The organism is Streptomyces speibonae, from assembly GCF_984686075.1.
Map to the genome: position 1 here is coordinate 2,381,381 of NZ_OZ480260.1, position 57,124 is coordinate 2,438,504.

48 protein-coding genes, 5 tRNA genes and 1 pseudogene (2 of these 54 cut by a window edge) are annotated in these 57,124 nt (G+C 71.2%); 18 read left to right on the plus strand and 36 right to left on the minus strand.

From position 1 onward, the window contains the following. Positions 1-70, minus strand: the 5' end (the start) of a protein-coding gene (locus tag AC5L3C_RS10375; protein ID WP_493648601.1) for a lysophospholipid acyltransferase family protein. It extends 728 nt beyond the left edge of the window; only the first 70 of its 798 coding nucleotides appear in the window; the start codon lies at positions 68-70; its stop codon lies beyond the left edge, outside the window. A 217-nt stretch (positions 71-287) separates the two neighbouring features. Between AC5L3C_RS10375 and cofC the strand changes: the two genes are divergently transcribed. Together cofC and AC5L3C_RS10385 are read left to right on the plus strand one after the other, a co-directional pair. Beyond that, positions 288-926 (plus strand): 2-phospho-L-lactate guanylyltransferase, encoded by a 639-nt coding sequence (gene cofC, locus AC5L3C_RS10380; protein WP_493648602.1) that lies wholly within the window; start codon positions 288-290, stop codon positions 924-926. 9 nt (positions 927-935) lie between these two features. Further along, positions 936-1,139, plus strand: coding sequence for a hypothetical protein (locus tag AC5L3C_RS10385; RefSeq protein ID WP_125504032.1), 204 nt, complete (start codon positions 936-938; stop codon positions 1,137-1,139). Between the two features lie 103 nt (positions 1,140-1,242). Here the strand turns inward: AC5L3C_RS10385 and AC5L3C_RS10390 are convergent, their stop codons facing one another. From AC5L3C_RS10390 to leuC, 4 genes are all read right to left on the minus strand, one after another. Next, the gene (locus tag AC5L3C_RS10390) at positions 1,243-1,878 is read right to left on the minus strand and encodes an HU family DNA-binding protein (RefSeq protein WP_493648604.1); all 636 of its coding nucleotides are present in this window, start codon (positions 1,876-1,878) and stop codon (positions 1,243-1,245) included. Between the two features lie 135 nt (positions 1,879-2,013). Then, a complete protein-coding gene (locus tag AC5L3C_RS10395; protein ID WP_125504034.1) occupies positions 2,014-2,244 on the minus strand; it encodes an SCO5555 family protein in 231 nt (76 codons plus the stop codon). A 277-nt stretch (positions 2,245-2,521) separates the two neighbouring features. Next, positions 2,522-3,115, minus strand: coding sequence for a 3-isopropylmalate dehydratase small subunit (gene leuD / locus AC5L3C_RS10400; RefSeq protein WP_125504035.1), 594 nt, complete (start codon positions 3,113-3,115; stop codon positions 2,522-2,524). A 6-nt stretch (positions 3,116-3,121) separates the two neighbouring features. Further along, complete coding sequence (leuC, locus tag AC5L3C_RS10405; protein ID WP_493648607.1) at positions 3,122-4,552, minus strand: 3-isopropylmalate dehydratase large subunit; 1,431 nt, start codon at positions 4,550-4,552, stop codon at positions 3,122-3,124. Positions 4,553-4,747: 195 nt separating this feature from the next. On the opposite strand from leuC, the gene ndgR reads away from it, so the two are divergent. Beyond that, entirely contained in the window at positions 4,748-5,461 is a 714-nt protein-coding gene (gene ndgR / locus AC5L3C_RS10410; protein WP_006130487.1) for an IclR family transcriptional regulator NdgR, read from the plus strand. Between the two features lie 62 nt (positions 5,462-5,523). Here the strand turns inward: ndgR and AC5L3C_RS10415 are convergent, their stop codons facing one another. Next, entirely contained in the window at positions 5,524-6,066 is a 543-nt protein-coding gene (locus AC5L3C_RS10415) for a DUF4188 domain-containing protein (RefSeq protein ID WP_493648608.1), read from the minus strand. 88 nt (positions 6,067-6,154) lie between these two features. Here AC5L3C_RS10415 and AC5L3C_RS10420 point away from each other — a divergent pair, with 88 nt between their 5' ends. After that, entirely contained in the window at positions 6,155-6,799 is a 645-nt protein-coding gene (locus AC5L3C_RS10420; RefSeq protein WP_493653815.1) for a MerR family transcriptional regulator, read from the plus strand. 50 nt (positions 6,800-6,849) lie between these two features. Here AC5L3C_RS10420 and AC5L3C_RS10425 read toward each other — a convergent pair. The 9 genes from AC5L3C_RS10425 to AC5L3C_RS10465 all read right to left on the minus strand — a co-directional run bounded on the left by AC5L3C_RS10425 (position 6,850) and on the right by AC5L3C_RS10465 (position 10,906). Further along, a tRNA-Glu gene (locus AC5L3C_RS10425) sits at positions 6,850-6,922 on the minus strand. A 27-nt stretch (positions 6,923-6,949) separates the two neighbouring features. Continuing rightward, a tRNA-Gln gene (locus AC5L3C_RS10430) sits at positions 6,950-7,021 on the minus strand. 21 nt (positions 7,022-7,042) lie between these two features. Further along, positions 7,043-7,115 (minus strand) — tRNA-Glu (locus tag AC5L3C_RS10435). 87 nt (positions 7,116-7,202) lie between these two features. Continuing rightward, a tRNA-Glu gene (locus AC5L3C_RS10440) sits at positions 7,203-7,275 on the minus strand. 39 nt (positions 7,276-7,314) lie between these two features. Beyond that, positions 7,315-7,386, minus strand: a tRNA-Gln gene (locus AC5L3C_RS10445). A 90-nt stretch (positions 7,387-7,476) separates the two neighbouring features. Further along, positions 7,477-8,208, minus strand: a complete 732-nt coding sequence (locus AC5L3C_RS10450; protein ID WP_493648609.1) for an HAD family hydrolase — start codon at positions 8,206-8,208, stop codon at positions 7,477-7,479. Positions 8,209-8,282: 74 nt separating this feature from the next. Beyond that, positions 8,283-9,767 (minus strand): glutamate--tRNA ligase, encoded by a 1,485-nt coding sequence (gene gltX / locus AC5L3C_RS10455; protein ID WP_493648610.1) that lies wholly within the window; start codon positions 9,765-9,767, stop codon positions 8,283-8,285. Further along, positions 9,760-10,545, minus strand: a complete 786-nt coding sequence (locus AC5L3C_RS10460; RefSeq protein ID WP_125504041.1) for a fumarylacetoacetate hydrolase family protein — start codon at positions 10,543-10,545, stop codon at positions 9,760-9,762. Before AC5L3C_RS10460 ends, gltX begins: the two co-directional genes overlap by 8 nt. A gap of 172 nt (positions 10,546-10,717) precedes the next feature. Then, positions 10,718-10,906 (minus strand): hypothetical protein, encoded by a 189-nt coding sequence (locus AC5L3C_RS10465; protein WP_493648612.1) that lies wholly within the window; start codon positions 10,904-10,906, stop codon positions 10,718-10,720. A gap of 604 nt (positions 10,907-11,510) precedes the next feature. Between AC5L3C_RS10465 and AC5L3C_RS10470 the strand changes: the two genes are divergently transcribed. From AC5L3C_RS10470 to AC5L3C_RS10505, 8 genes are all read left to right on the plus strand, one after another. Then, positions 11,511-15,473: a sensor histidine kinase gene (locus tag AC5L3C_RS10470; RefSeq protein WP_493648614.1), complete on the plus strand. Its 3,963-nt coding sequence runs from the start codon at positions 11,511-11,513 to the stop codon at positions 15,471-15,473. Positions 15,474-15,482: 9 nt separating this feature from the next. Then, complete coding sequence (locus AC5L3C_RS10475) at positions 15,483-15,896, plus strand: roadblock/LC7 domain-containing protein (RefSeq protein WP_004983056.1); 414 nt, start codon at positions 15,483-15,485, stop codon at positions 15,894-15,896. A 111-nt stretch (positions 15,897-16,007) separates the two neighbouring features. Continuing rightward, a complete protein-coding gene (locus AC5L3C_RS10480) occupies positions 16,008-16,403 on the plus strand; it encodes a DUF742 domain-containing protein (RefSeq protein ID WP_004924977.1) in 396 nt (131 codons plus the stop codon). Next, entirely contained in the window at positions 16,384-16,974 is a 591-nt protein-coding gene (locus AC5L3C_RS10485) for a GTP-binding protein (RefSeq protein ID WP_125504044.1), read from the plus strand. The genes AC5L3C_RS10480 and AC5L3C_RS10485 overlap by 20 nt, the downstream gene beginning before the upstream one ends. 376 nt (positions 16,975-17,350) lie before the next feature. Then, positions 17,351-20,680: a nitrate- and nitrite sensing domain-containing protein gene (locus AC5L3C_RS10490; protein ID WP_493648617.1), complete on the plus strand. Its 3,330-nt coding sequence runs from the start codon at positions 17,351-17,353 to the stop codon at positions 20,678-20,680. A 10-nt stretch (positions 20,681-20,690) separates the two neighbouring features. Beyond that, positions 20,691-21,104, plus strand: a complete 414-nt coding sequence (locus tag AC5L3C_RS10495; protein ID WP_004983065.1) for a roadblock/LC7 domain-containing protein — start codon at positions 20,691-20,693, stop codon at positions 21,102-21,104. 93 nt (positions 21,105-21,197) lie between these two features. Beyond that, complete coding sequence (locus AC5L3C_RS10500) at positions 21,198-21,770, plus strand: DUF742 domain-containing protein (RefSeq protein WP_493648619.1); 573 nt, start codon at positions 21,198-21,200, stop codon at positions 21,768-21,770. Then, a complete protein-coding gene (locus AC5L3C_RS10505; RefSeq protein ID WP_009314218.1) occupies positions 21,751-22,332 on the plus strand; it encodes a GTP-binding protein in 582 nt (193 codons plus the stop codon). Before AC5L3C_RS10500 ends, AC5L3C_RS10505 begins: the two co-directional genes overlap by 20 nt. 302 nt (positions 22,333-22,634) lie before the next feature. Here the strand turns inward: AC5L3C_RS10505 and AC5L3C_RS10510 are convergent, their stop codons facing one another. The 3 genes from AC5L3C_RS10510 to AC5L3C_RS10520 all read right to left on the minus strand — a co-directional run bounded on the left by AC5L3C_RS10510 (position 22,635) and on the right by AC5L3C_RS10520 (position 25,659). Beyond that, on the minus strand, positions 22,635-22,832 hold the full coding sequence (locus AC5L3C_RS10510) for an acyl-CoA carboxylase subunit epsilon (RefSeq protein WP_493648621.1): 198 nt from the start codon (positions 22,830-22,832) through the stop codon (positions 22,635-22,637). A gap of 15 nt (positions 22,833-22,847) precedes the next feature. Continuing rightward, positions 22,848-24,431 carry an acyl-CoA carboxylase subunit beta gene (locus AC5L3C_RS10515; protein ID WP_493648623.1) on the minus strand — a complete coding sequence of 528 codons (1,584 nt, stop codon included), beginning with the start codon at positions 24,429-24,431 and terminating at the stop codon, positions 22,848-22,850. Positions 24,432-24,792: 361 nt separating this feature from the next. After that, positions 24,793-25,659, minus strand: coding sequence for an SDR family NAD(P)-dependent oxidoreductase (locus AC5L3C_RS10520; RefSeq protein ID WP_493648625.1), 867 nt, complete (start codon positions 25,657-25,659; stop codon positions 24,793-24,795). Positions 25,660-25,877: 218 nt separating this feature from the next. Here AC5L3C_RS10520 and hpnR point away from each other — a divergent pair, with 218 nt between their 5' ends. Continuing rightward, positions 25,878-27,377, plus strand: coding sequence for a hopanoid C-3 methylase HpnR (gene hpnR / locus AC5L3C_RS10525; protein WP_493648627.1), 1,500 nt, complete (start codon positions 25,878-25,880; stop codon positions 27,375-27,377). A 232-nt stretch (positions 27,378-27,609) separates the two neighbouring features. Then, positions 27,610-28,161, plus strand: a complete 552-nt coding sequence (locus tag AC5L3C_RS10530; protein ID WP_493653816.1) for a YceI family protein — start codon at positions 27,610-27,612, stop codon at positions 28,159-28,161. 84 nt (positions 28,162-28,245) lie between these two features. On the opposite strand, the gene AC5L3C_RS10535 is transcribed toward AC5L3C_RS10530, so the two are convergent. The 9 genes and pseudogenes from AC5L3C_RS10535 to AC5L3C_RS10575 form a co-directional block, all read right to left on the minus strand. Further along, positions 28,246-29,613, minus strand: coding sequence for a hypothetical protein (locus tag AC5L3C_RS10535; RefSeq protein WP_493648629.1), 1,368 nt, complete (start codon positions 29,611-29,613; stop codon positions 28,246-28,248). Between the two features lie 121 nt (positions 29,614-29,734). Next, positions 29,735-31,339 (minus strand): citramalate synthase, encoded by a 1,605-nt coding sequence (cimA, locus tag AC5L3C_RS10540; protein WP_493648630.1) that lies wholly within the window; start codon positions 31,337-31,339, stop codon positions 29,735-29,737. Positions 31,340-31,620: 281 nt separating this feature from the next. Then, on the minus strand, positions 31,621-32,262 hold the full coding sequence (locus tag AC5L3C_RS10545; RefSeq protein ID WP_493653818.1) for a TetR/AcrR family transcriptional regulator: 642 nt from the start codon (positions 32,260-32,262) through the stop codon (positions 31,621-31,623). Positions 32,263-32,511: 249 nt separating this feature from the next. Beyond that, positions 32,512-32,877: pseudogene (locus AC5L3C_RS10550) on the minus strand (agmatine deiminase family protein); the annotation flags it as partial. 123 nt (positions 32,878-33,000) lie between these two features. Next, positions 33,001-34,089, minus strand: a complete 1,089-nt coding sequence (locus AC5L3C_RS10555; protein WP_493648632.1) for a branched-chain amino acid aminotransferase — start codon at positions 34,087-34,089, stop codon at positions 33,001-33,003. 252 nt (positions 34,090-34,341) lie between these two features. After that, positions 34,342-35,385, minus strand: a complete 1,044-nt coding sequence (locus tag AC5L3C_RS10560) for a 3-isopropylmalate dehydrogenase (RefSeq protein ID WP_493648634.1) — start codon at positions 35,383-35,385, stop codon at positions 34,342-34,344. 68 nt (positions 35,386-35,453) lie between these two features. Continuing rightward, the gene (locus tag AC5L3C_RS10565; protein WP_493648635.1) at positions 35,454-35,585 is read right to left on the minus strand and encodes a hypothetical protein; all 132 of its coding nucleotides are present in this window, start codon (positions 35,583-35,585) and stop codon (positions 35,454-35,456) included. Between the two features lie 306 nt (positions 35,586-35,891). Continuing rightward, positions 35,892-37,523, minus strand: a complete 1,632-nt coding sequence (gene pruA / locus AC5L3C_RS10570; RefSeq protein ID WP_493648637.1) for an L-glutamate gamma-semialdehyde dehydrogenase — start codon at positions 37,521-37,523, stop codon at positions 35,892-35,894. Between the two features lie 33 nt (positions 37,524-37,556). After that, the gene (locus AC5L3C_RS10575) at positions 37,557-38,483 is read right to left on the minus strand and encodes a proline dehydrogenase family protein (protein ID WP_493648639.1); all 927 of its coding nucleotides are present in this window, start codon (positions 38,481-38,483) and stop codon (positions 37,557-37,559) included. A gap of 169 nt (positions 38,484-38,652) precedes the next feature. Here AC5L3C_RS10575 and AC5L3C_RS10580 point away from each other — a divergent pair, with 169 nt between their 5' ends. Continuing rightward, the gene (locus AC5L3C_RS10580) at positions 38,653-39,876 is read left to right on the plus strand and encodes a PucR family transcriptional regulator (RefSeq protein ID WP_493648641.1); all 1,224 of its coding nucleotides are present in this window, start codon (positions 38,653-38,655) and stop codon (positions 39,874-39,876) included. Here AC5L3C_RS10580 and AC5L3C_RS10585 read toward each other — a convergent pair. After that, a complete protein-coding gene (locus AC5L3C_RS10585) occupies positions 39,857-40,447 on the minus strand; it encodes a TetR/AcrR family transcriptional regulator (protein ID WP_493648643.1) in 591 nt (196 codons plus the stop codon). The genes AC5L3C_RS10580 and AC5L3C_RS10585 overlap by 20 nt on opposite strands. A 110-nt stretch (positions 40,448-40,557) precedes the next feature. On the opposite strand from AC5L3C_RS10585, the gene AC5L3C_RS10590 reads away from it, so the two are divergent. Continuing rightward, positions 40,558-42,105: an MFS transporter gene (locus AC5L3C_RS10590; RefSeq protein WP_493648645.1), complete on the plus strand. Its 1,548-nt coding sequence runs from the start codon at positions 40,558-40,560 to the stop codon at positions 42,103-42,105. A 54-nt stretch (positions 42,106-42,159) separates the two neighbouring features. Here the strand turns inward: AC5L3C_RS10590 and serA are convergent, their stop codons facing one another. The 6 genes from serA to AC5L3C_RS10620 all read right to left on the minus strand — a co-directional run bounded on the left by serA (position 42,160) and on the right by AC5L3C_RS10620 (position 52,130). After that, on the minus strand, positions 42,160-43,761 hold the full coding sequence (gene serA, locus AC5L3C_RS10595; RefSeq protein WP_125504061.1) for a phosphoglycerate dehydrogenase: 1,602 nt from the start codon (positions 43,759-43,761) through the stop codon (positions 42,160-42,162). A gap of 270 nt (positions 43,762-44,031) precedes the next feature. After that, positions 44,032-45,030 carry a ketol-acid reductoisomerase gene (gene ilvC / locus AC5L3C_RS10600; protein ID WP_493648648.1) on the minus strand — a complete coding sequence of 333 codons (999 nt, stop codon included), beginning with the start codon at positions 45,028-45,030 and terminating at the stop codon, positions 44,032-44,034. 119 nt (positions 45,031-45,149) lie between these two features. Further along, the gene (gene ilvN, locus AC5L3C_RS10605; RefSeq protein ID WP_030216544.1) at positions 45,150-45,674 is read right to left on the minus strand and encodes an acetolactate synthase small subunit; all 525 of its coding nucleotides are present in this window, start codon (positions 45,672-45,674) and stop codon (positions 45,150-45,152) included. 21 nt (positions 45,675-45,695) lie between these two features. Further along, positions 45,696-47,546, minus strand: a complete 1,851-nt coding sequence (locus AC5L3C_RS10610) for an acetolactate synthase large subunit (protein WP_125504063.1) — start codon at positions 47,544-47,546, stop codon at positions 45,696-45,698. A gap of 230 nt (positions 47,547-47,776) precedes the next feature. Further along, on the minus strand, positions 47,777-50,779 hold the full coding sequence (locus tag AC5L3C_RS10615; protein WP_493648652.1) for a putative bifunctional diguanylate cyclase/phosphodiesterase: 3,003 nt from the start codon (positions 50,777-50,779) through the stop codon (positions 47,777-47,779). 394 nt (positions 50,780-51,173) lie between these two features. Further along, a complete protein-coding gene (locus AC5L3C_RS10620; RefSeq protein WP_493648653.1) occupies positions 51,174-52,130 on the minus strand; it encodes a 2-hydroxyacid dehydrogenase in 957 nt (318 codons plus the stop codon). Positions 52,131-52,204: 74 nt separating this feature from the next. Between AC5L3C_RS10620 and AC5L3C_RS10625 the strand changes: the two genes are divergently transcribed. Together AC5L3C_RS10625 and AC5L3C_RS10630 are read left to right on the plus strand one after the other, a co-directional pair. Further along, a complete protein-coding gene (locus tag AC5L3C_RS10625; protein ID WP_493648654.1) occupies positions 52,205-53,203 on the plus strand; it encodes an aldo/keto reductase in 999 nt (332 codons plus the stop codon). 615 nt (positions 53,204-53,818) lie between these two features. Beyond that, entirely contained in the window at positions 53,819-54,985 is a 1,167-nt protein-coding gene (locus tag AC5L3C_RS10630; RefSeq protein WP_493648656.1) for a PQQ-dependent sugar dehydrogenase, read from the plus strand. On the opposite strand, the gene AC5L3C_RS10635 is transcribed toward AC5L3C_RS10630, so the two are convergent. Together AC5L3C_RS10635 and AC5L3C_RS10640 are read right to left on the minus strand one after the other, a co-directional pair. Beyond that, on the minus strand, positions 54,978-55,178 hold the full coding sequence (locus AC5L3C_RS10635; RefSeq protein ID WP_125504067.1) for a DUF6191 domain-containing protein: 201 nt from the start codon (positions 55,176-55,178) through the stop codon (positions 54,978-54,980). The genes AC5L3C_RS10630 and AC5L3C_RS10635 overlap by 8 nt on opposite strands. Before the next feature lie 37 nt (positions 55,179-55,215). Further along, positions 55,216-57,124 carry the 3' portion of a helix-turn-helix transcriptional regulator gene (locus tag AC5L3C_RS10640; protein ID WP_493648659.1) on the minus strand. Its footprint extends 1,148 nt past the window's final position, so only the last 1,909 of its 3,057 coding nucleotides appear in the window; the start codon falls outside the window, past its right edge; it ends in the stop codon at positions 55,216-55,218.

Genomic DNA, 57,124 nt, shown 5'->3' on the forward strand with positions numbered 1-57,124 from the left:
GAACCACCAGCGGCGGTTTGCAGAGAACCGCGGCGAAGCGGTACCAGAAGCCGATTCTGCGGCGCGGCACGAGTACACCTTCCTCTTCCGAAACGGGCCCGGAGCCCGGACCCGGGGGCCAGGCGGGCCGCACAAGTGTCGCCCCGGGCCGCCGGTCTGTCGAGAACACCGTACGCCGCCCGTCTCCCACCACCGCCCTTCAAGGAGCTTCGCGCCCCTCCCCCGGTTCCTTCGCCGCCGGGCGCTCCGGGGGACAATGACGGCGACAAGAGAGGGACGCAACACTCGTGCAGTGGACTGTGGTGGTACCCCTGAAGCCGCTGGCCGAGGCCAAGAGCAGGCTGTCGGACACGGCCGGCGATGGCCTGCGGCCGGGTCTCGCGCTCGCTTTCGCGCAGGACACGGTGGCCGCGGCGCTGGAATGCCCGGCGGTGCGGGATGTGGTGGTCGTCACCAATGACGCCGTGGCCTCCCGTGAGCTGGCCGCACTGGGCGCCGGAATCGTCCCCGACCGGCCGCGCGACGGCCTGAACGCGGCTCTCGCGCATGCCGCGGCCGAGGTGGGCTCCGCGCGGGACGCGGCGTCCGTGGCGGCTCTCAACGCGGATCTTCCGGCCCTCCGTCCGGCGGAACTCGCGCGCGTCCTGGATTCCGCGGCCGCATTCCCGCGCGCTTTCCTCGCCGACGCCGCCGCGGTCGGTACGACGTTGCTGGCGGCGAGCGGGGGCCGGGAATTGCGTCCCTTCTTCGGCCCCGCCTCCCGGCTCAGGCACCGGGCGTCCGGCGCGGTGGAACTCCGCCCGGACGCGGTGGATTCCGTACGGCAGGACGTGGACACCGGGGAGGATCTGCGGGCGGCGCTGGCGCTGGGCGTCGGTCCCCGCACGGCCGCGGTCGCCGCGCGGCTGCTGATGGCGGAGCAGTAGGCTGCGGACATGCAGGCCACCGCATACACCTACGACGCCGACAGCCGCAGCGGCCAGGTGCTCCTGGACGACGGCACCCCGGTGCCCTTCGACGCCCCGGCGTTCGACGCGGGCGGCCTGAGGCTGCTGCGTCCGGGGCAGCGGGTGCGCATCGAGACCGAGGGTGAGGGCGAGGACCGGAGGATCACGCTGGTGACGCTCCAGACGTTCTGACCTCCCGGCCGCCGGCCCCGCCCGGACACACCGCGGGCCGGACTCCTCGTGGAGTCCGGCCCGGCGCGTGAGAACCGCTGGCCCGAAGGGCGGGGGGTGTCCGCTACTTCTTGCGGGCGGTGGTCTTCTTGGCGGTGGTCTTGCGCGCGGTCGACTTCTTGGCGGGGGCCTTCTTGGCCGTGGCCTTCTTCGCGGGGGCCTTCTTGGCGGTCGTCTTCTTCGCGGCGGTGGACTTCGCCGCCGCGGTCTTGGCGGGCGCCTTCTTGGCCGTGGTCTTCTTCGCCGCCGTCTTGGTGGTGGCCTTCTTCGCGGTGGTCTTCTTGGCTGCCGCCTTCTTGGCGGCGGCGGCCTTCTTGGCCGTGGTCTTCTTCGCGGCGGCCTTCTTCACCGTCGCCGAAGCGCCACCGCTCAGGCTGCCCTTGGGCGCCTTCTTGACCGCGACCTCGCCGCCGCGCGGCAGCTTCTTCGAACCGCTCACCAGGTCCTTGAAGCCCTGGCCCGCGCGGAAACGCGGAACGGAGGTCTTCTTGACCCGAACCCGCTCGCCCGTCTGGGGGTTGCGGGCGTAGCGGGCCGGGCGGTCGACCTTCTCGAACGAACCGAAGCCGGTGACCGAGACCCGTTCACCCGCCACGACCGCGCGGACGATGGCGTCCAGTACGTGGTCGACGGCGTCGGCGGCCTGCTGGCGGCCGCCCACCTTGTCGGCAATCGCTTCTACGAGCTGCGCCTTGTTCACGTCTTCCCCTTCGGAGACATCGCCAGAACGAATGTGTTCAAGCTTTTTCGCACGTTAGGCAGATATATACCGCAAATCAAACACGAAACGGGCTAATCACCCTTGTGCCGCAACGAACTCGACTGTCTCGTCGGTTCAGCGTTCCTCTTCGGGGAATCGACCCGCGTCGAGGTCCGCGGTGAACCGCTCCAGACGCCTTGCCGCACCGGCGAGATCGTGCTTGGCCGCGGCCGTAATGACCAGCAGCTTCCGGGTCAGCGCCATCCGTACGCCCTCCGGGACTTGCAGTGCGCGCACTTGTGCGTGCGCTTCCTTGAGCCGGCTCGCGACCACCGCATAGAGCTCGAGTTGGCCGTCGCGTTCCATGCACAGATTGTGCCATCTGGGGCGAGTTGTCGCCTGCTCAGGGGGCAACTGCCGCCTCGGACGGCCATCCGTGCTCACGCGGGGATCACGCGCACGTGACACGTGTACCCCAACAACCACCTTCTTAACGCGGCAAGTTGGGAACCCTCAAGACGGCACGCGGGGCCGAACGGGTGCAGACACGGCCGTACCCCCGATCGGGCCGATCGGGGGTACGGGAAGGGTGATGTGGTGGCCGAAAGTCGACCTCTCGCGAGGACTTCGGCCGGGGCGCGGGTCAGGCCGTGAGCGTCCGGGGCTTGAACGACGGGCGCTTCGCCTCGTACGCGGCGATGTCGGCCTCGTTCTGCAGCGTGATGGAGATGTCGTCGAGGCCGTTCAGCAGCCGCCAGCGGGAGTTCTCGTCCAGCTCGAAGGAGGCGGTGACGCCCTCGGCGCGCACCTCGCGGGCCTCCAGGTCGACGGTGATCTCGGCGGTGGGGTCGGCCTCCGTGAGCTCCCACAGCGCGTCGACGATCTTCTGGTCGAGGACCACGGTGAGCAGTCCGTTCTTCAGCGAGTTGCCGCGGAAGATGTCGGCGAAGCGGGAGGAGATCACGGCCTTGAAGCCGTAGTTCTGCAGCGCCCAGACGGCGTGCTCACGCGAGGAGCCGGTGCCGAAGTCGGGGCCGGCGACCAGCACCGTGGCGCCCTGCCGCTCGGGCCGGTTGAGCACGAACTCCGGGTCCTTGCGCCAGGCCTCGAACAGCCCGTCCTCGAAGCCGTCCCGGGTGACCTTCTTGAGCCAGTGGGCGGGGATGATCTGGTCGGTGTCGACGTTGGAGCGGCGCAGCGGGACGGCCCGGCCGGTGTGGGTGGTGAATGCTTCCATGACTGATCAGACTCCAGCGGGCGTACGGGCGTCGGCGGCGGCGAGGTCGGCCGGGGAGGCCAGGTGGCCGAGGACCGCGGTGGCGGCGGCGACCTGCGGGGACACCAGGTGGGTACGGCCGCCCTTGCCCTGCCGGCCCTCGAAGTTGCGGTTGGAGGTGGAGGCGGAGCGCTCACCGGGGGCGAGCTGGTCGGGGTTCATGCCCAGGCACATCGAACAGCCCGCGTGCCGCCACTCGGCGCCGGCCTCCTTGAAGACCACGTCGAGTCCCTCGGAGACGGCCTGCAGACCCACCCGCGCGGAGCCGGGGACGACCAGCATCCGCACCCCGTCGGCGACTTTGCGGCCCTTGAGCAGCTCGGCGGCGGCGCGCAGGTCCTCGATGCGGCCGTTGGTGCAGGAGCCCACGAAGACGGTGTCGACGGTGATGGAGCCCAGCGGCTGGCCGGCCTCCAACCCCATGTACTCCAGGGCCTTTTCGGCGGCGAGCCGCTCCGAGGCGTCCTCGTACGAAGCCGGGTCGGGGACGGACGCCGACAGCGGGGCGCCCTGGCCCGGGTTGGTGCCCCAGGTGACGAACGGCGACAGCTCGGAGGCCTCGATGACGACCTCGGCGTCGAACTCGGCGTCCTCGTCGGACTTCAGCGTCTTCCAGTAGGCGACGGCCGCGTCCCACTCCTGGCCCTTGGGGGCGTGCGGACGGCCCTCGAGGTAGTCGAAGGTCGTCTGATCCGGCGCGATCATGCCCGCGCGGGCGCCGGCCTCGATCGACATGTTGCAGATGGTCATCCGGGCCTCCATCGAGAGCTTCTCGATGGCCTCGCCGCGGTACTCCAGGACGTACCCCTGGCCGCCGCCCGTGCCGATCTTCGCGATGATCGCCAGGATCAGGTCCTTGGCCGTGACACCCTCGGGCAGTTCGCCGTTGACCGTGATCGCCATGGTCTTCGGGCGGGCCATCGGCAGCGTCTGGGTGGCCAGCACGTGCTCGACCTGGGAGGTGCCGATGCCGAACGCCAGTCCGCCGAAGGCGCCGTGCGTGGAGGTGTGCGAGTCGCCGCAGACGACGGTCATGCCGGGCTGGGTCAGACCCAGCTGCGGGCCCACGACGTGGACGACGCCCTGCTCGACGTCGCCCAGCGGGTGCAGCCGGACGCCGAACTCCGCGCAGTTCTTGCGCAGGGTCTCCAGCTGGACCCGGGAGACCGGGTCGGCGATGGGCTTGTCGATGTCGAGGGTCGGGGTGTTGTGGTCCTCGGTGGCGATGGTGAGGTCGAGGCGGCGCACCGCGCGGCCGTTCTTGCGGAGGCCGTCGAAGGCCTGCGGGCTGGTCACCTCGTGCAGCAGGTGCAGATCGATGAAGAGGAGGTCGGGCTCGCCCTCGGCGCGCCGGACGACATGGTCGTCCCAGACCTTCTCCGCGAGTGTCCTACCCATCGCTTTCCCTCCGGCCGGCTTGTGGTGCGCCGGCCCAACTAGATCGTGGGGGAGGCGGCGCCCGCACCCCTGATACCGGGCGCCCGCCGCCAGGCCCGGTGGTCCACGGGCCGCGTTGCTTCCGTGGTTCCAGAGTGGCGGGTTCCACGGAAAATTGAACTTGCGTTTCACAGAGTGAGACGCAAGTATCGTTGCATGGACAACAGTAGCGGCGTCGGCGTTCTGGACAAGGCGGCACTCGTCCTGAGCGCTCTGGAGTCCGGTCCGGCCACCCTCGCGGGTCTGGTCGGGGCCACCGGACTGGCACGACCCACGGCCCACCGCCTGGCCGTGGCGCTGGAGCACCACCGCATGGTGGCGCGAGACATGCAGGGCCGTTTCATCCTCGGCCCGCGGCTGGCCGAACTGGCCGCCGCGGCGGGCGAGGACCGGCTGCTCGCCACGGCGGGCCCGGTGCTGACCCACCTGCGCGACGTGACCGGCGAGAGCGCCCAGCTCTACCGCCGCCAGGGCGACATGCGCATCTGTGTCGCCGCGGCGGAGCGGCTGTCGGGCCTGCGGGACACGGTGCCGGTGGGCTCCACGCTCACGATGAAGGCCGGTTCCTCGGCGCAGATCCTGATGGCCTGGGAGGAGCCCGAGCGGCTCCACCGCGGGCTGCAGGGCGCCCGCTTCACGGCGACGGCCCTGTCCGGCGTACGGCGCCGGGGCTGGGCGCAGTCCATCGGCGAGCGCGAGCCGGGCGTGGCGTCCGTCTCGGCGCCGGTGCGCGGCCCCTCCAACCGCGTGGTGGCCGCCGTCTCGGTCTCCGGCCCGATCGAGCGGCTGACCCGGCACCCGGGCCGGATGCACGCCCAGGCCGTCATCGACGCGGCCGCGCGCCTGTCCGAGGCACTGCGCCGCTCCTGATTCCGTTCCCGCCCTCCCGTGGGACCGGCCCGCCTCAACGCCGCGGCGGGCCCTCCCCCGGCTCACCCGCCGTCGGCCTTCGCCGGCGGCGCCGTCCTTTCCGGCGTCCGGGGCCGGTACGCGAATCTGTCCCGGGCGCGCCGGCCGCGCCTCTCCAGCGGTATCCGCCCGTGCGCGGCCGCGAGCCCGAACGCGGGCATGTCGGCGTAGATCGACTCGTAGTTGCCCTGCGGCACCACATAGGCCTCGTGCCACAGGCCGACGTGTCCGCGCGCCTTCCCCGCCCGCTCCTTGCGGTTGATGAACGCCCACGCGGCGTGATGGGCCGCGTCCGGGGCGTGCGCGTAGGCGTAGAGCTTCTCCTTGGACTCCCAGTACTGGACGACGTAGTAGGTCCGCGGCGACGCGGTGAGCAGGACGTGCCCGAGCAGGCCGCGCTCGGGCCGGCGGCCCAGTTCCCGCAGCATGCGCGGCATCGCCAGCAGGACCGGCAGCCAATGGTGCACGGCCCAGAAGCGGTTGATCCGCATGCCGATCAGCAGGACGACGACGTCCCCCTCGGCTGCCGCGGTCGTGCGTTCGGCGACGGTGAACCTGCGCGCCATGACCATGTCCCCCGATCCGTAGGGTGTGGCGAACGGTGTTGCCGGAGCAACACTCGGATAGTGGCGCTATCCCATGAAGGGCGCAAGGGTGCGGCTGGCGGAACTGAGCGAGCGCAGCGGTGTGTCGACCGCGACGATCAAGTACTACCTGCGGGAGGGGCTGTTGCCGCCCGGCCGCCGGGTCAACGCGACGACGGCCGAGTACGACGAGAGCCATCTGCGCCGGCTGCGCCTGGTGCGGGCCCTGATCCAGGTGGGCCGGGTCCCGGTGGCGACGGCCCGCGAGGTGCTGGGGCACGTCGACGACGACTCGCTGGGCCGCACAATCCGCCTGGGTGCGGCCCTGTGGGCGCTCCCCCAGGACACCGGGCCGGACGAGGACGACCCCGAGGTGGCCGCCGCCCGCGCGGAGGTGGACCGGCTCCTCGAGGCGCTGGGCTGGGAGACCGCGCGGGAACTGGCTCCGCTCTCCCCCGTGCACCGGTCGCTGGTGGTGGCGGTGGCCACACTGCGGCGCCTGGGCTACGTCTGGGACGCCGGGATGATGGTCCCGTACGGGGAGCTGATGCACGAGGTGGCCCGCAGACAGCTCGACTTCATGGAGACGCACGCCTCGCGGACGGAGCAGGTGGAGCTGGCGGTGGCGTCCGCGGTGCTGTTCGAGCCGGTGCTCAGGGGGCTGCACCGGCTGGCGCAGGAGGAGGAGTCGGCACGGCGGTACGGGATCGAGTGAGCCGGGCAGCACGAAAGCCCCCCACCGAGGTGGAGGGCTTTCGTCCGATGTACCCCCGACCGGATTCGAACCGGCGCTACCGCCTTGAGAGGGCGGCGTGCTAGGCCGCTACACAACGGGGGCGTGGATCACGCGTTTCCGCAGATCCTGCTGGTCTACCTGGACTCGAACCAAGACTAACTGAACCAGAATCAGTCGTGCTGCCAATTACACCATAGACCAATGATGGTTTAGACCAGTCAGTACCCCCGACCGGATTCGAACCGGCGCTACCGCCTTGAGAGGGCGGCGTGCTAGGCCGCTACACAACGGGGGCCCTGGCGATCCCCACCCGGCGGTAGCCGGGTGTTGTCACCGTGGGGACAGCGGGAGCTACCCTGACTGTCCTCACGGGATGGATCTGTACCCCCGACCGGATTCGAACCGGCGCTACTGCCTTGAGAGGGCAGCGTGCTAGGCCGCTACACAACGGGGGCTTGCGGATGTGATCCGCGGGTGCAGATGAACTCTGCGAGCTGGCCTACCTGGACTCGAACCAAGACTAACTGAACCAGAATCAGTCGTGCTGCCAATTACACCATAGGCCACTGGAACGCAAGCCCCTGAGGGGATCTTGTTCTAGTTCTGCGCCTGGGGTTCCGGCCTCGCGGCCCGCTCCCCGCGGCGCAGGAAGAACATTACCCGAAGGTGGACGGGGCTCCAAAACGAGTATCGGCGCGCAGCACCGAGGGGAGTTCGGCGAGCGAGGCGATACGCCGTGGCCCTTCGGGCGGCTCGACGGCCGCGTGGGCGCCGCCCCGGTCGATCCACACCGACAGCAGCCCGGCCTCCGCGGCGCCCCGGCCGTCGATCTCCGGGTGGTCGCCGACGTACGCCACCTGGCCCGGGGGAAGCGCCAGCGCGTCGCAGGCGGCGAGGAAGGCGCCGGCCTCCGGCTTGGAGACGCCCAGTTCCGCGGCGCACAGAATGGCCTCGAAGCGGTCGTGCACACCGAGCAGGCGCAGCTTGCGGTCCTGGACGTGCAGGCTGGAGTTGGACAGCACCGCGTGGCGGTGGCTGGCGGCGAGCGCGTCGAGGACCGGCAGCACGTCCGGGAAGAGGCTCCAGGCGGACTCGTAGTGCGCGACGTACCGCCGGAACCAGTCGTCGGCCTCGGTGTCGGTCATCTCACGTCCGAGGAAGACCCGGGTACGGTCGCGCCGCTGGGTCTCGAAGTCCACCTCCCCGGCAGCGAACCGCGCCCACTGGAGCTCGGTGACCTCCCGCCAGCGGGTCAGCGCCTCCTCCACGGAGACGTACCCGGCGAGCAGCCCCTCGGCCGCCAGATGGGCCCGCATGCCCTCGCGGTCGGCGGAGGTGTAGTCGAAGAGGGTGTCGTCCACGTCCCAGACAACGGCTCGGATCGCCATGCCCCCGACCGTACCCAACGACGCACGGGGGCGGCGCCGGGATCGTCCCGGTACCGCCCCCGTACGACGGTGGCCTACGCGGTGAGCTTCGCCAGCGCCGCGTCGATCCTGGCCAGCGTCTTCTCCTTGCCCAGGACCTCCAGGGACTCGAAGAGCGGCAGGCCGACCGTGCGGCCGGTGACGGCGACGCGGACCGGGGCCTGGGCCTTGCCGAGCTTGAGGCCGTGGGCCTCGCCGGCGGCCAGGACGGCCTCCTTCAGCGACTCGGGGGACGTCCAGTCGGCGGCGTCCAGCTTCTCCCGCGCGGTGCGCAGCAGGGCGTCGGAGCCCCCCTTCATCGCCTTGTTCCAGGAGGCCTCGTCGAAGACCGGCTCCGGCAGGAACAGGAAGTCGACGTTGTCCGTGATCTCGGAGAGGACCTTCAGACGGGTCTGCGCGTGCGGGGCGATGGCCTGCCACTTGGCCTCGTCGAAGGCCTCCGGGGCCCAGGGGGCGAAGGGGGCCTTGAGCCAGGGGGCGCAGCGCTCGGTGAAGTCCTTCACATCGAGCATGCGGATGTGGTCGGCGTTGATCGCCTCGCACTTCTTCAGGTCGAAGCGGGCCGGGTTGGGCTGCACGTCGGCGATGTCGAAGGCCGCGACCATCTCGTCCATGGTGAAGACGTCCCGGTCGGCGGAGAGCGACCAGCCCAGCAGGGAGAGGTAGTTGAGCAGACCCTCGGGCAGGAAGCCGCGCTCGCGGTAGAGATTGAGCGAGGACTGCGGGTCGCGCTTGGAGAGCTTCTTGTTGCCCTCGCCCATCACGTACGGCAGGTGGCCGAAGGCCGGGGTCGCCTTGGCGATGCCCAGCTCGGTCAGCGCCTTGTACAGGGCGATCTGGCGCGGGGTGGAGGAGAGCAGGTCCTCGCCGCGCAGGACGTGGGTGATCTCCATCAGGGCGTCGTCGACCGGGTTGACCAGGGTGTAGAGCGGGGCGCCGTTGGCGCGGACGATGCCGTAGTCCGGGACGTTCTCGGGGAGGTAGGTGATCTCGCCGCGGACCAGGTCGGTGAAGGTGATCGTCTCGTCGGGCATCCGGAAGCGGACGATCGGTTCGCGGCCCTGGGCCTTGTACTCCTCCACCCGGCCGGCGGTCAGCTCGCGGCAGTGGCCGTCGTAGCCGGAGGGCTTTCCGGCGGCGCGGGCGGCCTCGCGGCGGGTGTCGAGCTCCTCCTGGGAGCAGTAGCAGTGGTAGGCGTGGCCGGCGTCCAGGAGCTTCTGCGCGACATCCCGGTAGATGTCCATGCGCCGCGACTGGCGGTACGGGGCGTGCGGGCCGCCGATCTCGGGGCCCTCGTCCCAGTCGAAGCCGAGCCAGCGCATCGAGTCCAGGAGCTGGGCGTAGGACTCCTCGGAGTCGCGGGCCGCGTCGGTGTCCTCGATGCGGAAGACGAGCGTGCCCTGGTGGTGCCTGGCGAACGCCCAGTTGAACAGGGCGGTGCGCACCAGGCCCACATGGGGGTTACCGGTGGGCGACGGGCAGAAACGGACGCGTACGGGAGAGCCGGGTGCGCTAGCCACGCTTGACAACCTTGTTGGTGAGAGTGCCGATGCCTTCGATGGTGACGGCGACCTCGTCGCCGACGTTGAGGGGGCCGACCCCAGCGGGGGTGCCCGTGAGGATGACGTCGCCCGGGAGCAGGGTCATGGCCTCGGAGATGTTGACGATCAGATCCTCGACGGGGTGGATCATCTCGCTGGTGCGGCCGAGCTGGCGCTGGGCGCCGTTGACGGTGAGCTGGACGGTGAGGTCGTTCGCGGCGGCGAGGTCGAGGTCCGTCTCCACCCAGGGGCCGAGGGGGCAGGAGGTGTCGAAGCCCTTCGCCCGGGCCCACTGCTTCTCGCGCCTCTGGACGTCGCGCGCGGTGATGTCGTTGGCGCAGGTGTAGCCGAAGACCACATCCCTGACCCGTTCGCGCGGGACCTCGCGGCACATCCGGCCGATGACCACGGCCAGCTCGGCCTCGTGGTGCACCTCCTGCGAGAAGGAGGGGTACTGGATGGCGTCGCCCGGGCCGATCACCGAGGTGGCGGGCTTGAAGAAGGCGAAGGGGGCCTCGGGCACCTCGTTGCCCATCTCCTTCGCGTGGTCGGCGTAGTTGCGGCCGAAGGCGACGACCTTGTTGGGGAGCACCGGGGGCAGCAGCCTGACCTTGCTCAGCGGGACCTTGGTGCCGGAGAGCTCGAAGTCCGCGAACGGGATGCCCTTGATGATGTCGAGGACGAGTTCGTCCTGCTTGTCACCCTCGACCGCGCCGAAGGCGACGTTCCCGTCGATGGAGAATCTGGCGATGCGCACGGGATGCTTGTCCCCTTGACCGATGGGCTGGAGTCTGACGCTCCAGGCTAACGCGGAGGTGTCCCCGCCTCGCGCAATAGACGAGGGGCGCCCCGTTGGTGTGGGACGCCCCTCGTCTCTCCCGCGCGACGGGCCTTGAGCATTTCGCGGCCGGCGCGCGTATGGATCGGTGTCAGGTCGCGGCGCCGGCCGCGACCGGGATCTCCATGAGGACGGTGCGCTTGGGGTTGGCAGTCTGGGAGGGGAGTTCGACGGAGTGTTCCTGCTGGGCCGGCGTCTGCAGTTCTTCGGCGCCTTCGAGGTGCGCCAGCGTCGTGCGCCGGGGGTTGGCGATCTTGTGGAACATCATCGTCGTCTTCACTGTTTACTTGACCCTGTCCTGTTCACGGGCGCCCCGAGGGGGTGAAGGCCCCCCGCGCGGGCGCGGCTTGTCGGTTTTGCCATCCCTGTAAAGCGTCAGGCTAAACATGCAATTCCCTGCCGACCGGGACCGGAGGCCCTGATCTCGGTGTGAGTTTCCTCACGCAGCAGAGGACATAACGACCAATCCGGACTCGCCCCCCGAGTGGCGGAATCGGACATTCACCCCTTGAAGCCACCATTCCGCTCCCGATCATGGCGACTGGGACACCGGGACCGCCTCAAGGATTCGCCCTTATGCGCCCGTTATGGTCGAGATCATTTTCTACCCCGGGTGACACGTCACTCACGCCGTGTCACGTATCCCACCCGTAAGGCCATGGGCCTTGTTGGAGATCCTGCACTGTGCTGGAATTCCACGGACCGCCGCGGCATCGAGCCGGCGCACAGGGGGCGCACACGCGCCGAGTGGCGGCCGAGAAGGGGGAGCCAGCGCCGGTCACTTCACGACCACCACGGGGACGTATTCAGGGCGCCCCCATGACGCCGACACCGTGCCTCGCCGTTCACGCGGAGGGGTGCCTGGTCCAGAGGTTGCGACGCTAGTGCAGGGACGTTTCAAGAGGGATGGCAGCGCTTCGGCGGAGCCGGAGCCGCAGGGCGGGACTGGCCCCAAGGCCGTCAGCTCCTCGCCCCAGCACGCCCAGAACCAGGGCCCGACCGCGCCCGGGAACGGCGGCGACCGCCCCGGTGCCGGCGCGCCCCCGACGGCACCGCCCACCGCCCCGCCGGCCGCCCCCAAGGGTCCGACCGGCCCCGGACCGCGAATAGCCCTGCGCAACTGGCGTATCTCGACCCGTCTGGTGTCGCTGCTCGCGCTGCCGGTGGTCGCGGCCACCTCGCTGGGCGCCCTGCGTATCCAGCAGTCGATGGACGACATCCAGCAGCTCGACAACATGAAGCTGCTGACGGACATGACCCAGCAGGCCACCGTGCTGGCCGCCGCGCTCCAGGAGGAGCGCGACCAGTCGGCCGGCCCGCTCGCCCACGGCGGCAAGGGCACGGACTTCTCGGTCAAGGGCCACCGCGGGAAGACCGACCGCGCGATGGCGAACTTCCTCGACAGCTCCGAGGAGATCGACGCCGCGAGCAAGGACGGCGAGCTCAAGGGCGTCCGGGACAACCTGGTGCAGCTCGCCGGCGACCTGGGCGAACTGGCGAAGATCCGCAACACGGCCTTCCAGACGGAGCGGAACTCCACCCAGACCGTCGAGGGCTACCACCGCCTGATCGAGAACCTGATCGACCTCTCGCAGGACATGGCGGAGGCGACCAGCAACCCCGACATGATCCAGCGCACGCGTGCCCTGGCGTCCTTCTCCTCCGCCAAGGAGTACGCGTCGATCCAGCGCGCGGTCCTCGCCGCGGCGCTGCCCGCGAGCAACGACTCCAAGGGCGAGCTCTCCGAGAACGACCGGCTCTACGCCGAGTCGGCGCTGGCGAGCCAGAAGTCCGAGGTCCGCAGCTTCAAGAGCATCTACGGCGAGGCCGCGGCCGACGAGCTGCTGCTGCCCATCGAAGAGGGCAACACCACGATCAAGGCCACCGACGAGTACGCCGGCCGCGCGCTGGCCTCGGAGTTCGGTCTCGCCTCGGTCGGTGAGCGCTCCTACCGCGACTGGCTGGACGACAGCGGCACCAAGATCCAGCAGATGGAGAACATCGAGCGCACGCTGCTCGAGGAGATGGAACAGAAGGCCCGTGAGCTGCGCAGCGCCACCGAGCGCGACGCGATCATCTCCGGTGCGCTGATCCTCCTCGTCCTCGGTGTGTCGCTGGTCGGCGCCTTCGTCGTGGCCCGCTCCATGATCCGCTCGCTGCGCCGGCTGGAGGAGACCGCGACCAAGGTCGCCCAGGAGCGACTGCCCGACCTGGTCAAGCAGCTTTCCGAGACGGACCCGCAGGACGTCGACACGTCCGTGGAATCGGTCGGTGTGCACTCCCGGGACGAGATCGGCCGGGTGGCCGCGGCCTTCGACGACGTGCACCGCGAGGCGGTCCGCCTCGCCGCCGAGCAGGCCCTGCTGCGGGGCAACGTCAACGCGATGTTCACCAACCTCTCGCGCCGCTCCCAGGGTCTGATCCAGCGCCAGCTGTCGCTGATCTCCGAACTGGAGTCCCGCGAGGCCGACCCGGACCAGCTGTCCTCGCTGTTCAAGCTGGACCACCTCGCCACGCGTATGCGCCGTAACGGTGAGAACCTCCTCGTCCTCGCGGGTGAGGAGCCCGGCCGCCGGTGGACCCGCCCGGTCCCGCTGGTCGACGTGCTCCGCGCCGCCGCGTCCGAGGTGGAGCAGTACGAGCGCATCGAGCTGGCCGCGGTGCCGAGCACCGAAGTGGCCGGCCGGGTCGTCAACGACCTCGTGCACCTGCTCGCCGAGCTGCTGGAGAACGCGACCTCGTTCTCCTCCCCGCAGACCAAGGTCAAGGTCACCGGTCACGCGCTGCCCGACGGCCGCGTCCTGATCGAGATCCACGACACCGGTATCGGTCTGTCGCCGGAGGACCTGGCGGCGATCAACGAGCGGCTCGCCTCGCCGCCCACCGTGGACGTGTCGGTGTCCCGCCGCATGGGTCTGTTCGTGGTCGGCCGGCTGTCCCAGCGCCACGGCATCCGCATCCAGCTCCGCCCGTCCGACTCCGGCGGTACGACCGCGCTGGTCATGCTGCCCGTGGATGTCGCCCAGGGCGGCAAGAAGCCGCAGGGCAAGCCCGGTCAGCCGGGCGGCGCGGGCGCCGGTGGCCCCGCGGCCGCACAGGCCGCTGCCGGTGCCGCCGCCGCGCGGCGTGCCGCCGGTGCCGGCCAGTCCGGCGGCGGCGCCCTCGGCGCCGGTGCTCCCGGCGGCCGGCTCGGCGCCGGGCAGGGCCCGCGGGCCGCACTGCCGGGACGCGACGGCGGTGCCCGGCCGGGCGGCCGGGGACCGCAGGCCCCGGCGGGCAGCCCGACGCCTTCGCTGTTCGACCAGGGCGCCCCCTCCGGCCCGCCGCAGGGCCGTCCCGCGCCCGCCGGTGCGGGTGCCGGATTCGGCGCCCAGGCGCCCGGCGCCCCGCAGGGGATGCAGGCCGCCGGTCCGAACGGCGCGCAGGAGCAGGACGCCTTCGGTAACGCGCGGGGCCAGGTGCCGCCGCAGCGGGGCAAGGGCAACGCCGAGCGCGGCCGCCGTCCGCAGCTGCCGCCGCGCGGCGGCGCGCGTCCCGAGCTGCCCGGCGGCGACCAGCAGCAGCCTCGGGTGCCCAGCTGGAGCGACGAGAACGCCCAGCCGCCGGTGCCGCGTGCCTCGCTGGACACCCCGCGCGGGCACGAGGAGCCGGACGTCGCGCGTACCTCGGCCATGCCGCGGTTCGACGACCGTCAGGGTCCCGGTGCGACATCGGAGATCCCCCGGTTCGACGAACAGCAGGGTCCCGGCGCCACGTCCGAGTTCCCGCGGTTCGACGAACGGCAGGGTCCCGGCGCCACGTCCGAGATCCCCCGGTTCGACGAGCAGCAGAACCAGGGCGCGCCCGGCTACGGCGCGAACGACGCCAACACCGGCCAGTACGCCCAGCCGGGCTACAACGGCCAGGACACCGGTCAGTACGCCCAGCCGAACCTGAACGGCGGCCAGAACACCGGCCAGTACGCGCAGCCGGGTCCGAACGGCGGCCAGAACACGGGCCAGTTCGTCCGCGGTGACGTCTTCGGCGCCCCGCAGGGACGGCCGGGCGGGCAGCACCAGAACCCGGCCACGACGGGCCAGTTCCCCGCCCCGCAGGGCTACGACAACGGCTCCACCGGTCAGTACCCGGTGCCGCACCAGGACAACGGCTCGACCGGCCAGTTCTCCCTCCCGGAGCGTCCGGCCGCGGACCCCGCGGCCACCGGCCGGTTCGAACGCCCGCAGATGAACGGCGCGCAGGGCGCGGGCCCCGGCGGACCGCGTCCGCCCGCCCCGCCGCAGCGCCCGGCCCGCCAGGAGCCCACCGGCGGTGTCCCGCAGCGGGCCGACGCCGGGCGGGAGGCGTCCGACGCCTGGGCCCTGCCGCCGGCGACCGGTCCCGGCGACGGCCGTACGCCGCTGTACGACACGCTCGAGACCAACTGGTTCCGCGGCGGCAACGGCGGCGGCTCGCAGGAGCAGGGCAACGGCTCGGCTCCTGCACCCCAGCAGTCGCAGCAGTCGCAACAGCAGCCGCAGAGCCCCGCCGGGCCGCAGCGGTCCGCCTCGGCCTCGGCCGCCTGGCGCAGCTCGCCCAACGACGAGCTGGTCCGACAGGCCGAACGCGTCCGGCAGCCGGCCGCGGGCGGTGTCACCACGTCCGGTCTGCCGCGCCGGGTGCCCAGGGCGAACCTCGTCCCCGGCACGGCTCAGCAGCAATCGCACCAGAGCGGTCCTCAGGTCTCGCGCGCCCCCGATGACGTGCGCGGCCGGCTGACCAATCTCCGTCGGGGTATCGCACAGGGGCGTCAGGCCGGATCCACCCAGACCGGCAGCTTCCCGCGGCCCACTCACCAGCAGGAGCGTTAGTTGAGCCCGATGAGCCAGGCGGCACAGAACCTCAACTGGTTGATCACCAACTTCGTGGACAACACCCCCGGGGTGTCCCACACCGTCGTCGTGTCCGCCGACGGACTCCTTCTGGCGCTGTCCGAGGGCTTCCCGCGTGACCGCGCGGATCAGCTCGCGGCCGTCGCTTCGGGACTGACCTCCCTGACGGCCGGCGCCTCCCGGATATTCGAAGGCGGCAATGTCGCCCAGACGGTCGTCGAGATGGAACGAGGCTTTCTTTTCCTCATGTCCGTCTCCGACGGCTCTTCCCTGGCCGTTCTGGCGCACCCCGAGTGCGACATCGGCCTCGTAGGCTACGAAATGGCGCTCCTGGTCGACCGCGCGGGGGCGGTCCTCACCCCGGACCTGCGCGCCGAGCTACAGGGAAGTCTGCTCCACTGATCGGCCCCGGCACCACCCGTCTCACCAAATCACCGTCCGGCCGCCACAATCCCCCCACCGGCCCCGTCAGACGGCTTGACTGACCGACTTGCTGTCCCGCCCGGAGGATCCATGACCCCGCCCACCGCCTCTCATGATCCGTACGCGGAGCCGTACGAGGACGAGGGCGACCAGCCGCTGGTCCGTCCCTATGCGATGACCGGTGGCCGGACCAGGCCGCGCTATCAGCTGGCCATCGAGGCACTGATCAGTACGACAGCCGACCCGGCCGCGCTCATGGGACTCCTTCCGGAGCACCAGCGCATCTGCCATCTGTGCCGTGAGGTGAAGTCGGTCGCCGAGGTCTCCGCACTGCTCAACATGCCGCTGGGTGTGGCCCGGATCCTGGTGGCGGACCTCGCGGAGGCGGGACTCGTCGCCGTGCATCAGCCGGGTGGCGACGAGACGACCGGCGCCCCGGACGTGACACTGCTCGAAAGGGTGCTCAGTGGACTTCGCAAGCTCTAGCGGCGGGGCGGTCTCCGACAACCGCGCCACCACCTCGGCGAAGATCGTGGTGGCGGGTGGCTTCGGCGTGGGCAAGACCACGTTCGTCGGGGCCGTTTCGGAGATCAACCCGCTGCGCACGGAGGCCGTCATGACGTCCGCTTCGGCGGGCATCGACGACCTCACCCACACCGGGGACAAGACCACCACCACGGTGGCCATGGACTTCGGCCGTATCACCCTCGACCAGGACCTGATCCTGTACCTGTTCGGTACCCCCGGTCAGGACCGCTTCTGGTTCATGTGGGACGACCTGGTACGCGGCGCCATCGGCGCGATCGTGCTGTGCGACACCCGCCGGCTGGCGGACTGCTTCCCCGCGGTGGACTACTTCGAGAACTCGGGGCTTCCGTTCGTGGTCGCCCTCAACGGCTTCGACGGCCAGCAGCCGTACACACCCGAGGAGGTGCGCGAGGCGCTGCAGATCGGGCCCGACGCCCCGATCATCACGACCGACGCCCGGCACCGTGCGGATGCCAAGAGTGCGCTGATCACACTGGTCGAGCATGCCCTTATGGCGCGTCTCAGGTAGAGCCAAAACAGAACCGGCATACTGCGGTTGTCGTAGATGTACCGGGGCCGGCTGTGTCCTTTGACACGGCCGGCCCCGGTGTTCATAACGTTTCGGCAGAGGAATCGGGTGAGGCCGACACGCGACGCGGTCAGGCGGTACCGCTGTGCGTACGAACGGCTCGCCATTTGCCGCAGCTCGGTCCGTATGACCGTTTTATCTGGGGCTTACATCACTCGGAATCCTCGCCTTCCCATGTTTGGAAGAGCGCTGGTCGGCATGCTGGAATGCCTGAACTGCCCATTGGTCAAAGACGTACTCAGTAGTCGATGGCGTGCCGGGCCCTGAGACGATGCGGCACACAATAGGTGCCGAGCGCCGGAAGGTTGTTGGTCGAGTGAGGCGAAGCAAGAACAGTCCCGAGCCATCGGCCCGGGGCAACTTCACGCCGCCGCCGCGCACAGCGGCGCCCGCCCCCGTGCCCGGTCCCCAGCCCACGGCCGCACCCGCGCCGAGCGGGCGCCGTATGTCCCCGCGCAACTGGCGGGTGGCGACCAGGCTGAACGCGATCCTGCTCATACCCGTGCTCGTCGGCCTGGTCATGGGCGGCTTCCAGGTCAAGAGCTCGATCGACACGTGGAACGAGGCCGAGGAGGCGGAGAACACCGCCCGTCTGGTGCGTGCCTCCCTCACCTATGCCAACGCCCTCTACAACGAGCGCGACATCACCGCGGTGCCGCTGCTCCAGGGCAAGGGCCAGAGCGACCCGGACGTCCTCAAGGCACGGGCCGCCACCGACAAGGCGGCCGACGCCTTCGACGAGGCCACGCAGGACATGCCGGACAAGCCCGGCCTGGAGCGCCGGCTGAAGCTGTTCCGCGAGGCCGAGCCGCAGCTGACCGACCTGCGGGCCGCCGCGTACACCTCCAAGCTCAAGGGCGTGCAGACCGAGGAGGGCTACGTCACCGTCGCCCACCCGCTGATGGAGTTCGCCAACGAACTCGGCCTGGGCACCGGCAACATCACCAGCTACGGACGTACGGTCTACGCGATCTCGCTGACCAAGGCGGCCCTCTCCCTCGAGCGCTCCATCGGCATGCACCTGCTGGTGAAGCCGGGTCCGACCGACGCCCAGCTCGCCAGCCAGCGGGTGGCCCTCTCCTCGTACGCCTACCTCGAGGGCATCGCCATCGAGGAGTACAAGGGCGGCGGCACCGAGGCCGACGCGGCCAAGCTGGAGGAGACCTCGCAGCAGATCCAGGCCGAGGGCGCGGCCATGGCCAAGGAGGCCAAGCAGAAGGACCCGGACTACGTCCCGCCCCCCGCCAAGCCGGAGACCATGATCGCCGAGCTCGGCGGCCTGTCCTCCACGGACCCGTCCGCCCGTGCCGAGCTCGCCGCGCAGGGCATCACCCCCGCCAACTGGTGGGCCGTGAACACCCTCAAGTTCGACGGCTACCGCCAGATCGAGTCGGATCTGGCCGACACCGCGGTGAACGAGGCCGCCCAGATCGCCGACGACGCCCAGCGTGACGCGTTCATCACCGGCGCCGCCGTCGTGATCGCCCTGCTCGCCGCGTTCATCCTGGCCGGCATGGTGGCCCGCCAGATGAGCCGCTCGATGCGCCAGCTGCGCAACGCCGCCTTCGGCATCGCCGAGCAGCGGCTGCCGATGCTGGTCGACCAGCTCTCCCGGACCGACCCGGGCCGGGTCGACACCAAGGTCGCGCCGATCCCGATCTCCTCCACGGACGAGATCGGCGAGGTCGCCCGGGCCTTCGACCAGGTCCACCGCGAGGCCGTCCGGCTCGCCGCCGAGCAGGCCCTGCTGCGGGGCAACATCAACGCGATCTTCACCAACCTCTCGCGCCGCAACCAGTCGCTGATCGAGGGCCAGCTGACCCTGATCACGGACCTGGAGAACAACGAGGCCGACCCGGACCAGCTGGAGAACCTCTTCCGCCTGGACCACCTGGCCACCCGTATGCGCCGCAACGGCGAGAACCTCCTGGTCCTCGCCGGCGAGGAGCCCGGACGCCGCTGGGACCAGCCGGTGCCGCTGGTCGACGTGCTGCGCGCCGCCTCCTCCGAGGTGGAGCAGTACGAGCGCATCGAACTGTCCGGCGTCCCCGAGGCCGAGATCCACGGCCGCGCGGTGACCGACCTCGTGCACCTGCTCGCCGAGCTCCTGGAGAACGCCACCACGTTCTCCTCCCCGCAGACCAAGGTCCGCGTCACCGCGACGCGTCTCCCCGACGGCCGCGTGATGATCGAGATCCACGACAAGGGCATCGGCCTCACCGCCGAGGACTTCGCGGACATCAACCACAAGCTGGCCAACCCGCCGACCGTGGACGCCGCGATCTCGCAGCGCATGGGCCTGTTCGTGGTCGGCCGGCTGTCCGACCGGCACGGCATCCGGGTGCAGCTGCGCCCCTCGGGTGAGCAGGCCGGCACCACCTCGCTGGTCATGCTGCCCGACGCGATCACCCACGGTGGCGGCGGCGAGCAGCCCGCGGTGCGCGACGAGTTCACGGTCTCGCAGATCATCCCGGAGCAGAGCTTCCAGGGTGAGGACTTCAGCCAGCAGCCGCTGCGCACGGCGGCCGAGCTGGGCTTCGACGACAGCCGCTACGCGGAGGTCCCGGACGACATCCGGGAGCTGGACCCCGTCGGCCGTTCCCTGATGCGCGAGGAGCGCCGGGCGGCCATCGAGGCCCAGTCGCAGCCCGAGCCGACCGCCGCCGAGTCGGCCCCGGAGACCGTCGAGGCGCCCGGCTACCAGGACGAGTCCGCCGTCCCGCAGGGCTACGACGGCGGCCAGGGCTACGACGACAACGCCCGGAACTACGACACCAACGGTCAGAGCGGCTACGCCGACGGCCAGGGCTTCGACGGTTCCTACCAGGACGGGCAGAACGCCGGGTACGACCAGCAGACGTACGGCAACGGACAGCAGACGGCGTACGACGGGCAGCAGCAGACGGCGTACGGCGAGGGCTACTACGCGCAGAACGGCCACCTGCCGCAGAACGACTCCTTCTCGTCGAACGGCGGTTACCCGGACCCGTCCTTCGCGGACCCGGCCCAGGGCGATCACACGGCCGCGGGAGCCTCCGCCGCCGACGCCTTCCCGGCCTTCGGCGAGCGGCGCCAGGAGGACGACTGGCCGCAGCAGGACGGCTACCGGAACGGCCATGACGCCCAGTACCCTGCTCAGGCCCCGGATGCGGAATCCACGCAGGCCGGTGACGTACGCGAGCCGGACAGCGTAGGCTTCGACCGTCCGGGACCGGCTGCCTCCGAAGGCCATGAGCTGACCGACGCCGGGCTTCCGCGCCGGGGTTCCTCCGTGAACGGCGCGAACGGCTCGAGCGGCGCACGGCGCGTGCACCAGGAGCCGCCGGCCTCCGTCCCGGAGAGCAACGGCGACAGCGGCTGGCGTTCGGCGAACGACGAGCGCTGGCAGCAGGCCTCGTCTCTCCGGAAGCCCAAGGCGGGCGGAGTGACCTCCTCCGGTCTGCCGCGACGGGTCCCCAAGGCCAATCTGGTCCAGGGAGCCGCCGAAACCACACCTCAGGGAGGCCCCCAGGTCTCCCGCGCCCCGGAAGACGTCCGGGGCAGGCTGAGCAACCTGCGTCGCGGTGTCCAACGGGGCCGCAGCGCGGGCAGTGAAACGAACGGCCAGGGCTTCGGTCCTGACAGCACCTACAACCAGGAGCGTTAGTGTGAGCCCGATGAGCCAGGCGGCACAGAACCTGAACTGGTTGATCACCAACTTCGTGGACAACACCCCGGGGGTGTCCCACACGGTGGTGGTCTCCGCCGACGGACTCCTTCTGGCGATGTCCGAAGGCTTTCCGCGCGACCGCGCCGACCAGCTCGCCGCCGTCGCCTCCGGCCTGACGTCCCTGACGGCAGGCGCCTCGCGGATCTTCGAGGGCGGAAGCGTGAACCAGACGGTTGTGGAGATGGAGCGGGGATTCCTCTTCATCATGTCCATCTCCGACGGTTCGTCGCTCGCCGTTCTCGCACATCCCGAAGCGGACATCGGCCTCATTGGGTACGAGATGGCGCTTCTGGTCGACCGAGCCGGTACGGTCCTGACGCCGGACCTTCGAGCAGAGCTCCAAGGGAGCCTTCTCAACTGAAAGACGGACGGTGCGGTTGGCGTCCCGGGGCCGTAAGGTTTCGGGACGCGGCTCCACAGTGATGGATGCCAGGCACAGTCGGAGGAGGAAAAAGTGGCAACACCCCCAGGCGGTTCGTCGTCGGACAACTGGTCGTACGGTCCTGCGCAGGGCCGGAACGACGGTGTCCAGAACGGGTACGGCTACCCCTCCACCCCGAACCACCGGCAGCCGTACGCGCCGCAGGGCCCCGGTCCCTCGCCGTACGACCAGCCGCACGCCCCGCGCATCCAGCCGGTGCAGCCGCAGCGCCGAGCACCCGAGCCGGCGCCCGCCGGGGCGTCGAACAATCCCCTGGTGCGCCCGTACGCGATGACGGGCGGCCGCACCAGGCCGCGGTACCAGCTCGCCATCGAGGCGCTGGTGCACACCACCGCGCAGCCGCACCAGATGCAGGGCCAGCTGCCCGAGCATCAGCGGATCTGCAACCTCTGCCGGGAGATCAAGTCGGTGGCCGAGATCTCGGCGCTGCTGACCATCCCTCTCGGCGTGGCCAGGATCCTCGTCGCCGACTTGGCGGAGGCGGGACTGGTCACCATCCATCAGCCCGGCGGCGACGAAAGCGCCGGCGGCCAGCCAGACGTGACACTGCTCGAAAGGGTGCTCAGTGGACTTCGCAAGCTCTAGCGGCGGTCCTTCCCGCTCCACCACCTCGGCGAAGATCGTGGTGGCGGGTGGCTTCGGCGTGGGCAAGACCACGTTCGTCGGGGCCGTTTCGGAGATCAACCCGCTGCGCACGGAGGCCGTCATGACGTCTGCTTCGGCGGGCATCGACGACCTCACCCACACCGGGGACAAGACCACCACCACGGTGGCCATGGACTTCGGCCGTATCACCCTCGACCAGGACCTGATCCTGTACCTGTTCGGTACGCCCGGCCAGGACCGCTTCTGGTTCATGTGGGACGACCTGGTACGCGGCGCCATCGGCGCGATCGTTCTCGTGGACACGAGGAGGCTCGCCGACTGCTTCCCCGCGGTGGACTACTTCGAGAACAGCGGGCTGCCGTTCGTGATCGCGCTGAACGGGTTCGACGGTCAGCAGCCGTACAATCCGGACGAGGTCCGGGAGGCGCTGCAGATCGGTCCTGACACGCCGATCATCACGACGGACGCGCGGCACCGGGCCGATGCCAAGAGTGCGCTGATCACGCTGGTCGAACACGCCCTGATGGCCCGCCTCCGCTGACGCCTGCCCGCCCCCGCCTGCGGGCACCCGTGCCTCCCCCAGTGCCTTAAGGGCCTGGGAGGTGCCCCCAGGGCGGCACGGGTGGGCGCGGGCAGCACCTCGCGGCGCCGAGTTGCGCAGCCCCTCCCGGCCACCCGTCCGCACGGTGCCTGTGCAATGCCGGGTGCGGCAGGTACGTGGCTGGGCGCGCAGTTCCCCGCGCCCCTGAGGGGGTTACCCGGCCCGGCGTCGTAAAAGAACCCAGTCAAAACGGGCCGGGGCCCCTCCACTTGGGAGGGGCCCCGGCCCGTTTTGACGTGTGCTCAGCGCCAGCTGTGGGGGGCGCGGAAGCCGTTTTCGCGTTCCAGGCGGCGCCATCCCGCCCGGGCCCGGGCCCGGGCCCGGTCCGCGCCGGCGTCGGGGGCGGGCGCGGCCGCGCGGGCCAGCAGGATCGCCGTGATCGCGGCGACCTCCTCGGGCTCGGCGTGGCCCTTCTCGACGCGGATGTCAGGTGTGCTCATGGGCGTGCGTCTCCCTTACTGCGGCGGGTTGCCGTGCTTGCGGGACGGCAGGTCGGCGTGCTTGGTCTGCAGCATCGACAGCGAACGGATCAGCACCTCACGGGTCTCGGCGGGATCGATGACGTCGTCCACCAGTCCGCGTTCGGCGGCGTAGTAGGGGTGCATCAGCTCGGACTTGTACTCCTTGACCATGCGGGCGCGCATGGCGTCGGGGTCCTCGGCCCCGGCGATCTGCCGACGGAAGATGACGTTGGCGGCACCCTCCGCGCCCATCACCGCGATCTCGTTGGTGGGCCAGGCGTAGGTGAGGTCGGCGCCGATGGACTGGGAGTCCATGACGATGTAGGCACCGCCGTAGGCCTTGCGCAGGATCAGCGAGATCCGCGGCACGGTGGCGTTGCAGTACGCGTACAGCAGCTTGGCGCCGTGCCGGATGATCCCGCCGTGTTCCTGGTCGACGCCCGGGAGGAAGCCGGGGACGTCCAGGAAGGTGAGGATCGGGATGTTGAAGGCGTCGCACATCTGCACGAAGCGGGCGGCCTTCTCGGACGCCTCGATGTCCAGCACGCCCGCCAGCGACTGCGGCTGGTTGGCGACGATGCCCACGACCTGGCCGTCCATCCGGGCCAGCGCGCAGATGATGTTGCGCGCCCAGCGCTCGTGGACCTCCAGGTACTCGCCGTCGTCGACGATCTCCTCGATCACCTTGGCCATGTCGTAGGGCCGGTTGCCGTCGGCGGGCACCAGGTCCAGCAGGACGTCCGAGCGGCGCTCGGGGGCGTCGGAGCTCTCCACCCGCGGAGGGTTCTCACGGTTGTTCTGCGGGAGGAGGGAGAGGAGGTAGCGCACCTCGTGGATGCAGGTCTCCTCGTCGTCATAGGCGAAGTGGCACACGCCCGAGGTCTCGGCGTGCACGTCCGCGCCGCCCAGGCCGTTCTGGGTGATCTCCTCGCCCGTCACCGCCTTGACCACGTCCGGGCCGGTGATGAACATCTGCGAGGTGTCGCGCACCATGAACACGAAGTCGGTGAGGGCGGGGCTGTAGGCCGCGCCGCCCGCGCACGGGCCGAGCATCACGCTGATCTGCGGGATGACCCCGGAGGCCTTGGTGTTGCGCTGGAAGATGCCGCCGTAGCCGGCCAGCGCCGAGACACCCTCCTGGATCCGGGCGCCGGCGCCGTCGTTCAGCGACACCAGCGGGGCGCCGGCCGCGATGGCCATGTCCATGATCTTGTGGATCTTGGTGGCGTGGGCCTCGCCCAGCGCACCGCCGAAGATCCGGAAGTCATGGGCGTAGACGAAGACGGTGCGGCCCTCGACCGTTCCCCAGCCGGTGATCACACCGTCGGTGTGGGGCTTCTTCTCCTCCAGACCGAAGCCGGTGGCCCGGTGCCGGCGCAGCTGCTCGACCTCGCGGAAGGAGCCGGCGTCCAGCAGCAGCTCGATGCGCTCCCGCGCGGTCAGCTTGCCCTTGGCGTGCTGCGCCTGGGTCGCCTTCTCGCTCGGGCCGGCCACGGCCCGGGCACGGATCTCGTGCAGTTCGGCCACGCGTCCGCGCGCGTCGGTCGGCTCACCCGGCGCCTCATCCAAAACGGTCATGTAGTGACCTTACGAAGCACACCGGCGAATGCGAGCCGTCGACTCCTCACAGTCTCCGGGGTGTTTTCCTGGTGCCACCGAACAGAACCACCGCGGCATGCAGGCGTTCCGACTGCTCAGAGGGCGTGTGGCTTGTAGGGGTCGGACAAGGGCGCCGACCGAGAGCCTCCTCACACGACCGCGCGGCGCGGCCCGCCGCGAGGGTGACGCGCTGCCGGGGTGGGGGCCGGTGACCGCTGTCTCCCGGGGGTCCGGAGCGTTCGGCCACTGCCGCGCCGGGTGGTTCCCGGCCGATGGCCGCCCGTTCCCCCGTTCGGGTCGGTCCGCTCCCGCAGAGGGTAGCGGTACGGCCGGGCGGAGGTCAGCCGAAGCGGTTGAGGAGCCGGCGGTAGAGCGTCGGGGTGAGGGCGCGCACCCGGCCGGGGAGGGTGAGCCAGCCGGGGACGTAGGCGTCGTCCCGGGACCGGGCGACGGCGTCCCAGACGGCGGCCGCGACCCGTCCGGGCGAGGTGGGGCGCGGGTGCGAGCGGTGGTAGGGCCGGCCGCGGCGGGCGAAGAAGCCCGTCTCCACGGGGCCGGGCACGACGAGGGTCACGCCCACGCCCGTGCCCCGCAGCTCCTGCCGGAGCGCCTCGGCGAACGCGGCGAGTCCCGCCTTGGCGGCGGAGTACACCGCCTCCTCGCGCACGCCCACGCTGCCGGCCACCGAGCCGACGAGCACCACCCGGCCCCGGCCGGCCGCCACCATCGCGGGCAGCACCTCGCGTACGAGGTGCAGCGTGGCGGTCAGGTCCAGGAACAGCACCCGGTCGATGTCGGTGTGCGGCATGGTCAGGAACGGGCCCGCCCAGCCGATGCCCGCCCCGGCGACCAGCACGTCGACCCGGCCGGTCTCCCGCAGCGCGGCCTCCGCCAGCAGTCTCGCCCCGTCCGGGGCGGCGAGGTCGGCGGGCAGGAGGACCGCCGAGGTACCGGCCGCCGTCTCCTCCAGCCGGCGCCGGTCCCGCCCGCTGAGCAGCAGATGCCAGCCGCCGGCGGCGAAACGCCGCGCGGTGGCCGCGCCGATGCCGGAGGACGCGCCGGTGACGAGGGCGACACGCCGGTCGGTGCGCGGGGGTGTGCCGCCGCGCACCGCGGCCGGTGCGGCGGCGGGGGAAGCGGCGGCACCGCGCGCGGGGTCCGCCGGGGGGTCGTAGGTGGAGCCGGAGTTCACGAGACGGTCTCCCATGCGCTGTCGCTGCGGGTCCTCGCTCTCCAGGACACCCCCAGTCCGCCGCACCCCGCCAGTGCGGGGGGCCCGTTCGCCCGGCCCGGGCGTCCGGTCCACTCCTGCGTGCCGCTGGATCCGCCAGGCGGCCGAACGGGGCGTACGGGGTCCGGCCCGCCGGGTTACGAAGGGGGCACCGTTCCGTGTCCGGTCCGACTGCCCCGTGACGAGGTCCCTCCATGCGTCTGCTGCTCGTCCATCCCAGCGCCCTGATGTACTCCGAGATCTTCCTCCGCCTGGAACCCCTGGGCCTGGAGCGGGTGGCGGGCGCCGCCCGGGAGGCCGGTCACGAGGTGCGGGTCGTCGACCTCCAGGTGCAGGGCGTGGGCCGGCTGCGCGACGAGGTGCGGTCCTTCCGGCCGCAGGCGCTCGGCATCTCCCTGAACTACCTGGCGAACATCCCCGAGGCGATCGCGCTGGCCGCGCGGGTGAAGCAGGAGGTTCCGGACTGCTTCGTCTTCCTCGGCGGGCACAGCGTCTCCTTCGTCGCCGAGGAGGTCATCGCGCAGGCGGAGGGCGCGGTCGACGCCGTCGTCCGCGGTGAGGGGGAACCGGCCGTCGCGCCGTTGCTCGAGGCGGTGCGCGACGGCGGGGTGGACGGCGTCCCGGGCATCGTCACGGCGTCCGGGCGCGGCCCCGCGCCGCTGATGCTGCACAGCATCGACACCCCGCTCCCGGCCCGTGACCTGATGCGCAACCGGCGGCGCTACTTCATCGGCGAGCTCGATCCGTGCGCCTCGATCGAGTTCACCCGCGGCTGTCCCTGGGACTGCTCGTTCTGCTCGGCGTGGACGTTCTACGGCCGCAGCTACCGCAAGGCCTCCCCCGAGGGGGCGGCGGAGGACCTGGCGAGGATCCGCGAGCCGAATGTCTTCATCGTCGACGACGTGGCCTTCATCCGGCCCGAGCACGGCAACGCCATCGCCGCCGAGGTGGAGCGGCGCGGCATCCGCAAGCAGTACTACCTGGAGACCCGCTCGGACGTGCTGCTGCGCCACCCCGAGGTGTTCGAGCGGTGGACGCGGCTGGGGCTGCGCTACATGTTCCTCGGCATGGAGGCGATCGACGCCGAGGGGCTCGACCTGTACCGCAAGCGCGTCAGCCCCGACGAGAATCTCAAGGCCCTGGAGACGGCCCGGCGGCTCGGCATCAGGGTCGCGATCAACCTGATCGTGGACCCCTCCTGGGACGAGGAACGCTTCCGGGTGGTGCGCGAGTTCGCGCTGGCCGTGCCGGAGATCGTGCACTTCACCGTGATGACGCCGTACCCGGGCACGGAGATCTGGCACACCGAGTCCCGCCGGCTCACGACCCGCGACTACCGCCTCTTCGACATCCAGCACGCGGTGGTGCCCACGACGCTGCCGCTGGAGAAGTTCTACGAGGAGCTGGTGCGCACCCAGGCGGTCATCAACCGCAAGCATCTGGGGTTGCGCACGGCGTTCGGCGCGGCGCGTGTGCTCGCCCGCAACCTGGCGCACGGGCAGACGAACTTCGCCCGCATGCTGTGGAAGTTCAACCAGGTCTACAACCCGCGCCGGCAGCTCGCCGACCACGCGCGTCCGGTCCGCCACGAGCTGCCGCTCCCGCAGCGCCTCGACGTCGGCGACCGCCGCAAGCTGTACGTCCACACGCGGGGCGGGACCCAGGGCGCCCCGGCGCGCCGGGCGGCGGACTGACACCTGGCCGCCGCATGCCGGTCGGGGCCGGGTGGCGGGCCGCCGCGGCCGGTGGAAGGGTCGTCACGGGATCGCCGCCGGGGCACGACCGGCGAGTTCCACGCGTTTTTGCGGCCCGATCACGACACTCTTCCCAGAAGATGTTGAACTTTGAAGGAAATGGGTCTACGGTAGGTCATGTCGAGTTAGTTGAACATTCAACGTAACCCCCTCTGGAGGAACCACCATGGGCATGAACCCGGACCTCGCGGCGCTGTCCGGCGAGTACGAGATCGACCCGGCGCACACCACATTCGGCTTCGTCGCCCGGCACGCGATGGTCACCAACGTCAAGGGCAACTTCAAGGAGTTCTCCGGCATCCTGGTGCTCGACGGCTCCGACCCGGCCAAGTCCTCGGCCTCCATCGACGTGGTGATGGACAGCATCGACACGGGCAACGCCGACCGGGACGGCCACCTGAAGAGCTCGGACTTCTTCAAGACGGACGAGCACCCGACGATGACCTTCCGCAGCACCGAGGTGGAGGCGCTCGGCGGCGACGAGTACCGCGTCACCGGTGACCTGTCGCTCCTCGGCACCACCAAGCCGCTCACCATCGACCTCGAGTTCAACGGCGCCGCGACCGACCCCTTCGGCAACCAGCGCGTCGGCTTCGAGGGCAAGGCGCAGATCCTGCGCTCCGAGTGGGGCCTGACCTGGAACGCGGCGCTGGAGACGGGCGGCGTCCTGGTCTCCGACAAGATCAAGCTGGTCTTCGACATCTCGGCGATCCGCAAGTCCTGATCCGCGCGGACGCGCGGGCGCTGTGGCGGCCGGGGCTCCGCGTGGGAGCCCTCCGCCTCCTCAGGAGACTTCTCAGAAGGCTCCTCAGAAGCCCCCGCCGAAGTCCCCTCCGCCGAAACCGCCGCCGCCGAAGTCCCCTCCGCCGAAACCGCCGCCGCCGAAGTCCCCTCCGCCGAAACCGCCGCCGAAGTCACCGGCGTTGAAGTCGGCGCCGGAGACGTCGCCGCCGCCGAAGTCGCCGTAACCGCTGCCGTAGTCGGCCGCGTAGCCGGGACCGGCCATCATGCCGCCGAGCATCGTGCCGACGAGCAGACCGGGCAGCAGCCCGCCGCCGAAGTAGCCGCCGGCCCAGGGGCCGTAGGCGGGGCCGGCCTCCCAGTACGGCCGGCGTCCGTACTCGGTGTCGACCTCACGGACGACCGGTTCGGCACCGCTGGCGAGGCGTTCCCGGTCGGCCGCGCACACCGGGACCTCGCGCTCGGCGCCGCTCGGGGGCGTCCAGGGGACGTCGGCGACCGAGGGGCCGTGCCGCGGGTCGAAGAAGCAGGGCGGGCGGCGCTCCGGCAGCGGCCGCCCCTCGCGGCGGGCGTCGAGCCGCGCGAGGGCGAAGCGGCCGTCCTCCACCGCCTGGGTGACGGCCCGCACGTCCTCCGGCCTCTGCGCCGCGGCCATGTACGACTTGGACTGCTCGTAGGCGTCCAGCGCGCGCTCGTAGTCCCCGCGCATCGCGTCGTCCGCGCCCGGCTCGCCCGGGTGGAAGTCGAGGCGGTCCAGTTCCTCACCGAACGCGGTGATGTCCTCGTCGACCACCACCCGCAGCTTCTCCAGCGCGGCCCGCTGCTCCTCCTCGTGGCGGCGCCGGTTGCGGCGGGAGACCGCGTACACGCCCGCGCCGCCGGCCGCCACCAGCGCGCCGACGGTGATCAGCCCGCCGACGGGGACCTCGCCCCCGCCGTCGGTCCAGGAGCCCGGGGCACCGCCGCCGGTGTTGCGCAGCGCGCTGTCGACGAAGTCGTTCAGCTGGGCCTTGGCGTCGCCGGCGCCCTGCACGGACGCGACGAGGTTCTGCACGCCCTGCGGGCTCAGCACGCTGCTGTCGGCCCGGGCGTCGAACCGGTCGCCCAGCCGGATGCCGTACAGACCGGTGACGCCGGTCTCGGTGCGCAGGTTCCGGAAGAGGTCCTGGGTGGGATAGTCACCGGGCAGGACGGCGATGAAGATCGGTTTGTCCGCGTCCTCGATCTTGTCGGCGAGCGCCTCGGCGTCGGACGGGGCGAGGATGTCCTCGGCCTCCGGATCGACGTAGACGGGACTCTCGCGGAGCTTCTCGGCGACGACCGAGAGATCTGTGGCCGCCTGCGCACCCGGCGCACCGGCCACCAGGACCGCCAGCGCGGCGGCCACGGCCATGATCAGCAGGCGTACGAAAGTACGCGGCAACGCGACCTTCATACCTACGAAGCTACCCGAATGGCGGCAAAAACGGGCATCTGGGCCGACAGGGGTTTTCGGGGCACCCCTGCCGGGGCCCGGATGTGTGCGGGTTACCAGGTCCTGAACGCGACGGCAGAGCCTAGGCCGCCGGCTCCACTCCGGCGCGCAGCAGACCGTAGGTGTACGCGTCCTCCAGCGCCTGCCAGGAGGCGGCGATGACGTTGTCCGCGACGCCCACGGTCGACCACTCCCCCGCCCCGTCGGACGTGGAGATCAGCACCCGGGTGGTGGACTGGGTGCCGTGCTTGCCCTCGAGGATGCGGACCTTGTAGTCCACCAGTTCCAGCTTGGCGAGCTGGGGGTAGATCTTCTCCAGGGCGACGCGCAGGGCGCGGTCGAGTGCGTTGACCGGGCCGTTGCCCTCCGCGGTGGCGACGATGCGCTCGCTCTTGGCCCAGAGCTTCACGGTGGCCTCGTTGGCGTGGCTGCCGTCGGGGCGGTCCTCGACGATCGCGCGCCAGGACTCGACCTGGAAGTACTGCAGCGGCCTGCCCTCGGCCTCCGCGCGCAGCAGCAGCTCGAAGGAGGCGTCGGCGGCCTCGTAGGTGTAGCCCTTGAGCTCGCGCTCCTTGACCCGCTCCACGACCCGGCCGACCAGCTCCCGGTCACCGCCCAGGTCGATGCCGAGCTCCTTGCCCTTGAGCTCGATGGAGGCGCGGCCGGCCATGTCGGACACCAGCATGCGCATGGTGTTGCCGACCTGTTCGGGGTCGATGTGCTGGTACAGGTCCGGGTCGACCTTGATCGCGGAGGCGTGCAGGCCGGCCTTGTGGGCGAAGGCGGAGACCCCGACGTAGGGCTGGTGCGTGGAGGGGGTGAGGTTGACGACCTCGGCGATGGCGTGGGAGATGCGGGTCATCTCGCGCAGCCGGCCCTCCGGCAGGACCTGCTTGGCGTACTTCAGCTCCAGGGCCGCCACGACCGGGAACAGGTTGGCGTTGCCGACCCGCTCGCCGTAGCCGTTGGCGGTGCACTGCACGTGCGTGGCGCCCGCGTCGACGGCGGCGAGGGTGTTGGCGACCGCGCAGCCGGTGTCGTCCTGGGCGTGGATGCCGAGCCGGGCGCCGGTGTCGGCGAGCACGGTGGAAACCACGGCCTGGATCTGGGCAGGGAGCATGCCGCCGTTGGTGTCGCACAGGACGACGACGTCGGCGCCCGCCTCGGACGCGGCGCGCACGACCGCCTTCGCGTAGCCGGGGTTGGCGCGGTAGCCGTCGAAGAAGTGCTCGCAGTCGACGAAGACGCGGCGGCCCTGTCCCTTGAGGAAGGACACGGTGTCGCGGACCATCGCCAGGTTCTCGTCGAGGGTGGTGCGCAGGGCGAGCTCGACATGGCGGTCGTGGGACTTGGCGACCAGCGTGATGACCTGGGCACCGGAGTCGAGCAGGGCCCTGACCTGGGGGTCCTGCTCGGCGGTGGTGCCGGCGCGGCGGGTGGCGCCGAAGGCGACCAGCGTGGCGTGCCGGAAGTCGATCTCCTGCCGCGCGCGGGCGAAGAACTCGGTGTCGCGGGGGTTCGCGCCGGGCCAGCCGCCCTCGATGAAGCCCACCCCGAACTCGTCCAGATGCCGGGCGATGGCCAGCTTGTCGGCGACGGTGAGGTTGATGCCCTCCCGCTGGGCGCCGTCGCGCAGGGTGGTGTCGAAGACGTGGAACGAGTCGTCGAGCTCGCTGGTTGCGGTCATGGTCTGAAGGCTCCTGTATTGGATCTCGGTCTACCGGAATGACCGGTTCCACCGTTCCCCCATGGTCCCGCACACCCGTCCCCCGGCTGCGGATGGGCCAGGAAACGAAAAAACCTCTCGCGGGTGCGAGAGGTCTGCGCGCGGGTCGAGGACGACGGTGTCCGCCCGTACGGTGTCGTACGTGCGGTCACTGCGGACCGGCGCGCCTGCTGCCAATAATCGTGGCGAACGAGAGCACGGGGGCAGTTTGGCACACGTTGCCCCCGTGCTCACGATCCGTCTCAGGATGCGGGCGGTGGGTGTTCGGCGCGGGCGCCGGCCCGGGCGTCCGCGAGGAGCGTTTCGGCGATGAACTCCCGGGTGTGGGCCAGGACCTGGGGCCGGTCCGTGCCGCGCAGGCCGATCGCCACATGGATGGAGAGGCCGTCGAGCAGCGCGCGCAGCCGGGCCGCGTAGCGGTCGGCGTCGACGCGGCGGAACTCACCGCGCGAGATGCCCTCGGCCAGCAGCGCCACCAGGTCGCGGTGCCAGGCGCCCTCGATGGCGGCCTGCCGGTCGCGGGCGTCGGCGTCGGCGTTCTGCGAGCGGTTCCAGACCTCCAGCCACAGCGTCCAGTGCGGATCGCGATGGCCGTCGGGGACGTACAGGCCGACGTAGGCCTCGAGACGTTCGCGCGCGGTGGCGGACCGGGCCAGCAGCCGCGCCCGTTCGGCGCCGAGGCGGCCCTCGCTCCACTCCAGGGTGCGCAGCAGCAGTTCGGCCTTGGAGCGGAAGTAGTAGATCAAGTGGCCGCTGCTCATGCCGACTTCACGGCCCAGAGCGGCCATCGTCAGCTTCTCGAGGCCGCGTTCGGCGATCATCGCCATGGCGGCGGCGAGGACGTCCTCGCGGGGCGGTGCCGGGGTGCGGCGGCGGGTGGTCACCGGGCGCCCTCCGCGCGGACGGCGTCCGGGAGCCTTCCGCGCGGAACACTCGGCGGGCCGTGCCGCCGCCCGTGCGGGCCGCGGAGTCCCTCCGGGCCGGGGTGCCCGGGCATCTCGGCGGGCCGGCGAACCGGCCCGGACCGCCGTGTTCCGTAGGTGGCGCAGAGCAGTACGTTCACCCGTACGTTCTACCCGACGCACCCTTTCGGCTGCTGCTGGGTGATGCAGTGGAGCAGTCGGCCCAGTGTCCGTGCCGAGGCGGGCGTGGATCTCCCGTTCGACCTCCTCTCGCGGGACCAGCCGGGGTCGCGTTCGGGGCCGCCGAGTTGCACAGGTCCCGGTGAGCAGCACCGTGCCCCCGTACTCCCAGCGGGCCCGCGGCTGGGCGCCCCAGCCGTTGAAGGTCCAGTCGACGGCCGCTTGCCGCACACCGTCGTGACCGGCTCGAAACGGCGCACCGCGCGGGCCACCGAGGCCCGGGCGGTGCGCGCGGCGCCCAGGTCTCCGGGGCCGGCGAAGGCGTGGACGGGGCCGGGCCGTCCGGATGCGCTCGTGCGGGGTCCACTCCGCGGGCACACGGAAGCCGGTCTCCCGCCGTCGCGCGAGGGCCCGCAGGTTGGCGCTCACGGCCGGGGGGAACGCGTACTTCCCGGCCCGTCCGGCGCCGGCGGACGGGACGGACCGTGTGAACCGGGACGGGTCACCGGCGGGGCGGCCCCCCGGTGACCCGTCGACGCCCTACGCCAGCCGGTGCATCCAGCCGTGCCGGTCCTCGGCCGTGCCCCGCTGGATGTCGAGCAGCGCCCGGCGCAGCCGGAGGGTGACCTCACCGGGCTCGCCCCCGCTCTGCTGCCACTCGGCGCCCTGCCGCTTCACGGTGCCGACCGGGGTGATGACGGCGGCCGTACCGCAGGCGAAGACCTCGGTGAGGCTGCCGTTCTCCGAGTCGCGCTGCCACTGGTCCACGGAGACCCGCTCCTCGACCGCCTCGTAGCCGAGGTCGGCGGCCACGGTCAGCAGGGAGTCACGGGTGACGCCCTCCAGGATCGAGCCGCTGAGCGTGGGGGTGACGATCTTGTCGCCGTACACGAAGTACAGGTTCATGCCGCCGAGTTCCTCGACCCACTTGTGCTCCACGGCGTCGAGGTAGCAGACCTGGTCGCAGCCCTTGGTGGCGGCCTCGGCCTGGGCGAGCAGGGAGGCCGCGTAGTTGCCGCCGGTCTTGGCGTCGCCCATGCCGCCGGGGACGGCGCGCACCCGGTCCTCGGAGACCCAGATGGAGACCGGCTGCACGCCGCCCGGGAAGTAGGCGCCGGCCGGCGAGGCGATGACCAGGAAGAGGTACTCGTTGGCCGGCTTCACACCGAGCCCGACCTCGGTCGCGATCATGAACGGGCGCAGGTAGAGGGACTCCTCGCCACCGTGCGCCGGCACCCACGCCTTGTCCTGGGTGACCAGCGCGTCGCACGCCTCGACGAAGGCCTCGACCGGCAGCTCGGGCATGGCGAGCCGCCTGGCGGACCGCTGGAAGCGCTCGGCGTTCTTCTCGGGGCGGAAGGTGGCGACGGAGCCGTCGGGCCGGCGGTAGGCCTTGAGCCCTTCGAAGATCTCCTGCGCGTAGTGCAGCACGGTGGTCGCCGGGTCGAGCGAGATCGGCGCGTACGGGACGAGCCGGCCGTCGTGCCAGCCGCGGCCCTCGGTCCACTTGATCGTCACCATGTGATCGGTGAAGTGGCGGCCGAAGCCGGGGTTGGCCAGGATCGCCTCGCGCTCTGCGTCCGAGAGCGGCTGGGCCGAGGGCTTGAGCTCGATCATGGGCGTCGTCATGAGTGATTGTCCTTCACCGGTTGTAGTGATGGGCCGCGCACACCTCCGTACGGCCGGTGGCCAGTACTAGGACGTCCGAGCATTCCCTCATTCCGCGGCTCCGCGTTCGATTATCGCCCGGAGGCGGCGGCGGGAGAAACCGGATGAAGGCGGCCCAGTGGGTCGATGGTGGCACCCGGCGGGGACAGGGGGAAGCCGCCGGGCGCGATCGCGACCCGGCGGCTTCGAGTGTTCTCGAACAGACGCGCCGGGTCAGCCGGCTACTCGCGCCGCGAGGGCGTCGCCGATCTCCGCGGTGCTGCGGGCGGGCAGGCCGGCGCGCTCCGCGAGGTCGGCGGAGACGGCGTCCTCGATGCGGGCCGCCTCGGCGTCGTGGCCGAGGTGACGCAGGAGCAGGGCGACGGACAGGACCGTGGCGGTGGGGTCGGCCTTGCCCTGGCCTGCGATGTCCGGGGCCGAGCCGTGCACCGGCTCGAACATGGACGGGAAGGCGCCGGAGGGGTTGATGTTGCCGCTCGCGGCGACGCCGATGCCGCCGGAGACGGCCGCGGCGAGGTCGGTGATGATGTCGCCGAAGAGGTTGTCGGTGACGATCACGTCGAAGCGGGCCGGGTCGGTGACGAGGTAGATCGTCGCGGCGTCGACGTGGATGTAGTCGGTGGTGACCTCCGGGTACTCCTCGGCCACCTTGTTGAAGATGTTCGTCCACAGGTGGCCGGCGAAGGCCAGCACGTTGTTCTTGTGGACGAGCGTGAGCTTCTTGCGCGGGCGGGCCTGGGCGCGGGCGAAGGCGTCGCGGACCACGCGCTCGACACCGTAGGCCGTGTTGACGGAGACCTCGGTGGCGACCTCGTGCGGGGTGCCCTTGCGGATGGTGCCGCCGTTGCCGGTGTACGGGCCCTCGGTGCCCTCGCGCACGACGATGAAGTCGATCTCGGGCCGGCCGGCGAGCGGGGAGTCCACTCCGGGCTGGAGCTTGCTCGGCCGCAGGTTGACGTGGTGGTCGAAGGCGAAGCGGAGCTTGAGCAGGAAGCCGCGCTCGAGCACGCCGGACGGGACGGAGGGGTCGCCGATGGCGCCGAGCAGAAGGGCGTCGTGCCGCTTCAGCCGGTCGAGGTCGGCGTCGGTGAGGGTCTCCCCCGTGGCGTGGTAGCGCTTGGCGCCGAAGTCGTACTCCTGGGTCTCCAGCTTCACATCCTGCGGAAGAACGGCGGAGAGGACCTTCAGGCCTTCGGCCACGACCTCCTGGCCGATGCCGTCACCGGGGATCACTGCGAGATTGATGCTGCGAGACATGCGGGGCACCCTACTCCTCGTCCCACGGGATGACATGCGGCGTCCGGCATACGGACGCCGTGGGCGTGTCAGTGGCCGGTCGAGCCGCCGTTGTCCCTGCGGTCGAGGGAGCGCTGGAGGGCGGCCGCGGCGTTCCTGCGGTCAAACTCGCTGGTGCGGGGGGTGTGACGGACGCGGCGGCGGACAGTCGTCTCGGCCATGGGGCATCGACTCCTTCGGCATGCGTGGAGTGCGGAAAAGGGGAGTGACGAGACACCGAGGAGAGGCGGGGAGCGGCGGGCCGCAGGGGTTGCCTGCACCGGGCCCGGCTCACGACCGCCGTTCGCTGGATCGAGCGAATCGTTCGGCTCCTACAAAGCTAGAGGAGCGCACCGCGTCTGTCTGCACGATTACTCGGACTTCCTACTATCTGAGACGGTGGACCTCGTCACACCGCTCCCACCTGCGAAAACACTGGACGGGCCAGGTCGGGGGGAGACCTGGCCCGTCCGGTTTCGGGGTGGGCGTCAGCCCATGTGCGGGTAGGTGTAGTCGGTCGGCGGGACCAGCGTCTCCTTGATGGCGCGGGTCAGCGTCCAGCGCATCAGGTTCTGCGGGGCCCCGGCCTTGTCGTTGGTGCCGGAGGCCCGGCCGCCGCCGAAGGGCTGCTGGCCGACGACGGCGCCGGTCGACTTGTCGTTGATGTAGAAGTTGCCGGCCGCGTAGCGCAGCTTCTCCATCGTGTACGCCGCCGCCGCGCGGTCGCCCGCGATGACCGAGCCGGTCAGGGCGTAGTCCGACACCGACTCCATCTGGGTCAGCATCTCGTCGTACTTCTCGTCGTCGTACACGTGCACGGCGAGGATCGGGCCGAAGTACTCGGTGCGGAACACCTCGTTCTCGGGGTCGCCGCACTCGATGACGGTCGGGCGGACGAACCAGCCCTCGGAGTCGTCGTAGGAACCGCCCGCGACGATCGTGCAGGAGGGGTCCTCCTTGGCGCGGTCGATCGCGGCCTTGTTCTTGGCGAAGGACCGCTCGTCGATGACGGCGCCGATGAAGTTCGACAGGTCGGTGACGTCACCCATCCTGATGCCGTCCACCTCGGCCGCGAACTCCTCCTTGAAACCGGAGTTCCAGATCGACGCCGGGATGTACGCCCGGGAGGTCGCCGAGCACTTCTGGCCCTGGTACTCGAAGGCACCGCGGGTGAGCGCGGTCTTGAGGACCGCCGGGTCGGCGCTCGGGTGGGCGACGACGAAGTCCTTGCCGCCGGTCTCGCCGACCAGGCGCGGGTAGGTGCGGTACTTCTCGATGTTCTGGCCGACCGTCTTCCACAGGTGCTGGAAGGTCCTGGTCGAGCCGGTGAAGTGGATGCCCGCCAGGTCGCGGTGCTCGAGGGCGACCTCGGAGACCGCGATGCCGTCGCCGGTGAGGAGGTTGATGACGCCCTTGGGCAGGCCGGCCTCCTCCAGCAGCCGCATCAGCAGCACGGCGGCGTGGGTCTGGGTGGGGGACGGCTTCCAGACCACCACGTTGCCCATCAGCGCGGGCGCGGTGGGCAGGTTGGCGGCGATGGCGCTGAAGTTGAACGGCGTGATCGCGTAGACGAAGCCCTCGAGCGGACGGTGGTCGAGGCGGTTCCACACACCCGGGGAGTTGGCCGGGGGCTGCTCGGCGAGGATGCCGCGCGCGTAGTGGACGTTGAAGCGCCAGAAGTCGACCAGCTCGCAGGGGCTGTCGATCTCGGCCTGCTGGGCGGTCTTGGACTGGCCCAGCATGGTCGAGGCGGCGATGGTCTCGCGCCAGGGACCGGCCAGCAATTCGGCGGCGCGCAGGATGATCGCCGCGCGGTCGTCGAAGGACATCGCGCGCCACGCGGGCGCGGCGGCCAGGGCGGCGTCGATGGCGTCCTGGGCGTCCTGCTGGGTGGCGTTGGCGTAGGTGCCCAGGCGCGCCTGGTGGTTGTGCGGCTGCACCACGTCGAAGCGCTCACCGCCGCCCATGCGCTTCTCGCCGCCGATGGTGCAGGTGAGGTCGATCGGGTTGTCGGCCAGCTCCTTGAGCTTGGCCTCCAGCCGGGCACGCTCGGGCGTCCCGGGGGCATAGCCGTGCACCGGCTCGTTGACGGGGGTGGGGACCTGGGTCACAGCGTCCATGGGTTCCGTAACTCCTTATCTGAGCGGTGTGGTTCAGCCCTTGGTGATCATGCTTCGGACGAAGAACCGCAGGTTCGCCGGCTTCTCCGCCAGTCGCCTCATGAAGTAGCCGTACCAGTCCGTGCCGTAGGCCGTGTAGACGCGCATGCGGTGGCCCTCGGCGGCCAGCCGCAGGTGCTCGTCACTGCGGATGCCGTAGAGCATCTGGAACTCGTACTCGTCGGGCTTTCGCCCGGCGGTGCGGGCCAGTTCCTGGGCGATGGAGATCAGACGCGGGTCGTGGGACCCGATCATCGGGTACCCCTCGCCCTCCATCAGCGTCCGCAGGATGCGCACATACGCCTTGTCGATCTCGTGCTTGTGCTGGTGGGCGACTTCGGCGGGCTCCTTGTAGGCGCCCTTCACCAACCGTACGCGACTGCCCGCCGCGGCGAGGCGGCGCGCGTCCTCCTCGGTGCGGAAGAGGTAGGCCTGGATGACGCAGCCCGTCTGCGGGAAGTCCTTCCGCAGTTCCTCGTGGATGGCGAACATCGAGTCCAGGGTGGTGTGGTCCTCCGCGTCCAGCGTGACGGTGGTGCCGATCCCGGCGGCGGCCTCGACCACGGGGCGCACGTTGGCGAGCGCCAGCTCGTGGCCGCCGGGGAGTGCTTGGCCGAACATCGAGAGCTTCACCGACATCTCGACGCCGGCGCCGAGCTCCAGCGGCGCGAGCCGCTCGATCAGCTCCAGGTAGGCGTCGCGGGCGGCGGCGGCCTGCGCGGGGGTGGTGATGTCCTCGCCGACGACGTCCATCGTGAGTTCGAGTCCGCGGGAGGTGAGCTCCCGGATGATCGGCAGCACCTCGTCGACGGTCTCACCGGGGATGAAGCGGTCCACGACCTGTTTGGTCCCCGGGGCCGCCGAGATCAGGCGTCGCATCCGGTCGCTGCGCGACGCGGCGAGAATCACGGGACCCAGCACGGGGCACCTCCACAAGCTGCGTGAGGCCGTCGCCCGACGCTTCGGGTACGGCACGGAGAACCACCGTGAAACCTAAGGATGACCCCGATCGTGGGCCATCGACAGCTGTCACGCATCCGTGCGCCGGATCTCAGACAGATGTATGAAGGCCCCGGGACTTTGGGGCAGAATGCCCCGGGTGACGTCGGAACACAGGGATGACTACCAGGAGCTGGTGGACGAGATCTCGGAGCTGCTGGGCGCTCCGGCGACCCTGGAGAACCGGGATTTCGAGCTGATCGCCTTCGGGGCCTACGACAGCGAGGGCGACCTCGATCCGTCCGCGCTGGACCCGGTGCGCACCCGCTCGATCCTCACCCGCCGCTCGACGGCGGGCGTCCGCGCCTGGTTCGAGGGCTTCGGCATCACCCGCGCGACCGGCCCGGTGCGCATCCCCCGCACCCCGGAGGCGGGCGTGCACCGGGGACGCATCTGCCTGCCGGTACGCCACCGTTCGGTGGTCCTCGGCTACGTCTGGCTCCTCGACTACGACCCGGGCCCCACACCGGAGCAGCTGGACGCGGCCATGCGGGTGACGGCGCGGATCGGGGCGCTGCTCGCGGACGAGGCCCAGCACGGCGCCGACCTCACCCGGGAGCTGCGGGCGGTGCTGACCGCCGAGCGGGGCTGGCAGCGGGACATGGCGGTCGCCGAGCTGCGCACCGCCCTGGGCACCCGCGCCGACGGGCCGCACACGGTGGTCTGTGTCGCCCCCTGGCCGTCCGCCGATCCCGACGACGCCCCGTCGGTCCGCACCGTCCCGGGGGCGACGGCGCTGTGCACCCTGCCCTGGAGGACGACGGATCTGTCCCTGGCCCTCCTGCTGCGGCTGCGCTCGACGGACGTCCTGGCCCCGGCGACGATCGCCGCCTCCCGGCTGCTGGAACGGGCGCGGGACGGCGGCCGGGACGGCGGCCGGGACGGCGGCCGGGGCAGCGGTCCTTCCGTGGCCGCCGGGATCGCCGCACCCCGGTCCGGCCTGGCCGACCTGGGCACGGCCTGGGAGGAGGCGTCGGCGTCGGCCCGCGCGGCGCTGGCCGAACCGCGGCTGGGACCGGTCGCCCAGTGGACGTCCATCGGCGCCTTCCGCCTGCTGACCGCGCTGTCCCCGGGCGCCGCCCGCGATCCCGCCGTCAGCCCGCTGTTCTCCCCCGCCCACAGCGAACTGGCCCGCACCGCCGAGGTCTATCTCGACTGCGCGGGCCAGGCCGGCCGCACGGCCGCCGAGCTGGGCATCCACCGCCAGACCCTCTACTACCGCCTCTCGCGGATCGAGCAGCTCACCGGCCTGGACCTGGACGACGGGGAGGACCGTCTGCTGCTGCACATGGCGCTCAAGGCGCACCGTCTGTAGCGGCCGCCTCGATCACCCGGCGCAGACCGGCGGTCAGCCGCGCGCCGTCCGGCGCCGACTTCGGATCGAAGGTCCACTGGGCGATGAGGCCGGTCATCAGGGTCATGTAGAACTGGCCGAGGGTGTCCGCCTCCTCGTCCGAGACGTCCTGCTCGCTGCCGCCCATCAGCAGCGGGATCAGCCCCCGTCCGGCCTCCCGCTGCGCCGCCGCCAGCCGTTCGCGCACCTCGGGCAGCCGGTCGCCGAGGGTGAGGGCCTCCATGCTGAGCCGCCAGACGGAGCCGGGGTCCTTCATGGTGCCGATGATGTTGGACCAGGCTCGCTCAAACCGCTCCAGGGAGCCCGGCGGGGCGGCGTCCACCGTCCCGTCGCCCTCGAAGGCGTCCCCCATCCCCTCGACCAGCGCCACGTAGGCCTGCGCGAGCAGGGCGTCCTTGGACCCGTAGTGGTAGCCGATGGACGCCAGGTTGGTCCCCGACTCCTTGACGATGTCGCGCGCCGTGGTGCGCGCGAACCCCTTGGCGAGCAGGCAGCGCTTGGCGCCCTCGAGCAGATCCTCACGGTGTCCCATGGCGCCACCTTACCCGCGATTCCATACATCCGTCTTAGACGTCAGTCTTATACGTGAGTCTTATACGTTCGTTCTAGACAGGCGTATAAGACGTGCGTACAGTCCGGGGCATGACGACGAAACCGCCCCGCGCCGGCCGCCGTGAGTGGACCGCGCTCGCCGTGCTGATGCTTCCGTTGCTGCTGGTCTCGATGGACGTCTCCGTCCTCTACTTCGCGATCCCGGAGATCAACGCGGACCTGCGGCCGAGCGGCACGCAGCAGCTGTGGATCTTCGACATCTACGCCTTCGCCGTGGCCGGTCTCCTGATCACCATGGGCTCGGTGGGCGACCGGATCGGGCGCCGCAGGCTGCTGCTGATCGGCGCCGCCGCGTTCGGCGCCGCCTCCTTGATGGCGGCGTACGCGCACAGTGCCGAGACCCTGATCGCGGCCCGCGCTCTGCTCGGCATCGGCGGTGCCACCCTGATGCCCTCCACGCTGGCCCTGGTGCGCACGCTCTTCCTGGATCCCGCGCAGCGGGCGGGGGCGATCGCGATCTGGTCCGCCGTGATGACGGCGGGCGTGGCGCTCGGCTCGGTGCTGAGCGGGCTGCTGGTGGAGTTCTTCTGGTGGGGCTCGGTCTTCCTGGTGAACCTGCCGGCGATGGCCCTGCTGCTGGTCCTCGGCCCGCTCCTGCTGCCGGAGTCCAGGGACCCCGGTCCGGGCCGCTTCGACTGGCCGAGCGTCCCGCTGTCCATGGCCGCCGTGCTGCCGGTCATCTACGGGCTGAAGGAGATCCCGTCCGAGGGCTGGAACGAGCGGTACGTCGTGTCGGTCACCGTGGGCCTGCTCTTCGCGGCCCTGTTCGTGTACCGGCAGCGGACGGCCGCCTCCCCGATGATCTCCCCGGCGCTGTTCCGCGGCCGCGGTTTCGGCCCGGCCGCCGCCCTCAACCTGGTCACCATGTTCGGGATGATGGGCTCGGCGTTCTTCACCACGCAGTACATCCAGTCGGTGCTCGGCAAGAGCGCTCTGGAGGCGGCCCTGTGGGCCCTGGTGCCGTCGGTGCCCATCGGCTTCGCGGCCCCCTTCGCGGCCCGTCTGGTGCAGCGGGGCGTCAACCGCGCCCATGTGGTGACGGCGGGCTTCGCCACCGCCGGGTGCGGTTATGTGCCGCTGGCCCTCGTGGGCACGGACGACCTGGCGTTCGTCCTGGTCGCCTGCGGTGTGCTCGCCATGGGCGTCACCGCGGTGACGTCCCAGATCATGGACCTCGCGCTGGGCGCCGCCCCGGTGGAACGGGCGGGCTCCGTCTCCTCCCTGATGGAGACCGGCGCCGAATTCGGCGGGGCGCTGGGCATGGCGTCCCTCGGCTCCATCGGCACCGCCGTGTACCGGGACGGGATGCCGGAATCCGCTCCGGCGGCGGCCCACGAGACGCTGGGCCGCGCGCTCGCCGTCGCCGGACGGCTGCCGGGGGAGGCGGGGGACGCCCTCGCGGCGGCGGCCCGGGAGGCCTTCACGCAGGGGATGAACGCGGCGGCGATCGCGGGTGCCGCGGTGTTCGCCGGGGCGGCGGTCCTGGCGTCGATGACGCTGCGCCGGGTGCGGGTGCGTCCGGAAACGCCCACGGAAAACGCCGGACCGGCTGACGCATTCAGCCGGTCCGGCGTGTGAAAAACGAACCCGTCAGGACGAACGGGGGGACCCGGGGGCAGCGCCCCCGGGTTCTCAGACCAGGTTGACGCAGCGGGCGGAGGTCGCCCCGATCTCCGCAGACAGCTCACCCAGCACCGCCGGGGAGACCGTGTCGTCCACCGTCAGCACGGCGAGCGCCTCGCCGCCGACCGTGGCACGGGCCACCTGCATACCGGCGATGTTGATGCCCGCTTCGCCGAGGATGCGGCCCACGGTGCCGACGACGCCGGGACGGTCCTCGTAGCGCAGGACGACCATGTGGTCGGCGAGCGCGAGGTCGACGTCGTACTCGCCGACCGCGACGATCTTCTGGACGTGCTTGGGGCCGGCCAGCGTCCCGGAGACCGAGATCTCCTCGCCGTCGGCGAGGGTGCCGCGCACCGTGACGACGTTGCGGTGGTCCGCCGACTCCGAGCTGGTCGTCAGCCGGACCTCGACGCCGCGCTCCTGGGCGAACAGCGGGGCGTTGACGTAGGACACGGTCTCGTCGACGACGTCCTCGAAGACGCCCTTGAGCGCCGAGAGTTCGAGCACCTTCACATCGTGCTGAGTGATCTCGCCGTACACCTCGACGTCGAGGCGGACGGCGACCTCACCGGCGAGCGCGGTGAAGATCCGGCCGAGGCGCTCGGCGAGCGGCAGACCCGGCTTGACGTCCTCGGCGATGACACCGCCCTGCACGTTCACCGCGTCCGGGACGAGCTCGCCGGCGAGCGCGAGGCGCACCGAGCGGGCGACGGCGATACCGGCCTTCTCCTGGGCCTCGTCGGTGGAGGCGCCGAGGTGCGGGGTGCAGACGACCTGGTCGAACTCGAAGAGCGGGGAGTCGGTGCAGGGCTCCTTGGCGTACACGTCCAGGCCGGCGCCGGCGACGCGACCCTCCTTGAGCGCCGAGTACAGCGCCTCCTCGTCGACGATGCCGCCGCGCGCGGCGTTGATGATGCGCACGCTCGGCTTGACCTTGCGCAGCGCCTCGTCGCCGATCAGGCCGAGGGTCTCGGGGGTCTTCGGCAGGTGGACGGTGATGAAGTCGGAGACCTCCAGCAGCTCGTCCAGCGACAGCACCTTGACGCCCATCTGCGCGGCCCGCGCGGGCTGCACATAGGGGTCGTAGGCGACGACCTTCATGCCGAAGGCGGACATGCGCTGCGCGACCAGGGCGCCGATCCGCCCCAGACCCACGACACCGAGGGTCTTCTCGGCGAGTTCGACGCCCGTGTACTTGCTCCGCTTCCACTCGCCGTTCTTCAGCGCGGCGTTGGCCTGCGGGATGTTGCGCGCGGTGGCGACGATCAGACCGCACGCGAGCTCCGCGGCGGTGACGATGTTCGAGGTGGGGGCGTTGACGACCATCACACCGGCCTTGGTGGCGGCGGAGACGTCCACGTTGTCGAGACCGACACCGGCGCGGGCGACGACCTTGAGCCGCTTGGCGGCGGCGATCGCCTCGGCGTCGACCTTGGTGGCCGAGCGGATCAGGATCGCGTCCACGTCGGCGATGGCGGGAAGCAGTTCCGCGCGGTCCGCGCCGTTGCAGTGCCGGATCTCGAAGTCCGGGCCGAGCGCGTCGACGGTGGCGGGCGACAGCTCTTCAGCGATGAGTACCGTAGCTTTTCGACTGGGGTACGAGCTCACGTGAGTCCTCACAAGTCCAATGCGGACGGCCGTCCCGACGGCCGCAGGCGGTGAAGAAGTGCTAGCCGCGTGGAAGACGCACGACGCTGTGGGCCTGACGCGTTTGTTGTTCAGCAGTCTAGTGGCGCCGAGGGCGTCGTCTTACGCCGCTTCGGAAGGATCACCCGTCCGTGGGGGGGGGACGGGATGGACAACGCCGTACCACCGACGTTACCCCGAGTTCGCCCGAAGGGCCGGAGCAGTGCCGCTCCGGCCCTTCGGGCGTGAGGCTCACGCCTCCTCGTCGACCCAGCTCATGAGCTTGCGCAGCTCCTTGCCGGTGGTCTCCAGCAGGTGCTCGGAGTCCTGCTTCTTGTACTCGTTGTACTTCTTCAGACCGCCGTGGTACTCGTCCATCCAGTTGCGGGCGAAGGTGCCGTCCTGGATCTCGGCGAGGACCTTCTTCATCTCGGCCTTGGTGGCGTCGGTGATGATGCGCGGGCCGGTGACGTAGTCGCCCCACTCCGCGGTCTCGGAGATCGACCAGCGCATCTTCTCCAGGCCGCCCTCGTACATGAGGTCCACGATCAGCTTCAGCTCGTGCAGGCACTCGAAGTAGGCGATCTCCGGCTGGTAGCCCGCCTCCGTCAGCGTCTCGAAGCCCGCCTTGACCAGCGCCGCGGTGCCACCGCACAGGACGGCCTGCTCGCCGAACAGGTCGGTCTCGGTCTCCTCGGTGAAGGTCGTCTTGATGACGCCCGCGCGGGTGCCGCCGATGCCCTTGGCGTACGACAGGGCCAGCGCGAAGGCGTTGCCGGTGGCGTCCTGCTCGACGGCGGCGATGCAGGGAACGCCGCGGCCCTCCTCGTACTGACGGCGCACCAGGTGGCCCGGGCCCTTGGGGGCGACCATGCAGACGTCCACGCCGGCCGGGGGCTTGATGAAGCCGTAGCGGATGTTCAGACCGTGGCCGAAGAACAGCGCGTCGCCGTCCTTGAGGTTGTCCTTGATGTGCTTGTCGTAGACCTCGGCCTGGATCGGGTCCGGGACGAGGATCATGATGACGTCGGCCTCGGCGGCGGCCTCGGACGGGCTCACCACGCGCAGTCCCTGCTCCTCGGCCTTGGCCTTGGACTTGGAGCCCTCGTGCAGACCGACGCGCACGTCGACGCCGGAGTCGCGCAGCGACAGGGCGTGGGCGTGACCCTGGCTGCCGTAACCGATGACCGCGACCTTGCGGCCCTGGATGATGGACAGGTCGGCATCGGCGTCGTAGAACAGCTCGGCCACTTTGGGTTCTCTCCTTGAGTGCAGGTGTTGCGTCCCACCGTATGACGGCTGGGGGAGGGGAAGGTGGGGAGTCTCGGAATACGGGCGGCCGTTTCGCGTCCGGACGCCCGTTCCGTGTCTTACGCCGACCGGTCCAGGGCGCGCAGCGACCGGTCCGTGATCGAACGGGCACCGCGTCCGATCGCGATCGTGCCGGACTGGACGAGTTCCTTGATGCCGAAGGGCTCCAGCATCTTCAGCATGGCCGACAGCTTGTCGCTGCTCCCGGTGGCCTCGATGGTCACGGCCTCCGGCGAGACGTCCACGGTCTTGGCGCGGAACAGCTGGACGATCTCGACGATCTGGGACCGCGTCTCGTTGTCGGCGCGCACCTTCACCAGAACGAGTTCGCGCTGGACGGCCTGCCCGGGTTCCAGTTCGACGATCTTCAGGACGTTGACGAGCTTGTTGAGCTGCTTGGTGACCTGCTCCAGCGGGAACTCCTCGACGCTCACCACGATGGTGATGCGGGAGATGTCGGGGTGCTCGGTGACCCCCACGGCGAGCGAGTCGATGTTGAAACCGCGGCGGGAGAACAGGGCGGCGATCCGGGCCAGGATGCCGGGGGTGTTCTCCACCAGGACGGAGAGCGTGTGCTTGGACATGTTCTGCTTCCTTTACGGCTCTCAGTCGTCTTCGTTGTCGCCGAAGTCGGGGCGGACGTCCCGGGCGGCCATGATCGTGTCGTTGGAGGTGCCGGCGGCGACCATCGGCCACACCATCGCGTCCTCGTGGACGATGAAGTCCACCACGACCGGGCGGTCGTTGATCGCGTTCGCCTCCTCGATGACCTTGTCGAGGTCGGCGGGGTCCTCGCAGCGGATGGCGTGGCAGCCCATGGCCTCCGACAGCTTGACGAAGTCGGGGACCCGGGTGCCGGCGCTCTTCTCCCCGGCGTCCTGGCCGGGGCCGGAGTGCAGCACCGTGTTGGAGTACCGCTGGTTGTAGAAGAGGGTCTGCCACTGGCGGACCATCCCGAGGGCGCCGTTGTTGATGATGGCGACCTTGATCGGGATGTTGTTCAGGGCGCAGGTGGTGAGCTCCTGGTTGGTCATCTGGAAGCAGCCGTCGCCGTCGATCGCCCAGACCGCCCGGTCGGGGGCGCCGGCCTTGGCGCCCATGGCGGCCGGGACCGCGTAGCCCATGGTTCCGGCGCCGCCGGAGTTCAGCCAGGTGGCGGGCTTGTCGTACGCGATGAAGTGCGCCGCCCACATCTGGTGCTGGCCGACCCCCGCCGCGAAGACCGTGCCCTCGGGGGCCAGCTGCCCGATGCGCTCGATGACCTGCTGCGGGGAGAGCGAGCCGTCCTCGGGCAGGTCGTAGCCGAGGGGGTAGGTCTCGCGCCAGCGGTTGAGGTCCTTCCACCAGGCGGTGTAGTCGCCGCGGTTGCCCTCGGCGTGCTCCTTCTGGACGGCCTGGATGAGGTCGGCGAGGACCTCGCGGGCGTCACCGACGATCGGCACGTCGGCGGCGCGGTTCTTGCCGATCTCCGCCGGGTCGATGTCGGCGTGGACGATCTTGGCGTACGGGGCGAAGCTGTCCAGCTTGCCGGTGACGCGGTCGTCGAATCGGGCTCCGAGGGCGACGATCAGGTCGGCCTTCTGCAGCGCGGTGACGGCGGTGACCGAACCGTGCATGCCCGGCATCCCCACGTGCAGCTCGTGGCTGTCGGGGAATGCGCCGAGTCCCATCAGGGTGGTGGTGACGGGAGCTCCGGTGAGTTCCGCGAGGACCTTCAGCTCGGCGGTGGCGCGGGCCTTGAGGACACCGCCGCCGACGTAGAGGACCGGCCGCCGGGCGGCGGTGATCAGCTTGGCGGCCTCCCGGATCTGCTTGGCGTGCGGCTTGGTGACGGGCCGGTAGCCGGGCAGGTCCATGGTGGGCGGCCAGGAGAAGGTGGTCTTCGCCTGGAGGGCGTCCTTGGCGATGTCGACCAGCACCGGGCCGGGGCGGCCGGTGGAGGCGATGTGGAACGCCTGCGCGATCACCCGCGGGATGTCCTCGGCCTTGGTCACCAGGAAGTTGTGCTTGGTGATCGGCATGGTGATGCCGACGATGTCCGCCTCCTGGAAGGCGTCCGTGCCGATCGCCTTGGAGGCGACCTGGCCGGTGATGGCGACCATGGGCACGGAGTCCATGTGCGCGTCGGCGATCGGGGTGACCAGGTTGGTCGCGCCGGGTCCTGAGGTGGCCATGCAGACGCCCACCCTGCCGGTGGCCTGCGCGTAGCCCGTGGCCGCGTGGCCGGCGCCCTGCTCGTGGCGGACCAGGACGTGGCGCACCCGGGTGGAGTCCATCAGCGGGTCGTAGGCGGGAAGGATCGCACCGCCGGGAATGCCGAATACCGTGTCGGCGCCGACCTCCTCGAGAGAGCGAATGAGGGACTGCGCACCCGTGACGTGCTCGACGGGTGCGGACTGTCCTCCGGATCGGGGCCGCGGCTGCGGGTGATGGGCCCCGGTGGCCTGCTCGGTCATCGGCTTCTCTTCTCGATGCTGAGGGTTTTTGCGAAGTTTGTACGGGTTACGCGTGCTGCTCGGCAGGTGCCTGTGCAACAAAAAACCCCTCGTGCCATGAGGCAAGCGAGGGGAAGCGCGTCGGGCTGGTGGTCGCTGAGCGATCGGGCTCAGCGTCGGCCGACGCGCTGTCCAAGTACGAGAATTCGGGTGCGCATGGCACTGACCCTCTCCCCGGCGCACGTCCACTGTCAAGTGGGTGGGACGGGAGTCTCACCATGTGAGCGCAGTACCGTACCGCCTTTGAGCACGGCGGTCACTCCTGTGGCGTAGACGCCCGAGCCGCCGCCCGCGAGCACGGGCTCGGGCTCGGCCGGCCCGTGCGGCACCGGGTAGTGTCCGGCGGTCAGCGCTCTGCGCAGCCGGTACTCGTCCAGCGGCCCGGAGAAGGCCATGCCCTGGCCGTGCGTGCAGCCCATCGCGCGCAGCGCCACGGCCTGCTCGGGCAGGTCCACGCCGACCGCCACGGACTGCATGCCGAGGTCGGAGGCGATGCGCAGCAGCCCGCAGGTGATCTTGTACAGGCGGGCCGACTCCACGACGCCGTCGACCAGGCTGCGGTCGAGTTTGAGCGTGTCGACGGGGAGCCGCCTGAGGGCCGTGATGGCCGCGAGGCCGCCGCCGAAGCCGTCCAGCGCGATCCTCACGCCGAGCCGCTTGAGCACCGCCAGCCGGCGCTCCAGCTCGTCGAGCGGGACCCGGGGATCGGTGTCGGCCAGCTCGACGATCAGGGAGCCGGAGGGCAGCCCGTGCCGGGTGAGCAGGGACTCGACCGAGCCGAGGGGCACCGAGCGGTCCAGCAGCCGGCGCGCGCTCAGCCGGACGGCCACCGGGACGGGCAGTCCCGTCGCATGCCGCTCGGCGGCCTGCTCCACTGCCTCCTCCAGCACCCAGCGGCCCAGCTCGGCGGCCTTCTCACTGTCCTCGGCCACCCGCAGGAACTCCTGGGGCGTGAAGAGCACACCCTGCGACGAGCGCCAGCGCGCCTGCGCGCACACCGCCGTGATCCGGCCGTCCGCGAAAGACACCACCGGCTGGTGCAGCAGGGCGAACTCGCCGTGGTTCAGCGCCGCGCGCAGCCGCGTGGCGAGCTCCGCCTTGCGGATGACGTCCTGCTGCATCTGCGGCCGGTACAGCTCCACCCGGCCCTTGCCCGCCGCCTTCGCCCGGTACATGGCGAGGTCGGCGTTGCGCAGCAACTCGCCCGCGCCGAGGCCCGGTTCGGCGAAGGCCACGCCGATGGAGGCGTTGACCCGGACATCGTTGCCGTCGATGAGGTAGGGCTGGGACAGGGTTGCTCTGAGACGGTCGGCGAGCTCCAGCATGTGCCGCTCCCGGGCGTCCCGGTCCCGGACACCGTCCCCGGTGATCAGGGCAGCGAACTCGTCGCCGCCCAGCCGGGAGGCGGTGTCGCCCTTGCGGACCGCGTCCTGGAGTCTGCGGGCGGCCTGGACGAGCAGTTCGTCCCCGGCCTGGTGCCCGATGGTGTCGTTGACGCCCTTGAAGCCGTCGAGGTCGATGAAGAGCACGGCCGTGCCCCGGAGGGCGGCCCCGCGGTCGGAGGCGCGGCGGCCGGACAGCGCCTGCTGGACGCGCCGGGTGAACAGGGCACGGTTGGGCAGGTCGGTGAGCGGGTCGTGCTCCGCGTTGTGCTGGAGCTGGGCCTGGAGCCGTACTCTCTCGGTCACGTCACGGCTGTTGAAGATGAGGCCGCCGTGGTGCCGGTTGACGGTCGACTCGACGTTCAGCCAGCCTCCCCCGCCGCCGGACCGGAAGCGGCACTCGATGCGGGTCGTGGGTTCCTCGACCGGGTCCGCCGCAAGGAAGCGGCGCACCTCGTGCACCACGCTGCCCAGGTCCTCCGGGTGGATCAGCGCGGCCAGTTCCGTCCCCACCAGGTCCTCCGCGGAACGGCCGTACACGCCGGCGGCGGCCGGGGAGACGTAGCGGAGGATGCCGCTGGGCGCGGCGATCATGATGACGTCGCTGGAGCCCTGGACCAGGGAGCGGAAGTGGTTCTCCGCCTGCGCCAGCTCCTGGGTGAGGGTGATGTTGTCGAGCAGCATGATGCCCTGGCGCACCACCAGTGCCAGCACCACGGTCCCGCCGGTGATCAGCACCACCCGGTCGACGCTGCGGCCGTTGAGGACGTTGTAGAGGATCCCCAGGGTGCAGACGGCCGCGGCGAGGTAGGGCGTGAGCGCGGCGAGGGATCCGGCGATCGGCCGGGAGGGCGGATACCGGCCGTGGTCACCGCCGGACGCGGGCAGGTGGGTGTGGTCCGGCACGCCGTGCCGCCCCGGGAGGTGCTCCCGGACCACCCGCGTGTGCCCCTCCCGCTCGGGCCTGCCGCAGCGCGGCGCGGTCCACGGGGCGTACGCCAGCAGCAGCGAGCCGGCGAACCAGCCGGCGTCGAGCAGCTGGCCGGAACGGTACTCGGCGTGCAGCAGCGGCGAGGTGAACAGGGCGTCGCACATCACGGTGAGCGCGAGGGCGCCGATCGCGGTGTTGACCGCGGAGCGGTTCACCGCCGAGCGCCGGAAGTGCAGCGCGAGCACCATGCTGACCAGGGCGATGTCCAGCACCGGGTAGGCCAGGGAGAACGCGGTGTGCGCGACGCCGGGGCCTTCGGCCTGGGCGGCCTGGGCGAGGGCGAGGCTCCACGCGAGCGTGAGCAGGGAGCCGCCGATCAGCCAGGAGTCCAGGGCGAGGCAGACCCAGCCGGCCTTGGTCACGGGCCGTTTGGCCAGCACCAGCAGGCCCACGATGGCGGGCGGCGCGAAGCACAGGAAGAACAGGTCGGCGTAGCTCGGGCTGGGTACCGGGACGCCCAGCACGACCTCGTACCAGCCCCAGACCAGGTTGCCCACGGAGGCCATGGCCGAGGAGAGGCCGAACAGCAGCCATGCGGGTCGAAACCGGGTGCGCGGGCTGCGGGCGTAGACGATGCAGGACACGGCGGCGGCTCCGGCGGCGGCGCTCAGCCCGAAGTCGCCCATGATCAGCGCGAGTTGCTCGGAGCCCCAGCCGAGCGCGGCACCGACGCCGTACGCCGCGCACACACCGGCCAGGACGAGCTGTGCCACCAGTCCCGGCCGGCGGTCGACCGCGGGCACGGCGGGGAGCGGCCTCCGCACGGGGGGCTGCGGGCGCAGGGCTCCGTCGAGGGTCTGGGTCGATGTGGGGGCGCTCACCGGTACCTCCCGGTGCGCGCCGCTCCCGGATCCCTCGGCCGCCGGAACACCGGGGGGACATGCCTCCTGCGGCCCGCCTGCCGGTGGTGCGGGCCGGGGCCGTGCCGGGTGTGGGGCCTGCCGTGGTGACCGCGACGGGGTGCGCCCGCGCTCTCCTGTCGTCGCCGACGGCTCCGCCGCGTCGGATCGCTCGTCCATAGGCCGTGCATCGCCCGTCGCCCCCCTCGCAGTCTCCGTGTCCATCCCCCGCGCCGTTGGTCAGCGGCGCAGCCCCTGTCGGGACGATACACCAGTATCGTCACTCAGGGACATAGGCTCTCTACGCTCCGTAACGATCAACTGATGTATGAGTACCCACCGCGCCCGAAAAAACGCGCACGGTACTCGAAGCGGACTAGTCGCGTTCCGCTCCCGTCACCAGGACCACGTTGCCGAGCTCCTCCTGGTTCACGAAACGGCGCAACTGATCCCGCAGCAACCGCTCGGCGCGCGGCAGGAACGCGGACGTGGGTCCGCCGACGTGCGGGGTGATGAGCACGCCGGGGGCCCGCCACAAGGGGTGTTCCGCGGGCAGCGGCTCGGGATCGGTGACATCGAGGGCCGCGGTGATGCGTCCGCTCTCCACCTCGGTGAGCAGCGCCTTGGTGTCGACGACGGCTCCGCGGGCCACGTTCACGAGGAGGGCGCCGTCCTTCATACGGGCCAGGAACCCGGCGTCCACGAGGTGCCGGGTGGCCTCGGTGAGCGGGGTGGACAGGACGACGACATCGGCTTGCGGAAGCAGGGAAGCAAGTTCGGTGAGCGGATGCACCGGCCCGCGCTCCGTTGTGCGCGCGGAGCGCGCGACGCGCGCCACCCGCGCGAGCTCGAACGGAACGAGCCGGTCCTCGATGGCCGCGCCGATCGAGCCGTAACCCACGATGAGTACGGTCCTGTCGGCGAGCGCGGGCCGGAACGCCCCGCCCCGCCACTCCCCCTCGTCCTGCGCCCGCACGAATTCGGGCAGACCGCGCAGCGAGGCCAGGATCAGCGCGAGCGTGAGCTCGGCGGTGCTGGCCTCGTGGACTCCGCGCGCATTGCACAGCCGCACGCCCTCGGACAGATGCCGCAGCCCCGGCTCCACGTTGTCGGTGCCGGCCGACAGGGTCTGCACCACCCGCACCGACCGCATCAGCGGCATCGGCCGCACGGCGACCTCCGACGGCTTCATGTACGGCACGACGTAGAAGGCGCAGTCGGCCGGGTCGGCGGGGTAGTCCTCGTCGCCGTTCCAGAAGAGGTAGCGCGGTCCGTCGGGGAGGCCGTCGATCTCGTCCGGCGGGATGGAAAGCCATACGTCAGCAGCAGTCATGGTCGGGAGGCTAGTTCAGGCGCTGTCCGCGGCAGAGGTTAGGTTGGGGGCCGGAGAGGGAGGGTCACGAGCAGGTGGAGCGCAGGACGATCGGCGCGGCGGCGCTCGCGGTGGGGGCCGTCGGACTCGGATGCATGCCGATGAGCTGGGCCTACAGCACGTCCCGGCAGCGCGGCGAGGAGTCGCTCCGGGCCGTGCACCGGGCGCTGGACGCGGGCTCGACCCTCCTGGACACCGCCGACATGTACGGCCCGTTCACCAATGAGCTGCTGCTCGGCCGGGTGCTGAAGGAGCGGCGCTCCGACGCCTTCGTGTCGACGAAGGTCGGCCTGCTGGTGGGCGACCAGCACATCGTGGCCAACGGGCGCCCCGGGTACGTGAGAAGGGCCTGCGACGCGTCGCTGCGCCGGCTCCAGACGGACGTCATCGACCTGTACCAGCTCCACCGCGCCGACCCGGAGGTCCCGGTGGAGGAGACCTGGGGCGCGATGGCGGAGCTCGTCCAGGCCGGGAAGGTGCGGGCGCTGGGGCTCTGCGCGGTGGGCGCGCGCTCGTCCCGGCGGCCGGGGGCGCGGCTGCACGACGCGACGATCCGGCAGTTGGAGCGGGTGCAGCAGGTCTTCCCGGTGAGCGCGGTGGAGGCGGAGCTGTCCGTGTGGTCACCGGAGGCCCTGGAGACGCTGCTGCCGTGGTGCGAGGCCCGGGGGGTCGGCTTTCTGGCCGCGATGCCGCTGGGCAACGGCTTCCTGACGGGGACGCTGACGCCGGGGGTGGGCTTCGAGGCGGACGATCTGCGGGCCCGGCACCCCCGCTTCACGGCCGAGATGATGGCCGCGAACCAGCCCCTCGTGGTCGGCCTGCGCCGCGTCGCCCGCCGCCACGGCGAGCACGTCACCCCGGCCCAGGTGGCCCTGGCCTGGGTGCTGAGCCGGGGCCGCCAGGTCATCCCGGTCCCCGGCACCAAACGGGAACGCTGGGCCGCGGAGAACGCGGCGGCGGCGGCCCTGCACCTGACGGAACAGGACCTCACGGACATCGCATCGCTACCGGCGGCACAGGGGTCGTGGGACTGATCCTGGGCTCCCGGCACTGTGGGACCGAGGTGGTCGAGGGGTGCGGAACCGGGGTCGCGGGACCGAGGAGGCCGAGAGGAGCCCGGAACCACGGGGTCAGGGGCGCGAGCCCGAAAGGTATGGGGCAGCGCTGGACGGGGGCTGCGGAAGCGCTGGATTCCGAGGTCCAGCGATACGCGGGACCGGGAACCCGAGGAAGCGCGAGGCTGAGGGCTCGGGGGACGCGGAGACCGCGGTACCGGGCAGACGGGAAACCCGGCAGCCCGAGTAGGCGCGCCTGCCGGTTGCCCCGGGGCCCCTTGCCGCTCGGCACCGGGGCCCGGCTCGGAACCCGGAGCGCCGGGAAACCCGGCATTCCGAGGCCGGGCGGACGCAGAATCCGGGAGTCCGAGGGAACGCGGGGCCGCGAACCCGGGGAGGCCCGGGGCTTCCGGGAGCCGGAGTGCCGGGGCGCGCGGGACGCGGGAGGGGTGCCGGGGGTTGCGGGACCCGGGAGGGTTCCGGGGGTTGCGGGGTTGGGAGGGTTCCGGGGGTTGCGGGGTTGGGGGTTCGGGAACCTGGGAGGCGCGGGCGGTGTATGACAGGTAGAACCCGCCGCGTGGAAGGGACGACATCGTGCGACATCGAGCCGTGACGGCCGTACTGGCCGCCGCCGCGCTCCTGCTGACGGCCGGCTGCTCCTCCGACGACGGAGGAGGAGCGGCTGCCGGGGACGGCAGCGCCCCCCCGAGTGACACGGCGACCCGGTCGTCGGCCCCGGAGCGTACCGGAGAGGAGACACCGCCCGCGAAGGGCTCGGTGAAGGTGACCCGCACGGTCGCGACGGGCCTGGCCAGCCCCTGGGGCCTGGCCCCCCTCCCGGGCGGCGACCTGCTGGTGTCGTCCCGCGACGAGGCGACGATCACCCTGGTCGACGGGGAGTCCGGAAAGAAGACCGAGCTGGGCGAGGTGCCGGGCGTGGAGCCGTCCGGCGAGGGCGGCCTCCTCGGCATCGCCCTCTCCCCCGAGTACGCGTCGGACCACATGATCTACGCCTACTTCACCTCCGCCTCGGACAACCGCATCGTCCGCCTGATCCACGACGACAAGAAGCCCGCGGGAGAACAGCTCGGCCAGCCCGACACCGTCTTCCGGGGCATCCCCAAGGGGGTGATCCACAACGGCGGCCGGATCGCCTTCGGCCCGGACAAGATGCTGTACGTGGGCACGGGTGAGAGCGGGGACACCGGCCTGTCCCAGAACAAGGACTCCCTGGGCGGCAAGATCCTCCGCCTGACGCCGGAGGGCGAACCGGCCCCGGGCAACCCGTTCTCCGACTCCCCGGTGTACTCCTACGGCCACCGCAATGTGCAGGGCTTGGCCTGGGACACCGAACAGCGGCTGTTCGCCTCGGAGTTCGGCCAGAACACCTGGGACGAGCTGAACGCGATCGAGCCCGGTGACAACTACGGCTGGCCGGAGGCGGAGGGCCGGTCCGACGACGGCGGCTTCCACGACCCGATCGACCAGTGGAGCACGGACGAGGCCTCGCCGAGCGGCATCGCCTACGCCGAGGGGTCGATCTGGATGGCGGGCCTGCGCGGGGAGCGCCTGTGGCGCATACCCCTGAAGGGCACGGCGGCCTCGGCGGAACCGGAGGCCTTCCTGGAGGGCGAGTACGGCCGGCTGCGTACGGTCGTCCCGGCGGGCGGCGACAAGTTGTGGCTGGTCACCAGCAACACGGACGGCCGGGGCAACCCGCAGGACGACGACGACCGCATCCTGGAACTCCAGGTCAGCTAGCCGGCCCGGGGTCCTCGTCGGCCTCTTCCTCCGGCGGCGCCGGGCGCACCGTGACCTTTCCGGACGCGAGGTCTATGGGTCCGCGTCCGGGGTCGGCGTCGCCGACGTCCTCCCGGGTCAGTTCCAGGCGGTTCTGCTCGTCACGCGTGTGCTTGCGGCCGGGGGCGAACAGTTCCTCGAAGGCGTTGAACATCGCTCCCCTTCCCAGGGCCGCATGCGTCGTACACCCATTATCCCGCCGCCAGCCGCTGACCGGCCGCCGCCGGGAACAGGCCGAGCCGATGGGCCACCGCCGCCGCCTCTCCGCGGCCGGAGACCCCCAGCTTGGCGAGGATGTTGGAGACGTGGACGCTGGCCGTCTTCGGGGAGATGAACAGCTCCTCGGCGATACGGCGATTGGTGTGGCCGGCCGCTACCAGGCGCAGCACGTCGCGCTCCCGGCTGGTGAGCCCGAGTGCCTCGGCCGGATCGGCGGGCTCCGCGTCCGCTTCCCGGACGGCGGGGGCCAGCACGAGGCGTGCGCGCTGGGCCAGCAGGGCGGCGGAGCGGGCCAGCGGCGCGGCGCCGAGATGGCCGGCGACGGCGTCGACCAGCCGCAGCAGTTCCGTGGCCCGGGCCCGTTCGTCGTCGCCCGCGCCGGAGGCGAGGAGCGCCTCGGCGAGCCGGTAGCGCACGCGTGCGAGGTCGTAGGGCCGCCCCAGCGGCTCCACCGCCTCGACGGCCGCGGACCACTCGTCCGGCTCGGGCCTGCCCTCGGCGCGCAGCAGTTCGGCACGCAGCCAGAGGTCGTAGGCCCGCCACACGGGCACCCCGGTCGTCAGGTTCTTCGCCGCCTTGCGGATCCGCTCCAGGATCTGCGGGCGGCCGGGTTCGGCCGCCGCGTCGCCGTGGGCGTCCGCCTCGGCGGTCGTGGCGGCGAGCAGCAGGGGCCAGCCGTAGCGCTGGGTGCCGGGCGGGAGGCCGGTGTCGAGGGCGGCGAGCAGCTGGGCGCGGGCGTCGGCCAGGCGGCCCTCGGCGGCGGCGAGCCCGATGGCGACCCACCTCATGGGAAGGGCGAACTGCGGCATCGGGTCGTGGGTGCCGAAGTAGGTGCGGGCGTCGGCGAGACGGCGGGCCGCCTCGGACAGGTCCCCCCGGTCGTAGGCGAGGTACGCCAGACGGATGGAGCCCCCGGCGCGCGGCTTGGCGCTCTGCTCGAGATGCTGTGCGCTGTCCGCGGCCAGCGCCGCCTCGTCCCAGCGGCCGAGGGAGTGCAGGGACTCGGCGAGGTTGCCCCACACCCAGCCCTCGGAGTCCGGCAGGCCGAGTCTGCGGGTGACGTGGACGCCCTCCTCGAGGAGCCGCACCGCCTCCTCCGAGCGGCCGACGCCTTCGAGGACGGACGGCAGGTTCACATGGGCGCGGGCCGCCACCATGTCCACGCACAGTTCGATCGCCCGGTCCTTGACCTCGTACATCTCGGCGAGCCCGGCCTCGATGTCACCGGCGTCGACCATGAGGCCGCCCAGGGTGAGGCGGGCGTTGAGCTCGATGTCGTGGGCGCCGACCATGCGCGCGTACTCGACGGCGCTCTCGGCGGCGGTCATGGCGTCCGGGCCGGGTTCGTGGAGCATCGACCAGTTGGCAGCGGCGGCGAGGACCTCGGCGTGCACCTCGGAGGGGGGCAGTCCGCGCACCAGGTCCTGCGCGGTACCGAGTTCGGCCCAGCCGTCGCCGCGGGCGAGGGCCTGGGTGAGCCGGGAGCGCTGCACCCAGAACCAGGCGGCGCGCAGCGGGTCGGGGTCCTCCTCCAGGAGGCGCAGGGCCCGCTTGGTGATCTTCATCGAGCGTTCGCGTTCCCCGCAGCGGCGGCCGGCGACGGCGGCTTCGGCCATCAGGTCCAGATAGCGCAGCGGGGTGGTCTCGGGGTCGCAGCCGCACGGAGGGTAGGCCTCGGCGTAGTCGACGGGGCGCAGGGTGTCCCGCACGGCGTCGGGGACGGCGTCCCACAGCTCCATGGCGCGCTCGAGCAGGCGCAGCTGCTCGGAGTAGGCGTGCCGTCTGCGGGCCGCGACGGAGGCGTCCAGGACGGCGGGCAGGGCCTTGGCCGCGTCGTGGGCGTGGTACCAGTAGCTGGCCAGGCGGGTCACCCGCTCGTCG

Excerpts from the sequence above, each read along its gene's own strand:
- AC5L3C_RS10385 (WP_125504032.1), top strand. The coding sequence starts at position 936 with ATGCAGGCCACCGCATACACCTACGACGCCGACAGCCGCAGCGGCCAG.
- AC5L3C_RS10395 (WP_125504034.1), bottom strand. The coding sequence starts at position 2,244 with ATGGAACGCGACGGCCAACTCGAGCTCTATGCGGTGGTCGCGAGCCGG.
- leuD (WP_125504035.1), bottom strand. The coding sequence starts at position 3,115 with ATGGAAGCATTCACCACCCACACCGGCCGGGCCGTCCCGCTGCGCCGC.
- leuC (WP_493648607.1), bottom strand. The coding sequence starts at position 4,552 with ATGGGTAGGACACTCGCGGAGAAGGTCTGGGACGACCATGTCGTCCGG.
- ndgR (WP_006130487.1), top strand. The coding sequence starts at position 4,748 with ATGGACAACAGTAGCGGCGTCGGCGTTCTGGACAAGGCGGCACTCGTC.
- AC5L3C_RS10415 (WP_493648608.1), bottom strand. The coding sequence starts at position 6,066 with ATGGCGCGCAGGTTCACCGTCGCCGAACGCACGACCGCGGCAGCCGAG.
- AC5L3C_RS10450 (WP_493648609.1), bottom strand. The coding sequence starts at position 8,208 with ATGGCGATCCGAGCCGTTGTCTGGGACGTGGACGACACCCTCTTCGAC.
- AC5L3C_RS10475 (WP_004983056.1), top strand. The coding sequence starts at position 15,483 with ATGAGCCAGGCGGCACAGAACCTCAACTGGTTGATCACCAACTTCGTG.
- AC5L3C_RS10480 (WP_004924977.1), top strand. The coding sequence starts at position 16,008 with ATGACCCCGCCCACCGCCTCTCATGATCCGTACGCGGAGCCGTACGAG.
- AC5L3C_RS10495 (WP_004983065.1), top strand. The coding sequence starts at position 20,691 with ATGAGCCAGGCGGCACAGAACCTGAACTGGTTGATCACCAACTTCGTG.
- AC5L3C_RS10510 (WP_493648621.1), bottom strand. The coding sequence starts at position 22,832 with ATGAGCACACCTGACATCCGCGTCGAGAAGGGCCACGCCGAGCCCGAG.
- AC5L3C_RS10515 (WP_493648623.1), bottom strand. The coding sequence starts at position 24,431 with ATGACCGTTTTGGATGAGGCGCCGGGTGAGCCGACCGACGCGCGCGGA.
- AC5L3C_RS10520 (WP_493648625.1), bottom strand. The coding sequence starts at position 25,659 with ATGGGAGACCGTCTCGTGAACTCCGGCTCCACCTACGACCCCCCGGCG.
- hpnR (WP_493648627.1), top strand. The coding sequence starts at position 25,878 with ATGCGTCTGCTGCTCGTCCATCCCAGCGCCCTGATGTACTCCGAGATC.
- AC5L3C_RS10530 (WP_493653816.1), top strand. The coding sequence starts at position 27,610 with ATGAACCCGGACCTCGCGGCGCTGTCCGGCGAGTACGAGATCGACCCG.
- AC5L3C_RS10535 (WP_493648629.1), bottom strand. The coding sequence starts at position 29,613 with ATGAAGGTCGCGTTGCCGCGTACTTTCGTACGCCTGCTGATCATGGCC.
- cimA (WP_493648630.1), bottom strand. The coding sequence starts at position 31,339 with ATGACCGCAACCAGCGAGCTCGACGACTCGTTCCACGTCTTCGACACC.
- AC5L3C_RS10555 (WP_493648632.1), bottom strand. The coding sequence starts at position 34,089 with ATGACGACGCCCATGATCGAGCTCAAGCCCTCGGCCCAGCCGCTCTCG.
- AC5L3C_RS10560 (WP_493648634.1), bottom strand. The coding sequence starts at position 35,385 with ATGTCTCGCAGCATCAATCTCGCAGTGATCCCCGGTGACGGCATCGGC.
- AC5L3C_RS10565 (WP_493648635.1), bottom strand. The coding sequence starts at position 35,585 with ATGGCCGAGACGACTGTCCGCCGCCGCGTCCGTCACACCCCCCGCACC.
- pruA (WP_493648637.1), bottom strand. The coding sequence starts at position 37,523 with ATGGACGCTGTGACCCAGGTCCCCACCCCCGTCAACGAGCCGGTGCAC.
- AC5L3C_RS10580 (WP_493648641.1), top strand. The coding sequence starts at position 38,653 with ATGCCCCGGGTGACGTCGGAACACAGGGATGACTACCAGGAGCTGGTG.
- AC5L3C_RS10585 (WP_493648643.1), bottom strand. The coding sequence starts at position 40,447 with ATGGGACACCGTGAGGATCTGCTCGAGGGCGCCAAGCGCTGCCTGCTC.
- AC5L3C_RS10590 (WP_493648645.1), top strand. The coding sequence starts at position 40,558 with ATGACGACGAAACCGCCCCGCGCCGGCCGCCGTGAGTGGACCGCGCTC.
- ilvN (WP_030216544.1), bottom strand. The coding sequence starts at position 45,674 with ATGTCCAAGCACACGCTCTCCGTCCTGGTGGAGAACACCCCCGGCATC.
- AC5L3C_RS10610 (WP_125504063.1), bottom strand. The coding sequence starts at position 47,546 with ATGACCGAGCAGGCCACCGGGGCCCATCACCCGCAGCCGCGGCCCCGA.
- AC5L3C_RS10620 (WP_493648653.1), bottom strand. The coding sequence starts at position 52,130 with ATGACTGCTGCTGACGTATGGCTTTCCATCCCGCCGGACGAGATCGAC.
- AC5L3C_RS10635 (WP_125504067.1), bottom strand. The coding sequence starts at position 55,178 with ATGTTCAACGCCTTCGAGGAACTGTTCGCCCCCGGCCGCAAGCACACG.